This window comes from Streptococcus orisasini, assembly GCF_001431045.1.
In the GTDB taxonomy this organism is placed as follows: domain Bacteria; phylum Bacillota; class Bacilli; order Lactobacillales; family Streptococcaceae; genus Streptococcus; species Streptococcus orisasini.
In genome coordinates this window covers 1-56,307 of the sequence record NZ_BCLE01000017.1, presented here as the reverse complement: position 1 = coordinate 56,307, position 56,307 = coordinate 1, and the positions used below count along the sequence as shown (strand labels likewise).

Annotated in this window: 62 protein-coding genes (1 of these 62 only partly in view); 10 read left to right on the top strand and 52 right to left on the bottom strand. The window is 40.0% G+C overall.

Translation table 11 applies throughout. From position 1 onward, the window contains the following. The 7 genes from glmU to SCSH_RS03250 form a co-directional block, all read right to left on the bottom strand. Positions 1-1,279: the 5' portion of a bifunctional UDP-N-acetylglucosamine diphosphorylase/glucosamine-1-phosphate N-acetyltransferase GlmU gene (glmU, locus tag SCSH_RS03280; RefSeq protein WP_057490470.1), read on the bottom strand. Its footprint begins 101 nt before the window's first position; the window shows 1,279 of its 1,380 coding nt (coding positions 1-1,279); the start codon lies at positions 1,277-1,279; its stop codon lies beyond the left edge, outside the window. Positions 1,280-1,353: 74 nt separating this feature from the next. Continuing rightward, positions 1,354-1,794 carry an ASCH domain-containing protein gene (locus SCSH_RS03275; protein WP_057490469.1) on the bottom strand — a complete coding sequence of 147 codons (441 nt, stop codon included), beginning with the start codon at positions 1,792-1,794 and terminating at the stop codon, positions 1,354-1,356. 107 nt (positions 1,795-1,901) lie between these two features. Then, positions 1,902-3,974, bottom strand: a complete 2,073-nt coding sequence (gene metG, locus SCSH_RS03270; protein WP_057490468.1) for a methionine--tRNA ligase — start codon at positions 3,972-3,974, stop codon at positions 1,902-1,904. A gap of 123 nt (positions 3,975-4,097) precedes the next feature. Beyond that, complete coding sequence (locus SCSH_RS03265) at positions 4,098-5,135, bottom strand: hypothetical protein (protein ID WP_057490467.1); 1,038 nt, start codon at positions 5,133-5,135, stop codon at positions 4,098-4,100. Between the two features lie 121 nt (positions 5,136-5,256). Next, positions 5,257-6,090, bottom strand: a complete 834-nt coding sequence (locus SCSH_RS03260; RefSeq protein ID WP_057490466.1) for a hypothetical protein — start codon at positions 6,088-6,090, stop codon at positions 5,257-5,259. Positions 6,091-6,238: 148 nt separating this feature from the next. Further along, the gene (locus tag SCSH_RS03255; protein WP_057490465.1) at positions 6,239-6,865 is read right to left on the bottom strand and encodes an SdpI family protein; all 627 of its coding nucleotides are present in this window, start codon (positions 6,863-6,865) and stop codon (positions 6,239-6,241) included. Beyond that, positions 6,852-7,133: an autorepressor SdpR family transcription factor gene (locus SCSH_RS03250; protein WP_057490464.1), complete on the bottom strand. Its 282-nt coding sequence runs from the start codon at positions 7,131-7,133 to the stop codon at positions 6,852-6,854. The genes SCSH_RS03255 and SCSH_RS03250 overlap by 14 nt, the downstream gene beginning before the upstream one ends. Positions 7,134-7,386: 253 nt before the next feature. Here SCSH_RS03250 and SCSH_RS03245 point away from each other — a divergent pair, with 253 nt between their 5' ends. Both SCSH_RS03245 and SCSH_RS03240 read left to right on the top strand, forming a co-directional pair. Next, positions 7,387-8,028 (top strand): deoxynucleoside kinase, encoded by a 642-nt coding sequence (locus tag SCSH_RS03245; protein WP_057490463.1) that lies wholly within the window; start codon positions 7,387-7,389, stop codon positions 8,026-8,028. A 360-nt stretch (positions 8,029-8,388) separates the two neighbouring features. Then, entirely contained in the window at positions 8,389-9,216 is an 828-nt protein-coding gene (locus SCSH_RS03240; RefSeq protein ID WP_057490462.1) for an exodeoxyribonuclease III, read from the top strand. Positions 9,217-9,304: 88 nt separating this feature from the next. Here SCSH_RS03240 and nth read toward each other — a convergent pair whose 3' ends face one another. The 26 genes from nth to SCSH_RS03110 all read right to left on the bottom strand — a co-directional run bounded on the left by nth (position 9,305) and on the right by SCSH_RS03110 (position 32,189). Continuing rightward, positions 9,305-9,934: an endonuclease III gene (gene nth, locus SCSH_RS03235; protein ID WP_057490461.1), complete on the bottom strand. Its 630-nt coding sequence runs from the start codon at positions 9,932-9,934 to the stop codon at positions 9,305-9,307. 63 nt (positions 9,935-9,997) lie between these two features. Continuing rightward, complete coding sequence (locus SCSH_RS03230; protein WP_057490460.1) at positions 9,998-10,351, bottom strand: arsenate reductase family protein; 354 nt, start codon at positions 10,349-10,351, stop codon at positions 9,998-10,000. A gap of 17 nt (positions 10,352-10,368) precedes the next feature. Continuing rightward, positions 10,369-10,884 carry a methylated-DNA--[protein]-cysteine S-methyltransferase gene (locus tag SCSH_RS03225; RefSeq protein WP_057490459.1) on the bottom strand — a complete coding sequence of 172 codons (516 nt, stop codon included), beginning with the start codon at positions 10,882-10,884 and terminating at the stop codon, positions 10,369-10,371. A gap of 144 nt (positions 10,885-11,028) precedes the next feature. Beyond that, entirely contained in the window at positions 11,029-12,222 is a 1,194-nt protein-coding gene (locus SCSH_RS03220; RefSeq protein WP_057490458.1) for a phosphoglycerate dehydrogenase, read from the bottom strand. A 93-nt stretch (positions 12,223-12,315) separates the two neighbouring features. Continuing rightward, positions 12,316-12,846, bottom strand: a complete 531-nt coding sequence (locus SCSH_RS03215; RefSeq protein ID WP_057490457.1) for a GNAT family N-acetyltransferase — start codon at positions 12,844-12,846, stop codon at positions 12,316-12,318. A 109-nt stretch (positions 12,847-12,955) separates the two neighbouring features. After that, positions 12,956-14,047 (bottom strand): 3-phosphoserine/phosphohydroxythreonine transaminase, encoded by a 1,092-nt coding sequence (gene serC / locus SCSH_RS03210; protein WP_057490456.1) that lies wholly within the window; start codon positions 14,045-14,047, stop codon positions 12,956-12,958. Positions 14,048-14,289: 242 nt separating this feature from the next. Further along, positions 14,290-14,631, bottom strand: a complete 342-nt coding sequence (locus tag SCSH_RS03205) for a P-II family nitrogen regulator (protein ID WP_057490455.1) — start codon at positions 14,629-14,631, stop codon at positions 14,290-14,292. 18 nt (positions 14,632-14,649) lie between these two features. Beyond that, positions 14,650-15,885 carry an ammonium transporter gene (locus SCSH_RS03200; protein WP_057490454.1) on the bottom strand — a complete coding sequence of 412 codons (1,236 nt, stop codon included), beginning with the start codon at positions 15,883-15,885 and terminating at the stop codon, positions 14,650-14,652. A 443-nt stretch (positions 15,886-16,328) separates the two neighbouring features. After that, positions 16,329-17,195, bottom strand: coding sequence for a 16S rRNA (cytidine(1402)-2'-O)-methyltransferase (gene rsmI / locus SCSH_RS03195; RefSeq protein ID WP_057490453.1), 867 nt, complete (start codon positions 17,193-17,195; stop codon positions 16,329-16,331). A gap of 5 nt (positions 17,196-17,200) precedes the next feature. Next, positions 17,201-17,533, bottom strand: a complete 333-nt coding sequence (yabA, locus tag SCSH_RS03190; RefSeq protein ID WP_057490452.1) for a DNA replication initiation control protein YabA — start codon at positions 17,531-17,533, stop codon at positions 17,201-17,203. Then, on the bottom strand, positions 17,526-18,332 hold the full coding sequence (locus SCSH_RS03185; RefSeq protein ID WP_057490451.1) for a PSP1 domain-containing protein: 807 nt from the start codon (positions 18,330-18,332) through the stop codon (positions 17,526-17,528). The genes yabA and SCSH_RS03185 overlap by 8 nt, the downstream gene beginning before the upstream one ends. Next, on the bottom strand, positions 18,329-19,204 hold the full coding sequence (locus tag SCSH_RS03180; RefSeq protein ID WP_057490450.1) for a DNA polymerase III subunit delta': 876 nt from the start codon (positions 19,202-19,204) through the stop codon (positions 18,329-18,331). Before SCSH_RS03180 ends, SCSH_RS03185 begins: the two co-directional genes overlap by 4 nt. A 13-nt stretch (positions 19,205-19,217) precedes the next feature. Beyond that, a complete protein-coding gene (gene tmk, locus SCSH_RS03175) occupies positions 19,218-19,856 on the bottom strand; it encodes a dTMP kinase (protein ID WP_057490449.1) in 639 nt (212 codons plus the stop codon). 85 nt (positions 19,857-19,941) lie between these two features. Continuing rightward, positions 19,942-20,601: a CBS domain-containing protein gene (locus SCSH_RS03170; protein WP_057490488.1), complete on the bottom strand. Its 660-nt coding sequence runs from the start codon at positions 20,599-20,601 to the stop codon at positions 19,942-19,944. 115 nt (positions 20,602-20,716) lie between these two features. Continuing rightward, positions 20,717-21,427: an ABC transporter ATP-binding protein gene (locus tag SCSH_RS03165; protein ID WP_057490448.1), complete on the bottom strand. Its 711-nt coding sequence runs from the start codon at positions 21,425-21,427 to the stop codon at positions 20,717-20,719. Next, complete coding sequence (locus tag SCSH_RS03160; RefSeq protein ID WP_057490447.1) at positions 21,427-22,191, bottom strand: ABC transporter ATP-binding protein; 765 nt, start codon at positions 22,189-22,191, stop codon at positions 21,427-21,429. Before SCSH_RS03160 ends, SCSH_RS03165 begins: the two co-directional genes overlap by 1 nt. Beyond that, a complete protein-coding gene (locus tag SCSH_RS03155; RefSeq protein ID WP_057490446.1) occupies positions 22,191-23,147 on the bottom strand; it encodes a branched-chain amino acid ABC transporter permease in 957 nt (318 codons plus the stop codon). The genes SCSH_RS03160 and SCSH_RS03155 overlap by 1 nt, the downstream gene beginning before the upstream one ends. A gap of 3 nt (positions 23,148-23,150) precedes the next feature. Beyond that, positions 23,151-24,020 carry a branched-chain amino acid ABC transporter permease gene (locus tag SCSH_RS03150; protein ID WP_057490445.1) on the bottom strand — a complete coding sequence of 290 codons (870 nt, stop codon included), beginning with the start codon at positions 24,018-24,020 and terminating at the stop codon, positions 23,151-23,153. Between the two features lie 82 nt (positions 24,021-24,102). Next, entirely contained in the window at positions 24,103-25,275 is a 1,173-nt protein-coding gene (locus SCSH_RS03145; RefSeq protein ID WP_057490444.1) for an ABC transporter substrate-binding protein, read from the bottom strand. Positions 25,276-25,375: 100 nt separating this feature from the next. After that, the gene (locus SCSH_RS03140; protein ID WP_057490443.1) at positions 25,376-25,624 is read right to left on the bottom strand and encodes a DUF2129 domain-containing protein; all 249 of its coding nucleotides are present in this window, start codon (positions 25,622-25,624) and stop codon (positions 25,376-25,378) included. A 4-nt stretch (positions 25,625-25,628) separates the two neighbouring features. Then, entirely contained in the window at positions 25,629-26,069 is a 441-nt protein-coding gene (locus SCSH_RS03135) for a YlbF/YmcA family competence regulator (protein ID WP_057490487.1), read from the bottom strand. 184 nt (positions 26,070-26,253) lie between these two features. Next, positions 26,254-26,844: an ATP-dependent Clp protease proteolytic subunit ClpP gene (clpP, locus tag SCSH_RS03130; RefSeq protein ID WP_057490442.1), complete on the bottom strand. Its 591-nt coding sequence runs from the start codon at positions 26,842-26,844 to the stop codon at positions 26,254-26,256. Positions 26,845-27,030: 186 nt separating this feature from the next. Further along, on the bottom strand, positions 27,031-27,660 hold the full coding sequence (upp, locus tag SCSH_RS03125) for a uracil phosphoribosyltransferase (RefSeq protein ID WP_057490441.1): 630 nt from the start codon (positions 27,658-27,660) through the stop codon (positions 27,031-27,033). 456 nt (positions 27,661-28,116) lie between these two features. Then, positions 28,117-29,277 (bottom strand): MalY/PatB family protein, encoded by a 1,161-nt coding sequence (locus tag SCSH_RS03120; protein WP_057490440.1) that lies wholly within the window; start codon positions 29,275-29,277, stop codon positions 28,117-28,119. Between the two features lie 15 nt (positions 29,278-29,292). Then, positions 29,293-30,387, bottom strand: coding sequence for a cystathionine gamma-synthase (locus SCSH_RS03115; protein WP_057490439.1), 1,095 nt, complete (start codon positions 30,385-30,387; stop codon positions 29,293-29,295). Between the two features lie 167 nt (positions 30,388-30,554). Further along, the gene (locus SCSH_RS03110; RefSeq protein WP_057490438.1) at positions 30,555-32,189 is read right to left on the bottom strand and encodes a putative polysaccharide biosynthesis protein; all 1,635 of its coding nucleotides are present in this window, start codon (positions 32,187-32,189) and stop codon (positions 30,555-30,557) included. An 88-nt stretch (positions 32,190-32,277) separates the two neighbouring features. Between SCSH_RS03110 and SCSH_RS03105 the strand changes: the two genes are divergently transcribed. The 5 genes from SCSH_RS03105 (at position 32,278) to SCSH_RS03085 (ending at position 37,747) form a co-directional block, all read left to right on the top strand. Beyond that, positions 32,278-33,723, top strand: a complete 1,446-nt coding sequence (locus SCSH_RS03105) for a UDP-N-acetylmuramoyl-L-alanyl-D-glutamate--L-lysine ligase (protein ID WP_057490437.1) — start codon at positions 32,278-32,280, stop codon at positions 33,721-33,723. A 262-nt stretch (positions 33,724-33,985) separates the two neighbouring features. After that, positions 33,986-34,768 carry an ABC transporter ATP-binding protein gene (locus SCSH_RS03100; protein ID WP_057490436.1) on the top strand — a complete coding sequence of 261 codons (783 nt, stop codon included), beginning with the start codon at positions 33,986-33,988 and terminating at the stop codon, positions 34,766-34,768. An 18-nt stretch (positions 34,769-34,786) separates the two neighbouring features. Further along, positions 34,787-35,719: an ABC transporter substrate-binding protein gene (locus SCSH_RS03095; RefSeq protein ID WP_057490435.1), complete on the top strand. Its 933-nt coding sequence runs from the start codon at positions 34,787-34,789 to the stop codon at positions 35,717-35,719. 7 nt (positions 35,720-35,726) lie between these two features. Beyond that, the gene (locus SCSH_RS03090) at positions 35,727-36,746 is read left to right on the top strand and encodes a FecCD family ABC transporter permease (RefSeq protein ID WP_057490434.1); all 1,020 of its coding nucleotides are present in this window, start codon (positions 35,727-35,729) and stop codon (positions 36,744-36,746) included. Beyond that, positions 36,743-37,747 (top strand): FecCD family ABC transporter permease, encoded by a 1,005-nt coding sequence (locus SCSH_RS03085; protein ID WP_057490433.1) that lies wholly within the window; start codon positions 36,743-36,745, stop codon positions 37,745-37,747. The genes SCSH_RS03090 and SCSH_RS03085 overlap by 4 nt, the downstream gene beginning before the upstream one ends. Before the next feature lie 328 nt (positions 37,748-38,075). On the opposite strand, the gene SCSH_RS03080 is transcribed toward SCSH_RS03085, so the two are convergent. The 10 genes from SCSH_RS03080 to SCSH_RS03035 form a co-directional block, all read right to left on the bottom strand. Beyond that, positions 38,076-38,588, bottom strand: coding sequence for a YbhB/YbcL family Raf kinase inhibitor-like protein (locus tag SCSH_RS03080; RefSeq protein WP_057490432.1), 513 nt, complete (start codon positions 38,586-38,588; stop codon positions 38,076-38,078). A gap of 1 nt (position 38,589) precedes the next feature. Beyond that, entirely contained in the window at positions 38,590-39,225 is a 636-nt protein-coding gene (locus SCSH_RS03075) for an SAP domain-containing protein (RefSeq protein WP_057490431.1), read from the bottom strand. A 71-nt stretch (positions 39,226-39,296) separates the two neighbouring features. After that, positions 39,297-39,872, bottom strand: coding sequence for a type 1 glutamine amidotransferase family protein (locus tag SCSH_RS03070; RefSeq protein WP_057490430.1), 576 nt, complete (start codon positions 39,870-39,872; stop codon positions 39,297-39,299). Positions 39,873-39,935: 63 nt separating this feature from the next. Beyond that, positions 39,936-40,862, bottom strand: coding sequence for a helix-turn-helix transcriptional regulator (locus tag SCSH_RS03065; protein WP_057490429.1), 927 nt, complete (start codon positions 40,860-40,862; stop codon positions 39,936-39,938). 21 nt (positions 40,863-40,883) lie between these two features. Next, a complete protein-coding gene (locus SCSH_RS03060) occupies positions 40,884-41,534 on the bottom strand; it encodes a DUF1803 domain-containing protein (RefSeq protein WP_057490428.1) in 651 nt (216 codons plus the stop codon). Beyond that, positions 41,527-42,042, bottom strand: coding sequence for a YiiX/YebB-like N1pC/P60 family cysteine hydrolase (locus SCSH_RS03055; protein ID WP_057490427.1), 516 nt, complete (start codon positions 42,040-42,042; stop codon positions 41,527-41,529). Before SCSH_RS03055 ends, SCSH_RS03060 begins: the two co-directional genes overlap by 8 nt. A gap of 315 nt (positions 42,043-42,357) precedes the next feature. Further along, positions 42,358-43,290, bottom strand: coding sequence for a manganese-dependent inorganic pyrophosphatase (locus SCSH_RS03050; protein WP_057490426.1), 933 nt, complete (start codon positions 43,288-43,290; stop codon positions 42,358-42,360). Between the two features lie 207 nt (positions 43,291-43,497). Next, the gene (pflA, locus tag SCSH_RS03045) at positions 43,498-44,289 is read right to left on the bottom strand and encodes a pyruvate formate-lyase-activating protein (protein WP_057490425.1); all 792 of its coding nucleotides are present in this window, start codon (positions 44,287-44,289) and stop codon (positions 43,498-43,500) included. 72 nt (positions 44,290-44,361) lie between these two features. After that, positions 44,362-45,699 (bottom strand): hemolysin family protein, encoded by a 1,338-nt coding sequence (locus SCSH_RS03040; RefSeq protein WP_057490424.1) that lies wholly within the window; start codon positions 45,697-45,699, stop codon positions 44,362-44,364. Positions 45,700-45,736: 37 nt separating this feature from the next. Then, positions 45,737-46,831, bottom strand: a complete 1,095-nt coding sequence (locus tag SCSH_RS03035) for an AI-2E family transporter (RefSeq protein WP_057490423.1) — start codon at positions 46,829-46,831, stop codon at positions 45,737-45,739. Positions 46,832-46,907: 76 nt separating this feature from the next. On the opposite strand from SCSH_RS03035, the gene SCSH_RS03030 reads away from it, so the two are divergent. Further along, the gene (locus SCSH_RS03030) at positions 46,908-47,690 is read left to right on the top strand and encodes an ABC transporter ATP-binding protein (protein WP_057490422.1); all 783 of its coding nucleotides are present in this window, start codon (positions 46,908-46,910) and stop codon (positions 47,688-47,690) included. Between the two features lie 87 nt (positions 47,691-47,777). Here the strand turns inward: SCSH_RS03030 and SCSH_RS03025 are convergent, their stop codons facing one another. The 5 genes from SCSH_RS03025 to SCSH_RS03005 are packed head-to-tail and all read right to left on the bottom strand — an operon-like array spanning position 47,778 to position 50,993. Next, positions 47,778-48,548: a class II aldolase/adducin family protein gene (locus SCSH_RS03025; RefSeq protein ID WP_057490421.1), complete on the bottom strand. Its 771-nt coding sequence runs from the start codon at positions 48,546-48,548 to the stop codon at positions 47,778-47,780. 15 nt (positions 48,549-48,563) lie between these two features. Further along, the gene (locus SCSH_RS03020; protein ID WP_057490420.1) at positions 48,564-48,788 is read right to left on the bottom strand and encodes a hypothetical protein; all 225 of its coding nucleotides are present in this window, start codon (positions 48,786-48,788) and stop codon (positions 48,564-48,566) included. A 23-nt stretch (positions 48,789-48,811) separates the two neighbouring features. Next, complete coding sequence (locus SCSH_RS03015) at positions 48,812-50,158, bottom strand: PTS galactitol transporter subunit IIC (protein WP_057490419.1); 1,347 nt, start codon at positions 50,156-50,158, stop codon at positions 48,812-48,814. A 32-nt stretch (positions 50,159-50,190) separates the two neighbouring features. Further along, positions 50,191-50,517, bottom strand: coding sequence for a PTS sugar transporter subunit IIB (locus tag SCSH_RS03010; protein WP_057490418.1), 327 nt, complete (start codon positions 50,515-50,517; stop codon positions 50,191-50,193). Positions 50,518-50,531: 14 nt separating this feature from the next. Further along, positions 50,532-50,993: a PTS sugar transporter subunit IIA gene (locus SCSH_RS03005; RefSeq protein ID WP_057490417.1), complete on the bottom strand. Its 462-nt coding sequence runs from the start codon at positions 50,991-50,993 to the stop codon at positions 50,532-50,534. Between the two features lie 180 nt (positions 50,994-51,173). Here SCSH_RS03005 and SCSH_RS03000 point away from each other — a divergent pair, with 180 nt between their 5' ends. Both SCSH_RS03000 and SCSH_RS02995 read left to right on the top strand, forming a co-directional pair. Next, positions 51,174-51,923, top strand: a complete 750-nt coding sequence (locus SCSH_RS03000; protein WP_057490416.1) for a DeoR/GlpR family DNA-binding transcription regulator — start codon at positions 51,174-51,176, stop codon at positions 51,921-51,923. A 22-nt stretch (positions 51,924-51,945) separates the two neighbouring features. After that, positions 51,946-52,902 carry a 1-phosphofructokinase family hexose kinase gene (locus SCSH_RS02995; RefSeq protein ID WP_057490415.1) on the top strand — a complete coding sequence of 319 codons (957 nt, stop codon included), beginning with the start codon at positions 51,946-51,948 and terminating at the stop codon, positions 52,900-52,902. Positions 52,903-53,255: 353 nt separating this feature from the next. Here SCSH_RS02995 and mnmM read toward each other — a convergent pair whose 3' ends face one another. The 4 genes from mnmM to SCSH_RS02975 are packed head-to-tail and all read right to left on the bottom strand — an operon-like array spanning position 53,256 to position 56,235. Then, entirely contained in the window at positions 53,256-53,819 is a 564-nt protein-coding gene (gene mnmM, locus SCSH_RS02990) for a tRNA 5-(aminomethyl)-2-thiouridylate-methyltransferase MnmM (protein WP_057490414.1), read from the bottom strand. A 57-nt stretch (positions 53,820-53,876) separates the two neighbouring features. Beyond that, the gene (locus SCSH_RS02985) at positions 53,877-54,323 is read right to left on the bottom strand and encodes a hypothetical protein (RefSeq protein ID WP_057490413.1); all 447 of its coding nucleotides are present in this window, start codon (positions 54,321-54,323) and stop codon (positions 53,877-53,879) included. 39 nt (positions 54,324-54,362) lie between these two features. Next, positions 54,363-55,304 (bottom strand): tRNA modification radical SAM protein MnmL/YtqA, encoded by a 942-nt coding sequence (gene mnmL, locus SCSH_RS02980; protein WP_057490412.1) that lies wholly within the window; start codon positions 55,302-55,304, stop codon positions 54,363-54,365. After that, a complete protein-coding gene (locus SCSH_RS02975) occupies positions 55,297-56,235 on the bottom strand; it encodes a cation diffusion facilitator family transporter (protein ID WP_057490411.1) in 939 nt (312 codons plus the stop codon). Before SCSH_RS02975 ends, mnmL begins: the two co-directional genes overlap by 8 nt. Positions 56,236-56,307 lie beyond the last annotated feature (72 nt).

Genomic DNA, 56,307 nt, shown 5'->3' with positions numbered 1-56,307 from the left:
GAATAGCTGAACCCGCTGCTGTCAGGGCATTGTCTCCTACTTGAAGAGGGGCAATAATCGTTGAATTGCTGCCAATAAAAGCATGATTGCCAATTAGGGTCTTATATTTCTTTTGACCGTCGTAATTGACAGTAATCGTTCCTGCACCAAAGTTGACATCATGACCGACCTCAGCATTGCCAATGTAAGTCAGATGACCTGCTTTTGTTGCCTTACCCAGAGTTGAAGCCTTGACCTCAACAAAGTTTCCGACATGAACATCCTCTTCCAGAACAGAATCTGGCCGCAGATGCGCATAAGGACCAACCGTAACATTGCGCTCAACCTGAGAAGATTCAATCATGGAATTGGTAATCACAGCATTTTCACCAATGAGCGAATTCACAATATAGCTGCCGTTAGTTAGGACAGCTCCTGAAGCAATTTTTGTCTGCCCTTTAAGTGTGACATTAGCCTCAATAAGGACATCCGGTGCAATCTCAACATCAGCATCAATATAGGTGCTGTCCGGATTGGTGAAAGTAACCCCCTTGACCATATGAGCATGGTTAATGCGCTGACGCATTACTTTTTCAGCTTTAGCAAGAGCAACACGGTCATTAACTCCCAAACTTTCATTGAAATCACGAAGTTTATAGGCACCGACTTTTTCATCAGCGGCTTTAAAGATGCTGATAACGTCTGTCAGATAATATTCGCCTTGAGCATTGTCTGTATTGATATCTTTCAGGGCTTCAAAGAGGCGTTTATTATCAAAGACATAGGTTCCTGTGTTAATTTCCTTGACCTGCTGCTCGAACTCCGAAGCATCCTTTTGCTCAACAATCTTAGTTACTTCATCATTTTGATTGCGGATAATCCGGCCATAACCAAAAGGATCTGCTGCTTCTGCAGTCAAAATAGTGGCTACATTTTTATGGTTTCTGTGGTAAGCCACCAAATTTTTCAGACTCTCACCCGTAATCAATGGCGTATCCCCAGCAATCACAAGTGTTTGTCCGTCAAGACCAGCCAACTCTTCTTCAGCCACCATGACAGCATGTCCTGTCCCCAGCTGTTCGGTCTGCAGGACAAAATCAGACTGATCTGCTAAAACATCTTTAACAAGATCCGCCTTATGTCCAATAACTGTTACATTTTTGGCAGGGTTCAGAACCGAAACACTGCGAAAAACATGTTCTAACATCGTAATTCCCGCAACCTTATGCAAAACCTTGGGAAGATCTGATTTCATTCGGGTTCCCTTACCTGCAGCAAGGATAATAGCGTAATTGTTCATAAAATGTCCTTTATAAAAAATAATACAAGAAAAATGTTCATTTCATTATAGCATTTTTCCAATCATTTGTTAAATTAGGGAGTAAAGACCAGACGGAACTCCTCAAGAACAACGGGACTATCTTCTGTAAAGACTAAGCCGCAGTCGATAAACCACTGCCTAAAAAGCGGCTGGTGAACAGAGCGCCACCAAGTTAGGGTGCGGTCACCTTCGCCTTCTTTAAAAGCATGTTCAGCAGACACTTCCTTAAAAGGAACAATGGTCACCTTGGTAATTTCAATAATGCAAACAGCCTCATCATGACTGTCTAAAATGACATCATAGCTGCCTACCTGAGGCAGGGGCTCATTGTCTACTTCATACAAATCATAAGCCGAAGCCGTGGCTGTTTTAACACCGTCCAGCACCAACTGCGCCAGCAAATCAGGCTCAGCTCCAAATGCCCAAGCGTCAATTTCATCACCAATAGCTGGATTGATTTGCTTGTACTCATTCCACAATGCTTGTACCTTCATTATTCCTCCAAAAACAAACAATTAAAAATGACCATTTTAAAAAAAGACCGGAAAATAAGGATTTCCGGCCCTTTAAGCCTTATGTTAAAAGCCATAGAAAGCAAAGTTTAGCCAATCTGGCTGCCATTTGGTACACTGTCATCGACTGTCAAGACAGTGAGTTTGCCATCAGCGTGTTCGGCAGAGAGAATCATGCCTTGGCTAACCAAGCCCATCATCTTGCGCGGTTTGAGGTTGGCAACGATTTGGACTTTCTTTCCAAGCAGCTCTTGTTCGTTTGGATAGTATTTAGCGATACCAGAAAGTATTTGACGATCCTCGCCATCACCTGCATCCAAGCGGAACTTGAGAAGCTTGTCAGAACCCTCAACCTTAGACACTTCCTTGACCTCAGCCACACGGATTTCCACCTTGTCAAAGTCATCAAACTTGATGGCTTTTTTCTCGTTTTTGAGCTCAACTTCGCTTGGATCCCATTTCTTTTCTTCCTCTTGAGCCATAGCAGAGCTGTCGCCCATTTGCTCTTTGATATAGGCGATTTCCTCGTCCATATCCAGACGTGGGAAGATTGGTGTGCCTTTGGCAACCACCTTGACACCTGCTGGCAGTCCTGCAAGTTCAAGGTGCTCTAGGTCAAATTGACCAGCCAAACCGAGCTGCTCCATAATGGCATCTGAAGTGGTCATCATAAATGGCTGAATGAGATGGGCTACCACGCGCAGGCTGGCTGCCAAGTGGGACATGACTGCCGCTAATTCATCATGTTTGGCTTCATCTTTTGCCAATACCCAAGGAGTCGTTTCGTCGATATACTTATTGGTACGAGAAATAATATTCCAAACCACTTCAAGCGCACGCGGATAATCCACGGCGTTCATTTGCTTGTGGTATTCTGCCAAATTATCAGCGACAACTGCTGCCAAATCAGCATCAAAGGCTGTCACATTTTCTACGTAAGCAGGAATTTCACCACCAAAATACTTGTTTATCATGGCAACCGTACGGTTAAGCAGGTTACCGAGGTCATTGGCAAGCTCATAATTGATACGGCCAACATAATCTTCCGGTGTGAAGGTTCCGTCTGATCCGACTGGCAATGAACGCATGAGATAATAGCGAAGCGGATCAAGTCCATAACGCTCCACCAACATTTCTGGATAAACCACATTGCCTTTTGACTTAGACATTTTACCATCTTGCATGACAAACCAACCGTGCGCAATCAAGCGATTTGGCAATGGTAAGTCAAGCGCCATCAAAATAATTGGCCAGTAAATGCTGTGGAAACGCAAGATGTCTTTCCCAACCATGTGGTTGACTTCTGGATTGACCGTGAAGTTCCATGACTTACCATCTTCATCTGTCCAAGATTTAGTGACTGTTTGACCTAACCAGAATTTATCAAAGTTAGCAGAATCTGTCTGACCGTAACCAAGAGCTGTCGCATAGTTGAGCAAAGCATCAACCCACACATAAACCACGTGTTTAGGATTTGATTTAACTGGGACACCCCAAGTATATGTCGTCCGAGAAATAGCTAAATCTTCCAAACCTGGTTCGATGAAGTTTTTCAACATTTCATTCATGCGAGAATTTGGACTGATAAAGTCAGGATGAGCTTTAAAGAAGGCTTCCAAATGTTTTTGGTATTTGCTAATTTTGAAGAAATACGATTCCTCAGAAACCAACTCCACCTCGTGACCAGACGGTGCTACACCACCAATCACATTTCCATTTTCATCACGGTAGACTTCTGCTAATTGGCTTTCGGTGAAAAATTCCTCATCTGACACAGAATACCAACCAGAATACTCACCGAGGTAAATATCACCCTGCGCCAGTAATTTTTCAAAAACAGCAGCCACAACCTTTTCATGATAGTCGTCAGTCGTGCGGATAAACTTGTCGTAAGAGATATCAAGAAGTTTCCAAAGTTCCTTGACCCCTACTGCCATACCGTCTACATATGCCTGAGGTGTGATGCCAGCTTCTTCAGCTTTTTGCTGAATTTTTTGACCGTGCTCATCCAGCCCCGTCAGATAAAAAACATCGTAGTTCATCATACGCTTGTAGCGCGCCAAAACATCGCAGGCAATAGTCGTATAGGCTGAGCCGATGTGCAATTTCCCTGATGGGTAATAAATCGGCGTTGTAATGTAAAAAGATTTATTTTCTGTCATTATGACTCCTTTCGCGCAAATGAGACGCGTTTATAGTAACAATTTATTATACCACGATTTAGAGCAAGAAAAAAGGACCGAGATTCTCGGTCTGTCAAAGTATTTTGGACGATGAACTGTTATTTAGTATCCCAATTCAACTAGTTCTATCGTTTTTAAGATCTCATCTTGGTAGCTAACTTTGCAAATGAGATAAAATTCAGGAAACTCTTTTGCCTCAGTATCATAAAGAAATAAATCAGCTTCAAAATCACTGGTAGTCACCTCTAAAATCGAAATTTCCGTTTCTTCAAAAGGAGTTAGATGAAAGGCAGTAAGATTTTGGTCGCTGAGGAAATCCTGAACTTCTTGATTAAAGTCTTCCCAACTTTTCTGACAAGCGTCAAAACGCTCAAAAGCAGCCGCATATTTTCCTATCTGAAAATCCTGATAGATGACCTTAAAACGCTTCTTAACCTGCTTAAGAAGCTCTGGAGAGAGTTCGATTTGTTCTTTTTGTACTGACTTTTTCTTTTTTGCAAAAAGTGGTGCAAATAGTTTCTCTAATCCAATCAATAATATTCCCTCCATCATGCCAAATAACATGGAAAGCAAGGCAAATGCCAAGATTCCCACTACGTTAATCCAACTATCAAAAAAGCCTAAAGCTAGAAGACCAGTAACAGTAACGATAAATACCCAATTTTTCTCTCGCTTGACTTTTTGAATGGCTACCGCTGACTTTTTCTTAGCTAACTCTCTGTTATAGGCATTTTCAAACATCGTTGTTGCCCAAGTTTTGAAAAGCCAATTATAAGACAGATAGCCCAATAGCGGTCCCATCCCCAAAATAATAGCAATGGTAACAATCCCTTCTGGCCAACCTTCTCCTTTTGTGATGAAAGCAAGTATCATGGAAATAACACCAATCAAAAGAGAAAGCAGAATTGCAGGTCCTTGTATAGCCTCCCAGAAAGCCCAAAATCTCAGTTTCTTTGTGTACTTGCTCTGCACTTCCTTACTAATAAAGGCTCCCATGGCTAGATAATAATCTTCATAGGACGGGTAGGAAGTCTGATCCCCATGTGTTATACCATGAACATTTCCTTCCTTATCAAAATAAGCCAGAGAGACATCAGACTCTGCTAAATAATCATCAATGATGGTTGTGAGAAAGGACATGTTTACCTCTTTCTTACGATATTATCCCAGTATATCAATAAGGACTTAAACAAGACAAGTGAAATAGAACCCGCAGCAAAAATGACTGTGGGTTTTATTCTTAGCGATTGACCTGACTGTCTTAATATTCAGAGTCTAATTTTTCCAAAGCTTTGCGCTCTTTAACTTCAGCTTCTTTATAATTTTTATACAGCTTGGTAGCAGCTTTGCCGGTACGTTTGGCGTAGACTGCTTTATTTGTTAATTTACCTTTTTTATTATAGCCCTTAACAATCAAACGATTGCCCTTCTTCTGATAGGAAACTCTTTCCTTTTTCTGATTTTGAAAATCTTTTTTGTAAGACTCTTTCAATTCTTGAAGATCGTTGTCGGAAGAGTATCTATTTTTAACAGTTTTATTGATATAGCGGTTCATATCTGTTAAAAATTCCTTTTGAGAAATAGAAAGCTCAAACTCTCTCTTCCAGATATTTACCTGATGCATAGGCCTAATATGACCTGTATAGGCAGTGCTGACACTTCCAATATAGTTATAGTTTCCAGAAATTCCTAATTCATCGTAAGCCCTTAATTTATAATAAGCATAAGTTTTTACGGATCCCTTTTCAATGTTCAAAAAGTTGTAGTAATCCATCTTGTATCTTTTACTTTGTTCATCCAAATCGATCCATTTATGCTTCTTTGAGCTGTAAAAAAATGAAGATTCTCTTTCCCAAACACCGTCTACATTTCCAGTGTAGTAATAATAACCTGTAACACCAGCAGCTATCGCCAGCAGAACAGCAATAACAGATACTACACTGATAATAACAATTGTCGATGTTTTCCTTTTTTTCTTAGATTTTTGATAGGACTCCATAAATTCTCCTCTCTTAAGGGCAGCCCGAACTTCTTTTTTACTGGGCTTACGTCCATTTACTGCCTGAAATTGCTGTAACCATTCATTCTGATCCATCTTAAGCTCCTAAATTGTAATTTATAATTTTATTTTATCATAATTTACAGAACACTTCAGCAGATTTTTCAATTTATCAAGTGATACTTTAAACTTACCGCCAGCAGCCAACTTAATGGACAACACAGTTGATTTTTTACAGCAGTCCTTATTTACTCAGCCAGTAAGAGTAGGCGATTGGTACAGCCGTTAAAATAAGCAGTGCTGCAATCAACACAATTACAAAAGAAAATTTCAATAGACCATTTATGAGGACAATAAATCCTCCAATTACCCAAAGCCTGCCGGTAAGCCGATGCGTTTTATTCCAATTTTCCTCATCATTCAAAGTCCAAGGAAGTCTAATGCCAACTGTATAATTTTGTCTAACTTTAGGCAAATAATTACCGATAGCTATTAAAAGAATTCCTAAAAGTAGGCTGAATATGGTCTGATAACTATCAGTATAACCCAAACTTAAAGCATAAATAGCAGTCATCGTAAAACAAGAAATAATCGGAATAATCCAATAAACCAAAACCTTAACCTTGGAATTAATATTTTGCGATTTTGAATCAAGAGAAACCAGCACAATTGTAACAAGATGCACGGCCAGCATTAAAAGCGGCAGAAAGTACACTGCTTCTGCTTTACTGCTATATCCATTTGCCTTGCCAAATAGATTAAAATGGGTTGGCAGTTTATCCGGTAAATCTGACCAAAGCAGGCTGCCGACCAGAATTGGCAGCAAAATAATAATAGCTGTGATCAATAATAATTTTTTACGTATTTTCATGAGATGACCCTTCTTTCAAATCTACCAGCCAAGCCAGAATATCTTCTAAAACAGAAGTATTAAGGCCATAGTAAATAAAATTCTTTTTCTTTGTTTCAAAAATAAGATCTGCCTTTTTAAGAACAGTCAGATGATGCGAAACTGTCGCCCCAGTCACCTCAAAGTGTGCTGCAATTTCTCCAGCTGACAAATGGCCATTCTTTAATAAATCCAAGATATCACGGCGGACAGGGTTGGATAAAGCTTTAAATGTTTCAGCAAAGCCCATTTCATCAGCCCTTTCTATTTAGAAAAATTTCCAAATAGATTTTATGACTTTTTGAAAGAAAAATCAAGAGGATGATCAAATTAAAAATGTACTGTTCAATTAAAACCTACCATTTTTCTATATTACAAATCTAAGCGAATTCAAGACTTGATTAAATACAATATCTAGTGTTATTATATTAAATGCTGCGCTATATATTGTGCAAATACCTAATTAAAATATTGTCTTACTGACTCGGAGGTGCTTTACAATCGTGATTATACTAGCTGGGATGATTGGCGTCGGAAAAACAACTTATACATCCCGTATCGCAGAAAGCCTGGGGACACAGGCCTTCTTTGAACCTGTTGACAACAATCCTATTTTGGATAAGTATTATGAAGATCCTGAAAAATACGGCTTTGCTTTACAGATTTATTTTCTCAACAAACGGTTTAAATCCATCAAGAGTGCCTATCATCAGGATAACAATGTTTTGGATCGCTCTATCTATGAAGATGCACTGTTTACTTACATCAATACCTTACAAGGAAGTATCAGCCAGCAGGAATATCAGATTTATTTAGACCTCTTGGACAATATGATGGAGGAAATCAAGGGACTGCCTAAGAAAGCTCCGGATCTTTTAATCTATCTAGATGGCAGTTTTGATCATATCATAAACAACATCAAAAAACGCGGCCGTTCTTTTGAACAGCCAACAAAAGAAAATGGTCTCATGGACTACTACCAACTGTTGCATCGTAATTACAAAGACTGGTATGAAAACTATAATTACAGTCCTAAAATGAGGATTCAGACAGACAATTTTGACATCAATAAACCCAAGGATTGGGAAACTGTCTATCGCATGATTCAGCAAAAAATGGACGCTCTTGGGATAGGCAAAAACTAAGTCTCGCAGAGCTTCTTCTGGAAGAATGCTTTTTGTCTTTTCTGATTTTTATAGCTTTGCTCAGCTTTACGTATCAGATCAGTATTTGTGCCCTACTGAACCTTTGAGCTGTTTTGAAAGATAGTTCGCTGACATTAAGATTTGACGAAACGCTAACAAATCATCTCAAACTGTTTCAGTCGCTCCAAATCTTATTTTTTGATACAATAATAAAAAATAAACTAGAAAGATGGAACACAAGCGAAAAACACTTTGTCTTAAGTAAACACCTTAAGGCCTGACAGAAAAAGTCATGCTTACTTCGCTCATTTGCTCTGCAGTTGTTCAAACTGCCAACGTGTTCTTCTTGGTATTTTACTTATGAAACTCATTTCCTGGAATATTGACTCTCTTAATGCCGCTCTCACCAGCGATTCGGCTCGAGCTTTGCTCTCACGTGCTGTTATTGATACCTTGGTCGAAAAAAAGCCTGACATTATTGCCATTCAAGAAACCAAACTATCTGCTAAAGGACCAACCAAAAAACATTTAGAAATTCTTAAAAACTACTTTACTGATTACGATATTGTCTGGCGCTCCTCTGTAGAACCTGCACGAAAAGGCTATGCTGGTACCATGTTTATCTATAAGTCAGCACTCAAGCCTACTATCACTTACCCAGAAATTGGCGCTCCAACAACTATGGATGCTGAAGGAAGAATTATTACACTTGAATTTGACAGCTTTTTTGTGACTCAGGTCTATACTCCAAATGCTGGGGACGGTCTCAGACGTTTAGAAGAACGGCAAATTTGGGATGAAAAATATGCTGCTTATCTGGCAAAATTAGATAAGCAAAAGCCTGTTTTAGCAGCAGGAGACTACAACGTCGCCCATCAGGAAATTGACCTAGCTCATCCAGCCAGCAACCGCCGCTCTCCAGGTTTCACAGATGAAGAACGTGCCGGATTCACCAACTTATTAGCCAAAGGTTTTACAGATACCTTCCGTTATATACATGGTGATATTCCTGATGTTTACTCATGGTGGGCTCAACGCAGCAAAACCAGCAAAATCAACAATTCAGGCTGGAGAATCGATTATTGGCTGACCAGCAATCGCATTGCCGATAAAGTTCTTAAGTCAGAAATGATCGACTCCGGAACGCGGCAGGATCACACACCGATTATGATAGAGATTGATTTATGACAACCTCACCGCATCTACTAATCTAAAAGCAAAAAGATTGAAGCAGACCTGCATATTAGCGGTTTGCTTCAATCTTTTTTATGGTATACTAACAATCTGAAAAATCGTAAAGCTGAGGATAATGATGACACTCTGGATTTTTGGGATGACAAATTTCTCGGCCAAAATAAATCATGGCCTGATGGGCAGGCAGCCAGAGTTCTGGCGGCAAAACATCAGTAACACGTTTTTCCACTTCCAAAGGCGTCGCTGATTTTTTAACAATATCGTGATGCTTGCAAATACGACTGACGTGAGTATCAACGGCAAAAGCAGGGTAACCAAAGCCCACACTCATAACAACATTCGCCGTTTTTCTGCCAACACCTGATAGACTTTCCAGCTCTTTTCTCGTATGAGGTACTTCTCCTTCATATCTGTCCATTAACTGCTGCGAGCATTCTTTTAAAAACTTTGCCTTATTGCGGTAGAGGCCGATTTTTGAAATGTAGGACTCAATATCTTTTAAATCCGCTTCGGCCAAATCCTTAGGCTTTGGATAGGCTGCAAACAAAGCTGGTGTTACCTTATTGACTGCGGCATCCGTAGTTTGGGCAGACAAAATAACGGCAATCAGCAGTTCAAAATGATTTTTAAAATTCAAGCTGGGCTTGGCATCGGGATAAAGGGCAATAATTTCTTCTAAAACCTTGCGAGCTCGTTTTTTTGATAAAACCATACAAATTCTACTCCTCCTTTTCATTATAGCATGAAAGGTGAGGGAAAGAAAAAATCTCGGCTTTTAAAAGCTGAGATTTGCATAATTGGTTCGATAGCCAACTTGTAAAAGTTTACCGTCTTTTATTAGAAGCGGACGCTTTATCAGCATACCGTCACCAGCCAATAAATCAGCAGCTTCATCAAGACTGAGCTGATCTATTTTATCCTTTAAACCCAGCGCACGGTAGGACTGACCGGAAGTGTTGAAAAATTTTTTCAGCTCCAGTCCGCTGGCTGTTATTAACTCTTTGATAAGATCTGCCTGCGGCGGATTCTTTTTTATATCAATTGACTGATATTCAAGCCCCAACTGATCCAGCTCTGCCTTGGCTTTGCGGCAAGTACTGCATTTAGGGTATTCATAAAATACAAGCATTATTTCTCCTTTCTTTTTTATCTTAACGAGAAGAAGGGCTGCTTGTCAAGCTTAACACCTTCATGCTGCAAGAGCCAGATTTTTTTGTCTATACCGCCAGCATAACCTGTTAGCTGACCTTTAGAGCCTAAAACCCGGTGGCAGGGAACAATAATACTTAAAGGATTGCGGCCGACAGCTCCACCGACTGCTTGGGCAGAAGGGCAGTTTATCTTCTTAGCAATTTCGCCATAAGTCTGCGTTTGACCCAAAGGAATTTCCAGCAATGTCTGCCAAACCTGCTTTTGAAAAGGGGTTCCCTGAGGAAACAGCACAAGCTTATCTTGCTCAGTTTTTTCTCCGGCAAAATAGGCATCCAGCCACTGCTTTGCTTGACTTAAAACAGGGTTGGCAGCTTCCAAAAACACTTGACTGCTTATTCCCCGTTCAAAATATTTTTGACCAACAAACCAGACCCCAATAAGCCCCCACTCATCAGCAGCCAATGATAAATCTCCCAAAGGAGAGTGATAGATTTGCTTGTATAGGGTCATGAACAGCCTCCTTTTAGTTTTAACGAAAACGTTCAGTGAAACAGCAAATAATAACTTTACTGCTTTTATCCGAGGTCAAACAGTTATAGAAAAAGGTGATGTTAGCCCATAATCGAGCTAATCATCACCCTCATTTTCAGCCGATTATTTGGACGACTTGATCTTTCCCTTAATCAGGCGGACGCGGACAATGTTGTCGCTGGCTTCAAAATTAGCCACCAGCTCATCAATTTTTCCTTTATCCGTTTCATCAAGGTCAAGAATCGTATAAGCATATTCTCCTCTTGAGCGATTCAGAATATTATCAATATTAATATCCAAATCAGAAACGGCAGTTGACAGGCGCGCTACAATGTTAGGAACATTTTTATTGATTAAGGTAATCCGATAAGGCGCTGTCAAGGCTTGGTGCATGTTAGGGAAGTTGACCGAATTGGTGATCTCACCGGTTTCCATGAAACGACGGATGGTTTGTCCGGCCATAATAGCACAGTTCAGCTCAGCTTCTGCGGTAGAGCCGCCAACATGCGGAAAGACTGTTATTCCTTCTTTATTGAGTAATTCTTCGCTTCCAAAATCGGTAAAGTAGTGTCTGACAACACCCGTTTCAATCGCATCAAACAGGGCTTCATTATCTACCAATTCACCGCGGGCAAAATTAATAACAACCGTACCTTTTTTCATCAGACCAAAACTGTCTGCATTGAAGGTATCCTTGGTATCCTCTGTCAAAGGAACATGGACAGTAATGTAATCTGAGTTTTCAAAGATTTCTTTCAAATCATTGACACGTTTGACATGGCTGGAAATATTCCAAGCAGCCTCGATAGATACATAAGGGTCGTAACCCAGTACATTCATACCCAGACGACGGGCATCGTTAGCAATACGGGCACCGATGGCACCAAGGCCGATAACTCCCAAGGTTTTTCCGGCAATTTCTGTTCCGGCGAATTGCTTTTTCCCTGCTTCAACCTGCTTAGGAACATCATCTCCTGACAAGGTATTCACCCAACGGTTAGCAGAGATATAATCACGCGCTGCCAGCAAAATAGATGCAATGACAGCTTCTTTAACCGCATTGGCATTGGCACCGGGTGTATTAAAGACAACAATCCCTTTGGCAGTAGCCTCGTCGATTGGAATATTATTGGTTCCTGCACCTGCACGGGCAATGGCCTTTAAATTTTCAGGAAAATCAGCCTTATGAAGATTTTCACTCCGAATAATATAGGCATCCGGATTGTCTTTCAAATCACCATCAATCTGGAAACCATTGCCTAATTCTTTTAATCCGATTTGATTAATATTATTAAATGTTCTTACACTAAATACCATACTTGTTCATGCCTTGGGAAATCCTTGGCGTCTCCTTTTCTGCTATAATCTGACACTGCCCGATTGACCAAGCAGTTCAAAAGTTCATCTGACTTATTCCTCAATTTCTTGATAGAGGCTGTTTTCACTTTTGGTTTTTATTTTTTGATAGGCCAGCCTAACACCGTTTAGGGGAACTTTTCCGCAGTAGACAAAGCCCAATTTTTCCAAAATATGCTGCATGGCCTTATTCTTTTCATGGGTATCGCAGCGAAAATCATGTCCTGCATAGCCTTCAATCAAGCCTTGAAGAAAGGTCTGAGCAACTTGCTGCCCCTGATAAGCATTAGCTACAGCAACTCGATGGAAGGTTACATAGCGATGGTTTTTATGCTTCCATTCACCTTCATAAATCTGGTCATAAGCAGCCTCATGTCCATCAATAACTGCCGCATAAGCCGCAATCTCCCCTTCAGCAAGGGCAACATAGCCGCGCCCTTCTAAAATATCTTCAAAAATAAGCTCTTGATTAGGGTAGTCACCCTGCCACTGGTCGCTTCCGTAAGAAGCCATTTTCTCTCTAGCTTCATCAATAATAGACATAATACGGTCTATTTCATTTGGAAAAGCTAATCTAATGTCCATTTTTCTACCTACTGTTTGAAGGCTGCGCCTTCCCTATCTTTCAGTTTTTGAATTTCAATAATACCAGGCAATTGCTTTTTGTTTTTAATCCCAAAAACCTGCTTGAGTATTACTTGTTTTCCTCTTCAAATTTTTTCATAAATTCCAGCAAATCCAGCACACCTTGACACGGAAAGGCATTGTAAAGGCTGGCACGCATGCCTCCAACACTGCGGTGTCCCTTGATATTTTTGAAACCTAGGGCATCGGCCTGAGCAACAAATTCAGCATCCAAGTCCTTACTTGGAGTCACAAAAGGAATGTTAGCCACAGAGCGATCTTTAGGAGTTTTGACAGGACTGCTGTAGAAGTCAGATTGTTCAATAAAGTCGTAGAGCAGCCCAGACTTTTCGCGGTTTATCTTTTCCATGGCATCAACGCCGCCTAATTCTTTGACCCATTCAAAGACTAATTTAGCAATATAAATGCCGTAAGTTGGCGGTGTATTGTAAAGTGAACCGGCATCGGCCTGAATGCGGTAATCCAGCATGCTTGAAAGCACTGGCTCGTCATTTAGCAAATCGTCACGGACAATCACAATAGTAACACCGGCAGGACCAATATTTTTTTGGGCTCCAGCATAAATCAAACCAAAGTCAGCGACATTGTAGCGAACCGCTAAAATATTGGAAGACATATCAGCCACGATTGGAACACCATTAGTCTCAGGAAGATCATAAATGGCTGTTCCTTCAATGGTATTATTGGTAGTAATATGTACGTAAGCCGCATCTTTATCAATTTGCTGGCTGTCAATTTCTGGGATATGGTCATAGACCGTATCTTCTGATGAAGCCAAAAGAACTGGCTCAAAAGGAATCGTTTTGGACAATTTCACAGCTTCTGTATAAGCTTTCTTTCCCCATGAACCGGCTACCACATAATAAGCTTTACGGCCCTTGGCAAGGTTTAATGGCAGCATCGAAAATTGAGTCGAGGCTCCGCCTTGCAAAAAGAGCACCTTGTAATTATCAGGAATAGCCATTAATTCACGGAGTAATTTTTCAGCATCTTTAATAATGTCATCAAATTCTTTGGAGCGGTGGGATAGTTCCATAACACTCATGCCAGAATGGTTGTAATCTAGGAATTCAGCCTGCGCTTTTTCAAGAACAGGTTTTGGCAAGACTGCAGGACCTGCAGAGAAATTATAAATTGTCATCTGATACCTCCTTAAAGTAAGTAAATTATATCACAAATTTTCAGAATTTTGTAAATAGATTTTACTTTAAAGCAATTTTTTAAAACTAACTTATCAAAAAGCCGTTTTTTTCAGAAAGAAGGAAAGCTAAAATCTTCATAAAATAAGTGCATTTCAAAACATTAGCTGTTGACTAACCTTTTGCAATGCACTCTTAAAGTTTGAAGATAGTTTTACATATTAACCAAACCGTTCAACTAAATTTAAATAGCGTCGCCGTCACGCTCTCCTGTACGGATTCTGACAATTTCATCAATCGGACTGACAAAAATTTTGCCATCACCAACTTCCCCAGTTCTTACCGCCTTAATAATGGTCGCAATCATTTCTTCGACTGCTGCATCGTGAACAACAATCTCAACTTTCACTTTAGCCAGGAGTGTCGGGGTAATTTTTTGACCGCGGACATACTCCGTATACCCTCGCTGATTTCCGAATCCTAAAACCTGACTGATCGTCATGCCTTTGCTGAAACCGGACTGAACCAAGGCTGCTTTTAAATCTTCTAATTTATCAGACCTAATAATCGCTTCTACTTTTTTCATGATAATTTTTTCCTTTCTCTATGAATCAAGTCCCATAAAGGTTGGATAAGCCGTTTCACCGTGCTCTTCATCGTCAAGTCCGGTTGCTTCCGCCCTGTCGCTGACACGAATTGGCATGAAAAGAGCAAGAACTTTTATGATGATAAAAGTCATCAAAGCTGACCAAGCAACCGTAACAAGGATGGCTGCCAGAGTAACCAGAAGCAATCTGGCATTACCGTAAATAAGACCAATATTGGATTTATCCAAGGCTAAATGAGGCATGGTAAAAAGTCCTGTCACAATACCTCCGAAAATACCGCCAAGACCATGACAGCCAAAGGCATCTAGAGCATCGTCATAACCAAATTTACTTTTCAAAACAGCAATGGCAAAGTAACACACAGGACTGACCATAAGTCCTATTAATAGGGAACTCCATAGCGACACAAAACCCGCTCCCGGCGTAATAGCAACCAAGCCTGCTACTAAACCGGTTGAGCCGCCTACTAAGGAAGGCTTGCCATTTAAATATTTTTCAAGTGCCAGCCATGAAAACATCGCTGCCGCAGCTGAAATATGAGTCGTCATCAGAGCATGAACGGCCAAATCATCAGCAGCTAAAGCAGATCCTGCATTAAAACCAAACCAGCCAAACCACAGTAAACCTGCTCCCAAAAGAACAAAAGGAATATTATGCGGCCGGTATTCCAAGCGATCATAGTCACGGCGTTTACCAACAACTAAAGCTAATACCAGACCTGAAACTCCTGATGTGATATGAACAACATCACCGCCAGCAAAATCAAGTGTCCCCCATTTGGCCAGCAGTCCATCATCCCAAACCATGTGTGCAAAAGGATAATAAACGAAAAGCAGCCAAAAGATAATAAAAATGACTAGGGGAGTAAAACGCATTCTACCTGCAACAGCGCCTGTTAAAATACCCACGGTAATAATCGAAAACATCATCTGAAAACCGCTAAATAAGATATCCGGTATCTCTAAACCTCTGCTGCTTGTCCCTTCTTTTACCCCATTTAAAAAGACATGTGAAAAATCACCAATTATTTTTCCAGCACCGCTAAAAGATAAAGAATAACCCACAACGACCCACAGCAGCGAAGCCAAGGCAAGCGGCACAACCGCCATCATCATGGTATTGATGACATTTTTGCGGCGCCCCAGACCCCCATAGAAAAAGGCCAGACCTGGTGTCATTAAAAAAACAAGGGCAGAACAAATCATAATAAATGCTATTGATCCTGAATTCATTTCGATCAGCACCTCCTTTTATGTTATGTAATATAACATAATTTTCAAGGAAACAAAAGATTTTTTGGTAAAATTTTCTAAAAATTCAAAAAATATAACATTCTTTGTTATTTATAAAATGCTACTTTATTTGATTTTATAGGCTATCTCCTTTATTTGCAAAAGCAAACAACCATCATTCATGGTATGTTATATTTCTTAACACTGTTAACCAATATTCAATAAAAATCAAAAATAAACTAGGCGATGAGCTACAGACTGTCCCAGGGTAAGGCAAAGCGAAGGCAACGACCTATAGTTTTGATTTTTGAAGAGTAGAAAACTATTATTTCTACATGAGTCAAAATAAAAACTCTTAGAAATGCTGATACAACAACAATTCTAAGAGTTCTTAAATTTTCTTTCTGTTTGATAAGTTTATCTGCACTTCTAAGCACTTGTCCTCAGTACAATTCATGATAGAGCTGATAGAGTTCCTGACGATTAAAACCATTATCTTTAGCTACCTTTTTGATAGCCTGATTCGGTTTTGACCCCTGATCTATTAAGTGCTGTACTTGTCTAAGGAGTTCTTGTTCAGACAACTCCTTTGATTGCTCTTTTTCTTCATAACCTGAGACAATAAAAAGACATTCACCTTTGGGAGGATTTTCAACAATATAGGCTAAAAGCTCTGTCAGATGGCCTCTTTGATACTCTTCATAAAGTTTAGTTAATTCTCTAACTAGGACCGCCTGTCTGTCGCCGTAGATAGCCAACATATTGGTCAGTGTATCTTTGACACGATAAGGCGATTCATAGAAAATCTGGGTCTCCGGATAATATTTTTTCTCCTCAAAAAAGGACCTTTGCTGACCAGATTTGCGCGGTAAAAAACCATAAAAAATATGCGGTTGAGGAGCCAAGCCACTGGCAATAAGCGCCGTAATTCCGGCAGAAGCCCCAGGCAAAGCAACCACAGGAATGCTCTCGGCTACAGCAGCCTTTACCAAATCATGTCCCGGATCAGAAATAGAGGGCATGCCTGCATCAGAAACCTGCGCTAAGGATTTCCCTTCTTTTAGCCAGCTGATCAAATCAGGAATTTTTTCAAAGGCATTGTGTTCATGAAAACTAAGCTGGCGTGTTGAAATATTAAAGTGTTTGAGCAAGAGCCCCGTATTACGGGTATCCTCTGCCGCAATCAGATCAACAGTTTTCAGAGTTTCAACACTTCTGTATGTCATATCACTGAGGTTGCCAATAGGAGTCGGCACTAAATAAAGTGTCCCATAAGCCGTCTTATCTTTAAAACTTTTTTGTACTTGCATCACTTCTACTCTCGGTACAATAATTCCATGCAAAAAGCACACTCTTCTTTGTTTTCGCGGCGCTGACCGTAAAAGAAGGTGCAGATATGAAAACCATCTTCATAAATTTTTTCGAGGTTTTCTTTTCTGGAATTGACTGCCTTGCTGTTAGACTCGTTTTCTTCCATCTGGCTGAAATGACTAAGACGATCTCTTAGTTTATCATTTTCTAAACGTAAAACAGCATTTTGTTCTACCAGATTCTGAACCTGCTTTTTCAAGGCCTCAGCTTCGGCTAAGGTTTCCATCAAATTTTGAGAAAAGCCATCAAAGGCATCAAACAAATCTTTTTTATCCATTGACCCTAACCTCCTCTAAAGCATAGGTCAAAAGGCCAGGATTTTCGTCAAAACGCACCTTGACCGTTTCTGAAATCACGTCAATTCCTGCAATAACACCTTGACCATTTTGAGTTTCTACACTTGTTCCCAAGTCAGGAAATTTTTCCTTAGATGCTCTGTAAAAATCATCTTCAAAACTCAAACAGCACATGAGACGGCCACAAATGCCAGCGGTTTTGCCGGAATTCAAAGACAGATTTTGATTTTTAGCCATTTTAATCGATACTGGCGGAAATTCTCCCAAAAAACTGGAACAGCAAAGAGCTCGACCGCAAGGCCCCAGGCCGCCGTATATTTTACTTTCTTCACGGCTGTTGATTTGCCGTAATTCAATACGCGCCTTAAAAAGACTGGCCAAATCTTTTAAAAGCTGCCTAAAATCAACACGGTGTTCTGCAACAAAGGTAATGAGCACTTGCTGACGCTCCAGAGGAAAGACAATATCAATCAGCTTCATCTCAAGCTGGTTTTTTTGAATAAGCTCTCTAACTTTAGGAAAGCTGTCTTCCGCCAGTTTTAGATTTTCATGATAGGTTTCAATATCAGCAGCTTCTGCCCTTCTCACAGCCCTGTCTATCTGCTCTATGTCAGGCAGATTATTGGCTGGCATGTCAAAATTTGCTTGAACAACCTGTGCTAAATGGCTGCCCTTTTGTTTTTTGACAATAAGAAAATCTTCTTTCTGATAGGTTTGATCAGGCAACACATAATTGATACGGCCTGTCTCTTCGTATTTAACACCAATTACTTCTATCATTTGATCACCATATATTCTAATGCATTTTGGAAATTGACATTACTGAGCCACATTCTTTTGGCCTGATAAACGGCTTCTAAGTAATTTAAAGCTTCTTTTTTCTCATACCTTTTCGATAAAAGAAAGGTCAAAATGTGAAAGGCCCATTCCTGCTCAGATTTATCAATAGCTGATCGAGCAAGACGCGCAGCTTCTAAAAAAGCAAGATCTTTACTCTTAAACAAGCAGCTCACAAAACGCTCACAAGCCTTGAGCAAATCCAAGACCCTGCTGTTTTGAGCAAAGTCTTCTGCCTGTGTCCAATCTTTAGCCAAGTCAGCTAGAACTTCAGCCTGATTTTTGAGCAGACCTGCTTGTTCTAAGCGGCTAATTAAATAGGAAATATTTTTGGGAAAATGAAAAATCTGAGTACGGCTTTTGATGGTCGGCAGAATCCTGCTTTCATCTTGGGTCAGTAAAATAATGTAGGAATCGCTTTGTGGTTCTTCAATAAATTTAAGCAGACTGTTGGCAGCGTTGACATGCATTTTATCTGCATCGCGGATAATAAAAACCTGCGATTCGCCTTCAAAGCCCGAACTGGAAAATTCCCGCAGGAGAGTTCGGATCGTTTCCGTTTTAATAAATTGGCCAACAGGCTCAACCACTTTAACATCAGAAAAATCATTTGCTGCAATCAAGCGGCAGGAACGGCATTTTCCACAAGGAAGGCCATCTGCAGGATTTTCACAAAAACGGCTCTGAGCTAATAAAATTGCCATCTCAAAACTGGCAAAATCCCCCGAAAAAAGATAGGCATGGCTCAGCCTACCAGCTTTTAAAATTTGTTTGAATTCTTGAAAAATTTTAGGCTGTCGTTTTTCTAATTCCATACCAATTTTCACTTTAATTTTTTAAGCATCTTTGCTGGATAATAAGAAGAGCCTCTGCCGCAACTTCATCAAGCGGACGGCTGGCATCAATAGTCACGATCCGATCAGGATGTTCTGCAGCCAGCTTTAAATAGCCCGAGCGGACACGCTGGTGCATCTCTAATTTTTCCAAATCAAGCCGATTGACTTCCCGATCCTTATTTTGTTCAATACGGGCCAGTCCAATTTCAGAATCAACATCAAAATAAAGCGTTAAATCAGGCTTAAGGCCATCTGTCGCAAAATCATTCAACCAAGTCACAGCTGCTGTATCCAGACCTCGGCCGTAACCTTGATAGGCTACTGAACTGTCAATAAAACGATCCGCCAAAACAAGACTTCCCTTTTCGAGTGCTGGCAGAATTCTTTCAACTAGGTGCTGGCGGCGAGCGGCAATATAAAGCAGAAGTTCTGTTTTATCATCCATATTCGTATGCTTAATATCGAGGATAAGATCTCGAATACTTTCAGCAATACTGACTCCGCCCGGCTCACGCGTTACGAGAACCTCATTTCCAAACCCTTGTTTCAAGCTGGGCAGAATTTTCTGCAAAACACTTGTTTTTCCAGCTCCATCCGGGCCTTCAAACGAAATAAAAATTCCTTTTGCCATTAGATTTCCTTTTCTTAAGATTAGTTCTATTTTACCAAAAATATTCTAAAAAAGACACTGCCAGATTATAGGCAGTGCCTCGTTCTTAAAAGTCTGTTTTTCTTTCGGTTTCTTCAATTGATTCAATTTCAAAGCCCTGTCCATGCAGCTTCTGACTAAGAAGAGCTGTATCAAATTTACCATCAAGTTGAATTTCAACCGTGACTTTGCCGATCTGACGGTCTGCAACAACAATACGGCGAATATTGAGCTGATCATCAGAAATAACCTTGACAACCTGCTCCAAAACACCCGCCTTATCATCAGCTAAAAGCCTTAGGCGAACACCTTCTTTGCCATAACCTGAAACTTCCAGAAAGGCGCGGAAAATGTCCTTATCTGTGATAATACCAGACATCTGGCTGCCATCAACAACCGGCAGAACACCGATTTTATGCACCATCATAAGATAGATAGCATCTTCCAGCCGAGCATCTTTTGAAACGGTAATCACATCTTTGATCATGACATCACGAACCTTGGTCTTGTTCAGAAGGTAGTTCATTTCATAGATGGAAAGACTGGTTGCCTTTGAAGGATTGGCTTCAGCGATTGTTCCTTCAGTCAGAAGACCCACCAAGACATCATTTTCAATTACCGGCAGACGACGCAGATTTTTTTCGCGCATAATATCTGTTGCCCTAGCCACAGTTGTATCAGGAGAGACATAAACGACTCTTTTAGTCATAAAATCTTTTACTGGCATCATAAACCCTCACTCTCTTTTTGCTTTTATTATATCATAATTGCCTTGTTAACAGAGCTTAACCTTGATAAAAGAAAAGGAGAGCTCTCTAAAAATCAGCTCTCCCTTCTGCTGCTTAACCACCAAGATAAGCCTTGCGGACCTCATCAGAAGCCAATAGTTCTTCTCCAGTCCCAGAAAGAACAATTTTTCCTGTTTCAAGGACGTATCCGCGATCCGCAATAGCCAATGCCTTATTGGCATTTTGCTCGATCAAAAGAACAGTTGTTCCTTGCTTTTGAATATCTTGAATAATATCGAAAATTTCCTGAATAAAAATCGGCGCTAGACCCATAGAAGGCTCATCAAGCAGGAGCAATTTGGGCTGACTCATCAGAGCGCGTCCCATAGCCAACATTTGCTGCTCACCACCAGACAGAGTTGCTGCATCCTGATTCTTACGTTCTTCCAAACGCGGAAAACGCTCAAACACTCTTTTAAGACGTGCTTGATTTTCATCGCGGTTGCTGCTGAGAAAGGCTCCCATTTCCAGATTTTCCAGCACTGTCAGCCCTGGAAAAACATGACGCCCTTCTGGAACCTGAGAAAGACCGGAAGAAACAATCTTACGGGTAGCTGTTTTTTGAATTTCATTCCCCAGAAATTCGATTTTCCCTGAGCTTGGACGAACAAGTCCGGAAATCGTCCGCAGAATAGACGTTTTCCCTGCACCGTTGGCCCCAATCAGAGAGACAACTTCTCCTTCATTAACTTCAAAAGTAACGTCTTTTACCGCTTGGATGACGCCGTAATGAACAGACAGATTTTCAACTTTCAACATGGTCATTAGGCTTCACCTCCTAGATAAGCTTCAATAACACGTTTATTATTTTTAATTTCTTGCGGTGTTCCGTGCGCAATCAAACGCCCGTACTCCAGAACATAGATACGTTCGGTAACATCCATAACCAAACTCATATCATGTTCAATCAGCATGATAGTAATTTTAAATTCTTCTTTAATCTGACGGATAAGCTCAGTTAATTCAGCAGTCTCCTGCGGATTCATCCCTGCAGCGGGTTCATCAAGAAAGAGAATCTTAGGTTCTGTTGCAAGAGCACGTACAATTTCCAAACGACGCTGTTGCCCATAAGGGAGATTCTTAGCTAAGGTATCAGCATCTTTGTCCAAGTTGAAAATCTTCAGCAGCTCAATTGCCCTTTTTTGCAATTCTTCTTCATTAGAATAATATTTAGGCAGACGCAGAAAACTTGAAAACAGATGAGGCTTGCGAGCATTGCCCATCCCTACCAGTACATTTTCAATTACTGTCATATCCTTAAATAGACGGATATTTTGGAAGGTACGTGACAGACCCAGAGAAGCAATCTTATAAGGCGCTTTGCCATTTAAAAGTGTTCCGTCAAGGGCCACGCTTCCTTCACTGGGTTCATAAACGCCGGTTAAAAGGTTAAAGAGGGTTGTTTTTCCCGCACCGTTAGGACCGATAAGTCCAACAAGCTCACCTTCATTGAGTTCCATAGTAACATCGCCAACAGCAGTCAGACCGCCGAAATTCTTGGTTAAATTTTTTACATCAAGAAGTGCCATTATTTGCCGCCCTCCTTAGCTTTTTTAGCAAAAAGTTTTGAAAAACTGAATTCCCATGTTCCCAGCAGACCACCTGGTCTGAAAACCATTACCAGAATAAGTGCTAATGAATAAATAATCATACGGACATCTGATACATTTTGCAGGAACATATTTAAGACACCGAGCACAATCGCAGCAACAACAGTTCCTGTGACAGAACCCAGACCGCCAAGAACGGCAACAATAAGAAAATCAATTGACTTCATGATTGTAAAGTCTTTTGGCGCAACCGTCCCGATATAACCCACATAAAGTGAACCGGCAATACTTGAAATAACAGCCGCAAACATAAAGGTCAAAACCTTGATTTTAGTCGTATTGACACCCATAGATTCCGCTGCAATCTCATCTTCACGGACAGCAATGACTTCACGGCCAATCGGACTTCTCAGATAATTAAGCACCAAAATGGTAATCAAAACAACGAAAATAAAGACAACCGGCCATGTAGTATATTTCAGGATGCCCATGATACCTCTGGAACCATTGGTCAGATTACCGCCGTTTTCAATCAATTTGCGGATAATTTCGGCCACACCAAGGGTTGCAATCGCTAAATAGTCCCCTTTTAAGCGCAGCGTTGGAATCCCAACAACCAAGGCCACAATAGCCGTCACTACCATACCAACGAAAATGGACAGGTAAAAACCAGCGTAGGTTGGCATTTGAGTCGTTAAAATAGCTGTAGCATAGGCTCCGATAGCCATAAATCCAGCCTGTCCCAAAGAAAGCTGACCGGAGAAACCGAGAACCAGATTGGTTCCCAAGGCCATAATAATACTGATTCCAATTCCCATCAGGATTTGGGTATAATAAACATCAATAATACCAGCACTAATAAGGCCGAACAAAAGGAAAAAGATGACAAGAACCAGCGCAAGCCAGCTTAAATTTGCTTTTAGATTTTTTTTCATTGCTTACACCTTCTCTTTCACATTTTTTCCTAAAATACCAGCTGGTCTTACTAAAAGAATAATGATAAGAACAGCGTAAACGACGGCATCCCTATAACTAGCCAAGCCAATAGATACAGAGAATGTTTCTAAAAGACCGATCATAAAGCCGCCGACAGCAGCCCCTGGAATAATGCCAATACCGCCCAAAACGGCAGCAACAAAGGCTTTAATACCAGGAACCATACCCATCAAAGGATCTACAGAATTATAATAAAGCCCAATCAAAACACCGCCCGCACCTGCAAGTGCAGAGCCAAGAGCAAATGTAAAACTGATGGTGCTATTTACATTAATCCCCATCAATTGTGCGGCATCGCTATCCACAGATACTGCCCGCATGGCTTTCCCCATCTTAGTCTTTTGAACGATAAACTGCAGAGCCAACATCAAGAAAATAGAAACTCCCAGAATAATCAGCTGTACATTGGTAACACTGATTGGCCCAAAATTATACTTGACTGTTGCAAGTGTCTGCGGAAAAGCATGCTTGTTGGCACCGACCAGACGGACCATACCGTATTCAAGGAAGAAAGAGACACCTATTGCTGTAATCAAAGCGGCAATACGCGTTGAATTTCTCAAAGGTCTGTAAGCAAGAAATTCAATAACAACCCCCAGAACAGCTGTCAAAACCATCGTTAATACAAGAGCCACAAAGAAATTGAGATGATATTGAGTGATAAGGAAATAACCGATAAAGGCTCCCATCATGTAAATATCCCCATGAGCAAAGTTAATCAACTTGATAATTCCATAAACCATGGTATAACCTAGGGCTAACAGTGCATAAACACTCCCAAGAATAAGACCATTTATAAGTTGTTGGAGCATATAATTTTACCAAACTTTCTATAAATAAATAATATCTGGGAAGATGGCTCCCCAGATTTTAATTTTTAGGCTTAAGCCAGCCTTATTTGGCTTCAACAGCCGTTGCTGTAGATTCCTTACCATCTTTAAGACCAACCATAACAGCAGATTTAACAGGATTGTGTTTCTTATCAATCGTCATCTTACCTGTTACACCTTTAAAGTCTTTCATTTTAGCAAGGTTCGAAGCAATATCTTTTGAAGTTTTTGCATCCTTAGCAGAATCAGCAATCATGTAAACTGAGTCATAAGCAAGAGCAGCAAACATGTTAGGTTCTTCTCCGTATTTTGCTTTATAGGCTTTCAAGAATTTTTCAGCCTTGCTTGTCAAATCAACTTTTGTTGAGTAACCAGATACATAGTAAACATTGTTTGTATTAGCTGCACCAGCACCTTCAACATACTTAGCGTCATTGAATCCGTCAGGTCCCAAAATTGTTTGATTTAATCCCAAATCACGAGCTTGCTTAGTAATCAAGCCTGTTTCAGTGTAGTATCCTGGGATGACAATAGCATCAAAATCTTTACCTTTGAATTTTGTAAGAGCTGCTTGGAAATCTTGGTCTTTCGCTTGGAAAGTATCTTCAATAACAATCTTTCCTTTATAGGCTTTCTTGAATGAATCAGCAATACCTTGAGCGTAGTCACTTGATTTATCATAGTAAAGAGCTACTTTTTTAGCCTTCAAAGTATCCGTAGCATATTTAGAAATAATCTTTCCTTGGAAACTGTCTTGGAAAGTTGTACGGAAAATGAAATCTTGAACCTTGCCTTTTGAATAAGTCAAATTATCCTGTGTTCCTGATGGTGTTACCAGCGGTACTGCTGCATCATTAGCATTTGGGCTAGCTGCTGCTGTCGCACCAGATGTTGCTGGACCCAAGATAGCGTTAACTTTACTTTGAGTAGCAAGATTTGTGGAAATCGTTGCAGCCTCACCATTATCAGATTTATTATCTTTGGAGACAACCTTAAGTTTTTTACCATCAATACCGCCTGCTTTGTTGATTTCTTCAACAGCAAGGTCAGCACCTTGTTTTTCAGCCTGTCCGTAAGCTGCTACATCACCTGATAGTTCAAGGTTGTAGCCAATTTTTATTGTATCTCCGATTTTATTGCCGGAAGCATTTGATGAGCTGCCTGGTGCAGAACCACAAGCTGCAAGAACAGCTGCACTGACAAAAGAAAGAGCGGCTAATGCCATTTTTTTCTTCATTGTTTTCTCCTTAAATTTAGCTTAATTATAGTCATCAATAAGAATACTGAATTATCTGAAAATTGTCAAGCACATTTTCTTATTTTTTAAAGAAGCCTGTCTATCGCAGCAAGCTGCCCACAAAATCCTGATCAATATCATCCAGATAGGAAGGGACAACTTTTTTTACAAACTTAAGGGCTTGAAGCTCTTCTATGATGGCATCAGCATCTGCTTGCTCTACATAAATAAGCAAATAACGCATCCGATGCGAGTGATAGAGCACTTTACCGTATTTGCTTATCTTTCTGGCATCACGATTGTAATAAAGATAAACAATAATGCCTAAGCGTTTAGTCTTTTCAAACATTTTCTCATCCTTCTTTAATATTATTACCGCGGCCCTTTTTATGAGGAGGTTTATGAGGAGCCAAGGGCAGTCCTGTATCTACAAAAATATCTGGTGAAACTGCTGCTGCTATTTTTTGGGAAATCTCAGCCAAAATAGCCTGTAAATCCACCTCGGCTCTTCTCAAAGCAACAACCTTGTCATTTAAATCCAGCTGACGCTTTTGGGACACGACCTTTTTTCTTAACTGAGCCACTTCCGGACGGTATTTCCCAAAAGCTTTTTGCCTGTCATAGTCTTCTTTTAAAAGCTGAAAATCGCTGATTTTCTGCTGCAGCTCTTCATCTGCCAAAAAAATTTCTTTAGCTGCTTTATAGACTTTAACCCTTTCAAGCTCTAAAAAAGCAGCTGCAAGAGTATCCAGAGCATCATCTATAGCCAAGAGCTGATCATCAATTTTTAACATAATGTCATTATAGCAAAAAATGCTGGTCCCGTCTTTTTTCTTGAAAAATTTACTCACTCCCGCTCGGTTTCTCACAAAAAAGGAGAACCATAAACATCTTTGATTCTCCTTTGCTTTCTTATAATTGAAGTGCTTAACTTGGTTTTGCACAATTGACTTAGATATCAGAATAATTAAGCCTAAGTTATTTTAATTCATTGTTTTCCATGATTTCATCAATGAACCCATATTTAAGGGTTTCTTTAGCATCCATCCAGTAGTCACGTTCAGCATCTTTGTGAATTTGTTTAACTGTTTTACCGGAATTATCTGACAGGATTTTTTCCAATTTCTTACGTGTTTTAAGGAGCTGCTCAGCCGCAATAGCCATATCTGTCTGCTGTGTACCACCGCCGGTTCCGCCCATTGGCTGGTGAATCAGATATTCAGCATTTGGCAGCATAAACCGTTTACCCTTGGTGCCGCTGGACGCAATGATGGTTCCCATTGATGCTGCTATTCCCATAACAATCGTTTGGACATCTGATTTGATGAAATTCATGGTATCAACAATAGCAAGACCTGCTGAAACAGAACCACCTGGTGTATTAATGTAAAGATAGATATCTTTTGTATTGTCTTGCGCATCTAGGAAGAGTAGCTGAGCGATGATGGAATTAGCCATATTGTCTTCTACCGGACCAGTCAGCATAATAATACGATCTTTTAAAAGACGTGAATAAATGTCATAAGAGCGTTCACCACGGCTTGTTTGTTCAATAACTACAGGAATCATAAGTGTATTTCTCCTTTTAATTCAATCTTGGAGTTATTATATCTCATTGGTCAAAAAAGGTCAAATATTTACTTTGTTTTTCAAAAATTTTTCTGCCTTCAATACTTCTAACAACCCCATTGCATAAATTAATGCAAAAACAGCAAGGTAGTGATTTTCCTTACTGTTTTAGTTTGTCAATAATTGTTACTTCGTTCCAAAGAGACGATCTCCTGCATCACCAAGGCCAGGAACAATATAGCCCTTTTCATTTAATTTTTCATCTAGAGCAGCTGTATAGATGTCAATATCCGGATGTGCTTCCTGCAGTCTCTTAACACCTTCAGGAGCTGAGACAAGGGAAACGAACTTGATGTTGGCTGCCCCGCGTTTTTTCAGAGAATCAATAGCCAACACTGCCGAACCGCCGGTCGCAAGCATAGGATCTACGACAAAAATCTGACGCTGATCAATATCTTCTGGAAGCTTGACCAAATATTCCACTGGTTCTAAAGTCTCTTCATCACGATACATACCAATATGACCAACCTTGGCTGCTGGAACCAAGCTCAAAAGACCATCAACCATGCCAATGCCAGCCCGCAAAATCGGAACAATAGCTAGCTTTTTACCTGTCAGCTGCTTTTGAACTGTCTTTGTAATCGGTGTTTCAATTTCCACTTCTTCCAGTGGTAATTCGCGAGAAACTTCGTAGCCCATAAGCATGGCAATCTCATTTACCAATTCACGAAAATGCTTGGTTGACGTATCTTCACGACGTAAAATAGAGAGTTTATGCTGAATCAGTGGATGCGAAATAACTTGAAATTTACCCATAGGAAAACCGCCTTCTATTTATTCCCCTTTATTATAACATAAAACCCGCTGACTTTCGTAAAAAGTCAGCGGGCTTTTTTGAGATTGCCTCCATGGATAAGAACTTAAAGTTTGAAAATACCTTTGCTTTTACTAATGCAAGAGATAATAAGCAAATAAGGCAAGCAAAGCGAAGACACATATAAATGAAATGATAATCTTTTTACTGCGGTAAGAAATAAGTGCCAGTACACAAAGAACAAGCAAAACCAAAATAAACCGAATTACGTGCATGGACCAACATCACCTTTTCTAAAATTTGTGCTGATATTTTTAACAAATTCAATAATACACCTTATACTTAGAACAAGTAATATTCATATTCCAAAAGAAAATGCTGTCGAAGTTATTAAAGTGGACTTCTTTCTACATCTGCTGAAAAGAGGGAGTCAGTACTTTTAATCTACTTAACAGTCCTTATTTTGCAAAAACCTTAGCTAATCGTTCACAGGCTTCCTGTAGGATTGGTGTAGGAGTGGCGAGATTGAGGCGGGCATGGCCTAGGCCTTCTTTACCGAAGGTCGAGCCGACATTGAGAATCAACTTGGCTTCTTCTTTGATTTTTTTATGAAGCTCCTCGTCTGACAAATTATAGGCTGAGAAATCCAACCATACGAGGTAGGTTCCTTCTGGTTTCATGACCTTAATCTTAGTATGCTGCTCTAGATAGTTTACTAGGAAATCGCAGTGTTTTTCCAGAAGCCCCTTTAATTCCGTCAGCCAAGGTTTACCATAACGAAAGGCAGCTTCTGTTGTTATAAGGCCGATAGTCGGTACTTCATGTTGATTATTGGCTAATTGCCTTTTTTTGAATTGAGCTCGCAAGGCTGGATTTTCAATGATCGCAAAACTATTTTTAGTTCCGGCAACATTAAAGGTTTTAGTCGCACTGGAGAGAACCAAACTGAACTGGCCGAAATCACCGACAGTATTGATACTGTGATGTTTATGATCAAACAGGGCTAAATCCTGATGAATCTCATCTGAGACTAGAATGATGCCGTGCTTCTGACAGAGCTCGCCTACTTTTTGCAATTCCTCAGTTGTCCAGACCCGCCCCCCAGGATTATGAGGACTGCAAAAGACATAAAGCTTGACCTGATTTTCTACCATGTCTTTTTCTAATTGACTAAAGTCAATTTCAAAATGGCCATTTCTTTCCACCAAAGAATTTTCAATCAATCGGCGGTTATTGAGTTTGACAGAGCGAGCAAAGGGCGGATAGACCGGAGTGTTAATCAAGACCGCATCTCCTTCTTTAGTGAAGGTCTGAATGGCTACTGATATAGCAGGGACGACTCCTTCGATAAGGACAATGGTTTCCTTATCTACTTGGTAGTCATGCTCATTTTTTTCCCAATCTTGAATAGCTTCAAGTACACCATCCCAAGCATAAGAATAGCCGTAAACTCCAAAATCACTATAGCGCTGAATAGCAGCCTGCATTTCTGGAAAAGCTAAGAAATCCATATCTGCCACCCATAACGGCAGCAGCTCTTTGTCCTTTTGGACTTCCTTCCATTTTACCGAATGCGTTTTAAGACGATCCGGCAATGTTGTAAAATCAAATTGACTCATTTTCGTCTCCTTTTCCTAGGCTTCCAAAACTGTTTTTAAATCATTGATTAAGTCTTCTGCGTCCTCAATTCCAATTGACAACCGCAGCAAGTCATCTGTCAGACCATAAGAATGACGGACTTCTGCTGGTATATCCAAATGTGTTTGAGTCGCAGGATAAGTGATCAGACTTTCAACGCCTCCCAAACTTTCGGCAAAAGTGAAAACTTGCAAACCATTAAGAATTTGGGGAATCTTATTTTCGTCAAGTACCTTAAAAGAAATCATGCCGCCTTTACCAGTATAGAGCACCTCTTTAACAGCAGGCGATTTTTCTAAATAAGCAACGACTTCTTTGGCATTTTGTGTTGATTTTTCCATACGCAGTTTTAGTGTTTTGAGACCGCGCATCAATAAATAGGCATCAAAAGGCGATAGCGTCGGACCTGTGGTATTTTGATCATAAAATAACTTATCATAGATATCTTGATCACTGGTCATTAAAACACCAGCCAAAACATCATTGTGCCCCGACAGATACTTCGTTGCTGAATGCAGGACAACATCGGCACCTAAAGTAATAGGATTTTGATAGACAGGACTGTAGAAAGTATTATCAACAATAACCTTAGCCCCATGATTATGCGCTGTCTGAGCAATCTTTTTGATGTCAAATTCAATCATCAGCGGATTGGTTGGTGTTTCGATATAAACATAGTCCGTTTCATCTGAAATGGCAGCAAGCATCTCATCTTCTGTATTGGTGTAGGTAAAAGAAAATCGGCCATTTGCTTCCTGCTCATTAAACCAGCGGAAGGAACCACCATACAAATCACGTGCAGCAACAATTCTGCTGCCGATAGGAAAACCATTAAAAAGCAGCACCAAAGCTGCCATACCAGATGCTGTCACAAGAGCATGGTCAGCCTTTTCAATCTTGGCCAGCGTTTCTTCTAAAATCGCACGGGTAGGATTTTTAGTCCGTGTGTAATCAAATCCAGTAGATTGGCCAAATTCAGGATGCTGGTAAGTCGTTGAAAAATGAAGAGGAGCAATCAAGGCTCCTGTTGTTTTATCTGTATTAATGCCTGCATGGGCTAAAATCGTCTCTAAATGATAATCTTCTGTCATAGTTTCTGCCTTTCAAATCTAATGAGTCTATTTTACCACTTATTCCTTATTACAGCGGCTTTTCTCACATTCTATTTCTTAATACTTAGTTATAAGAAATAACTATATCTAAAGCTACTACCTTCAAAAACTCTCAGCAGTTCTTTGCTGCTGAGAGTTTAAATTATTTATCTCAAATGTAATTTCTGACGGAGAAGCTGTGCTTTGTCTCCCAGCATCTTATCTAGTAAATGACTGATAAGACCTAAAATACCATAAACACCGATACCAACACAGCCTACTAAGAGCACATAGATGAGACTGGATACTCTGCTTTCGTCAGTCAAAATAAAGCTGAGCAGCCAAACGGCTAAACCAACAGCAAGAGCCATTAAAGCAGTTAAAATAAGAACCAAAAGGCTTGTTCTTCTGACGGCAGTACGGTTAAAGCCTGTAATTTCCTGAATCCGACGATACATGAGAACAATAGGAAGCAGCAGGGCAAGGCTGGTTGCAATAATCGGACCGTAAGCATGGAAGAAATAAATCAGCGGAACTTGCAGAATAAATTTAACAATAACCCCGTAAACGAAGTACCTAATAGCTTTACGATTTTCAAACAAGGCTTGCAGCATGGGCGCTAAAACAGTATAAACTGCCAAAATAACAGTTTGTAAAAGAGAAGCTGTAAACAGTCCCAGAGCCTGCCCCTGCGGCAGACCATAAAAAACAGTATAAAGTGGTTTAGCCAAAATAACAGAACCTGCGATGGCAGGAATAATAAAGGTCATCAGCATTTGCAGATTATTGACAACCAAACGGGCAGAAGCTTTCCTGTCTTTTTTAACAAAATTTTCCGTCAAAAGCGGGATACCAACACCAGCAATAGCAGTCGCAACTGCAATCAAAATCATGGTTACCTTGCCGGGATTAGTTGAGAAATAAGCAAACATGACCTTTAATTCTCTATCGGAATAATCAGTAAACAGAGCCATGGTATTGCCAAAGGTAAATTGGTCAATCAGCTTGAAAACCTGAATGGCCGATCCCGTGATGATAAAAGGAATGGCTTCCTTGACTGTTTCAATCAAAAGATCCTTGGTATCAATCACCATGTTGTCAGGCTTCTTGCCAAACAGAACTGCTAAAAGGCTGTTTTTCCACAAGAAATAGATTAAAACAGCAATACCGGCAAACATTCCCACAAAGGCAGCAAACGTAGACTGAGTTACAGCCTCAACATAGTTGCCCGATCCCATTTTCATAATGAAAAAGGCCGTTAAAAGCATCCAGATGACACGGATAACCTGCTCAGCAATCTGACTCATGGCATATGGTTTTAAATTGTTAAATCCCTGAAAGAACCCTCTGAGCACACTCATAGAAGGGAAAACAAGGACAGCCAAAGTCAGGCTCCTAAGAACAGGAACCAAATCCCGTCCGCCGCGGCTAAGAGAAGCAAAAAAGGGGGAACCCACATACATTATTAAGGCAAAGACAGCACCTAAAATCAGCATAAAATGTAAAATTTTACGAACTAAATAGGTGCTTTTTTGTGGATCTCCCAATGTGTTATACTTGGAAACCTGCTTGGCAACAGCAACCGGAATACCGACTGTTGAAATCAACAAGAATAAGGCATAGATCTCATAGCCCATTCCAAACAGGGCATTAGCTTCAGCAGCGTACCTTCCCATCCAGGCATACCAAGGAATAATATAAACAGCTCCTAGCAAGCGGCTGATGAAATTACCGGCAGTCAGCCAGACCGTCCCGCGAACCATCTGCTCCTGCTGACTCATTTTAGTTTTTTTTTCAGACATGCAATTTCTTTCTAGCTTTTTGATAAATTTATTATAAACTTTTGCTTGGTACTTGTAAAACACTAACTTTAAGTCTACAATAAAAGATATGATTACTTTAAACAAGATTCTCACTATTCTTAAAGACGACAATAATTTTCGTGAAATTATTGATAATGGCCACTACCAAATGACCTATCCTGACTTTACTTTCAGTCATATTTCTTACGACAGCAGAGAGGTAACAAAGAGCACTCTTTTTTTTGCCAAAGGAGCAAGTTTTAAAAAAGAATTTCTCACAGCTGCCGTACAAGAAGGACTTCCTTTTTATATTGCTAAAAAAGATTATCAGGTTGGCATTCCGGCAATTATCGTTAACGATATAAAAAGAGCCATGAGCCTCATTGCAATGGCCTTCTACGACAACCCTCAAGAAAAATTAAAACTGCTTGCCTTTACCGGAACCAAAGGTAAGACAACTGCTGCTTATTTTGCTTATAATATTTTAAAACAAAGCCACCGTCCAGCCATGCTTTCTACCATGAATACAACTCTGGATGGAAAAACCTTTTTTAAATCCAAACTGACAACTCCTGAAAGTTTAGACCTTTTTAAAATGATGGCACAGGCCGTTGACAACGGTATGACCCATCTTATTATGGAAGTTTCCAGCCAGGCTTACTTGGTTAAGCGGGTTTATGGTTTAACGTTTGATGTTGGTGTTTTTCTCAATATCAGTCCCGATCACATCGGACCAATTGAACATCCTACTTTTGAAGACTATTTCTACCACAAGCGACTTTTGCTTAAGAACAGCCGTTATGCTGTTGTCAACAGTCAGATGGACCATTTTGCTCTTGTTGAGAATCAGGTTGCTGATCAGCCGCATGATTTTTATGGGAAATATTCTGACAATCAAATCACAAACAGTAAGGCCTTCTCCTTTGATCTTACAGGAAAATTGGCCGGTCATTACGACATTCAGCTAATCGGTTCTTTCAACCAGGAAAATGCTGTCGCTGCAGGGCTGGCCTGCCTGCAATTGGGAGCTAGTCCAAGCGATATCCAAAAAGGTATTGCTCAAACCACAGTCCCAGGTCGTATGGAAGTGCTGACGCAAGGCAAGGGAGCTAAGGTTTTTGTGGATTATGCCCATAATGGAGACAGTCTGGAAAAACTATTATCTGTTGTCGAGGAACATCAAAAGGGGCAGCTTGTTCTTGTTCTCGGTGCGCCTGGCAATAAAGGAGAAAGCCGCCGCGCTGACTTTGGCCGTGTTATCAACACTCATCCAGATCTACACGTTATTTTAACGGCAGATGATCCTAATAATGAAGATCCACAACTGATTTCAGAAGAAATCGCTGGTCATATTAAGCGTCCTGTAGATATTATTGTTGATCGCGAGCAAGCCATTCAAAAAGCAATGGCAGTGACGCAGACCAAAAACGATGCTGTGATTATTGCAGGCAAGGGAGCTGATGCTTTCCAAATTGTCAAGGGTCAACGGGCAGACTATGCTGGCGATATTGAAGTTGCCAAAAAATATCTTTAAATGATATAAGGCAAAATACCACTGCTGTCCACTAATAAGATTGTGTTTTTGATGCTTTCTTTTGTCATTTTTAACCGATAAAAAGACTGTTGGATAAAAGATCAAACAACCCATTTATTATCGTCTTAAAAAGAATCATTTTAAAGAATAATTTGAATGATTCCAAAGACGGGCTAAAAACTATTAATTCTTTCGAAAAGGCTTTCTTAAGTCTTTTTTCTATGCTATAATAAAAAAACTATTTAATGAAAGGAGGTTATGCATGTCAGATATTCGTGCTGAAGCCATTCAAGTTGCTTATGATAAGGATATTATCATTGACAACCTTTCTCTTGAGATACCACATGAGAAAATTACGACCATCATTGGTGCAAACGGCTGCGGCAAATCAACCCTGCTGAAAGCCTTCACGCGCATTCAAGCTATTCAAAAAGGGCAGATTTTGCTGGACGGACAGACCATTAACCAGTTACCTACTAAAAAGGTAGCTAAAAAGCTGGCTCTGCTACCTCAGGTGCTAGAAGCAACTGAAGGGATTTCAGTCTATGAATTAATTTCATACGGACGATTTCCTCATCAGAAATATCTAGGAAATCTTTCTCAGTATGATAGGGACAAAATTCACTGGGCTATGGAAGTGACCAAGGTTGCAAAATTTGCTAAACTTGATGTTGACAGCCTCTCCGGTGGCCAACGCCAACGTGTTTGGATTGCCATGGCGCTCGCTCAAGATACAGATACAATTTTTCTTGATGAGCCAACAACCTACCTCGATATGAATCATCAGTTAGAGGTTTTAGAGCTGCTGCAAAGTCTCAATCAAAAAATGCAAAAAACCATCATTATGGTCCTTCACGACTTAAATCTATCAGCTCGTTTTTCTAATCACCTCATTGCCATGAAAAACGGAGCTGTCAAATATCAGGGAGAGGTCAAAGAGATCATGACTACTCCTGTTTTAAGAGACATCTTTCATATTGATGCTCAGATAATTGAAGACCCTATCCACAAATGCCCTGTTTTGCTGACTTATCAGCTAGTATAGATTTTTAGGAGACAACATATGACCTTTAAAAAATGTTTAACTGTTTTTATCGCATTTGCTGCTGCACTTATCCTTGCTTCCTGCGGCAATGCTTCAAAATCATCAGATAAAAAAGCAGCTGTTTCCAGCATGCCTAAAATTTCCGGTGTTACTTATTACGGCAAGGTTCCTCAATCACCCAAACGTGTCGTTAGCATCACATCTACCTATACGGGTTATCTTTTAAAGTTAGACCAAAATCTTGTTGGAGTCTCCTCCTATGATAAGAAAAATCCGGTTCTTAAAAACAAGGTTAAAAAAGCCAAACAGGTCACTTCATCGGATCTTGAAGCTATTACAGCCTTAAAACCTGATTTAATTGTTGTCGGTTCAACAGAAGAAAAAATTGATCAGTTGAAAAAAATTGCCCCTGTCATTTCAATTGAATACGGCAAGCGCAATTACCTTGATATTTTCTCTGACTTTGGCAGAATTTTCAATAAGGAAAAAGAAGCCAAACAATGGCGCAGCGACTGGAAAGCCAAAACTGCCAAAGCTAAGAAAAAACTGACTAAGGCTGTCGGCAGCGACGCAAAATTTACTGTTATGGGCCTCTTTGAAAAAGAGATTTATCTTTTTGGTAACAATTGGGGCCGCGGTGGTGAAGTGATCTATCAGGCACTTGGCTTTAAAGCACCTGACAAGGTCACTAAAGAAGTCTTTCCAAAAGGCTACCTGTCTACCTCACAGGAAGTTATAGGCGATTATATTGACGATTATGTCATTGTCGCAGCAGAGGATAAAAAGACAGGTGCATCGCTTTATGAAAGTGATGTTTGGAAAAATATTCCTGCTGTCAAAAAAGGTCATGTTATTAAAGTTAATGCCAATGCTTTTTACTTTAACGATCCGCTGACACTGGAGTATGAACTGAGCACTCTTCAAAAGGGCATCCTAAAAGTCGCTCAATGAGGTTGAAATGCTTATGAAATCAGTTGTTCAGGAAAATAAGCCAAAGCATTTTTGGCTTGTTTTTTTCACTATTTTACTGCTCTTCATCAGCGGCTTGTACTGCAGCTTGAAATTTGGAGCTGTCAATTATTCCAATCAAGATCTGATAAGAGGATTGAGCCACCCCTTTACTTCATCTGATATTCAGGACGTTCTTATTGATGTCAGAATTCCGCGGATAATTGGTGCTCTCTTGGTTGGTTCTGCCATGGCCACAGCTGGCAGTATTATGCAGGGAATAACCAGAAATCCAATTGCAGATCCCGGTCTGTTAGGGATCAATGCCGGATCTGCTTTAGCTTTGATTATTGGTTATGCTTTTTTCAGACACCTTCACTACAGCCTTATTCTTTTGCTATGCCTTTTAGGGGCAACCTTAGCTGCTCTCTTGGTCTTTTCTTTGTCCTACTCCCCCAGAAAGGGTTACAATCAATTGCGTCTCATCTTGGCTGGTGCCATGATTGCAACCCTCTTTAATTCTTTTGGACAGGCTATCGTTATTTACTTCAACCTCTCTACCTCAGTCATTGGTTGGCAGGCTGGCGGCCTAGTTGCTCTTAACTGGAACATGATTAAAATCATTGCTCCATTTATTCTGATTGGTTTGTGTTTAGCCCAACTTTTTGCTCATCAGTTAACAATCCTGAGCCTCAATGAAACTGTGGCTAAATCATTGGGACAAAAGACTTTTATGATGACTGCTGTTTTTTTAGGACTGGTACTGCTCTTGTCTGCTTCTGCTGTTGCTTTGGTTGGTTCTCTGGCTTTTGTAGGCTTGATTATCCCCCACTTTATAAGAATGTTTGTCGGCAGAAACTACCGCTATCTTCTCCCCTTGACAGCTTTTTTAGGAGCCGTTTTTATGCTTTGGGTTGATCTGATTTGCCGGACACTTAACCCAGGCTATGAAACACCGCTCAGCGCTGTTATCAGCCTTATTGGTCTGCCCTGCTTTTTATGGCTGATTAGAAGGGGGCGGCAATTATGAAAACTTCTGCAAATACAAAGTCCATTTTTCTGCTGTTGGTTCTCCTACTATTTATCTTCAGCATCATCTCACTGTCAATCGGACAAGTCAGCTTTTCTATTTTTGATATACTGGACATCTTTCTTGGCCGCTCCTCTGATGCCATGATGATGATTATCACTAATATTCGTCTGCCGCGAATCTTGGTCTGCTTATTGGCAGGAGCTTCTCTTGCCCTAAGTGGGATGCTGCTGCAGACTCTGACTCACAATCCCTTAGCTGATTCAGGTATTTTAGGTATCAACACTGGGGCTGGTATGGTTATTGCTTTGAGCGTTTCCTATCTTAATATTGAAAGCCATCTGGTCATTAGTTTTTTACCCTTAATTGCCATGTTAGGTGGCTGTCTTACTATCATGCTTGTTTACCTCATTGCACGTCAGAAAAATAACAATATTAGCCCAACACGCTTGATTATTACAGGCGTGGGTGTCTCTACCATGCTGTCAGGAACTATGGTTTCTGTTGTCGGCAGCGTTAATCGGTATAAAGTTGACTACATTGTTCATTGGCTGAGCGGACAGATTAACGGAGACAATTGGACAACACTGATGAACCTAGCGCCGCTGCTAATTATGCTTTGGTGCTGGACTTACAGCCGTAGTCAGACTTTAAATATTATGAATTTAAATGACCATACAGCCTTGGCTCTTGGATTGCATTTACAAAAAGAGCGGCTGATAAGCCTCATTCTAGCAACTAGCCTAGCTGCTTTCAGTGTTATTTTGGTCGGTAATATCACCTTTATCGGTCTGGTCGCTGGACATATTGCCAGAAGATTGCTGGGCAGCAATCACTTTGTCAGCTTACCTGCTGCCATGTTGATTGGTATGCTTATTTTACTTATAGCAGATACCATTAGCCGTGTGCTTTTGGTCGGTACAGGTATTCCGACAGGATTGATTGTGGCTGTTTTGGGCGCTCCCTATTTTCTTTACCTGATGGCAAAAGTGGAAAAATAAATTTTGAGAAGGGAGTGGGATCAACCCAAAAATTGAAAATTTTGGTCCTCACCACTTCCTAATTTCTAGGCGGTGACCTGAAACGGTCTCTCCCTAGACCGTTTGACTCCCAACCACTGCGTCAAGACCTTATTCCAAAACAGGAATATTGGACAAATTTTTCATTATTCTGTTTATTCTGTGGGTGAGGGCGGAGCCATCATGGATGTCTTGTCCAGCCTCCTCTAACTTTATACTCAATAAAAGGATAGACCGTTTGCTAATAAGTCTATCCTTTTCATAATATTCAAGCGGCTCTGGGCTGAACCTGTTAACTGCCCTGCCCTACTTATGATGTCATAAGAGGTCTGGAATTTTGATTCCAGATCTTTTTATTACCAAAAGAAGCTGTCAGTTGCCCCTTTTGCAGAATATGTCCTTCCATGTTTTTTAATAATTTGCCCTTGCCTGTCCAGCGATTTAAATCCAAGGAACAGTCCAAACTGTAAATGGTAAAGCGATACTTATGGTTTTGACCTAAGGGTGGGTTAGGACCGGCATAGCAATACCAGCCATAAGCCAAGCCCTGTCTGGCTCCGTCAGGATCTTTCACTTCAAACCCACGAGAAACATTAGCCTTAATATGGCTAGAAGCAGGAAGATTCCAAATCAGCCAATGAGTAAATTCCTTTTTAAGAGGATGTGTCAGATCTTCCAAAGTAATAACCAGCGTTTCAGCATGAGAGGAGAGGTTTTTGATAAAAAATTCGGGTGACCTATCCTCTCCTTTTCCTGTATGTTCCAGTGGAAATTCCCCACCTTCAGGAATAGTCGGACAAATGAAGTCCAATCTTTCTATCATATCAAACACCTCCTCTCTTGCTCTTTGATTCATTTTTTAATAAATTTGGATAGCTATCCCATAATTGAGTTGTGTAAACTTTGGCCTTATCAGATTCCTTGACAGCCCTCCAAAGAAGGGAAGCTGCCTGCATTTTGTTTTTGAGGTCAGCGTTTCTTTTATCTGCACAAAAATCCTTATAAAATTGATTCCATTGACAGGCGCGATTGTCATATTTGGCATAATCAGATTCTCCGGCATAAACAGCCAGCATGTCTTCAAGCGTAAAATTGACATCATTTTCTGCCTTAACTTTACGCCAAGCTGCTGCCATATCAGCAGTGAATTTAAAAGACTTAACTCCAGTCTGCCGAGCAAAATAAGCCCTGAAGGTCTGATTAAAAGCAAAGCCGCACAGCAGCAAGGAACTGGACAAGCCGATTTCCTGCTTGTTTTTCGGTTTAACAGTCTGTTTGTTAACTTTTTTGAGCGGCTGCCCTGCAAAATAAGCTGCTAACGCCTCATTTAATTCCTGCTTTGTCCCCGAGTGTACCAATCCCAACTGTCGGCAAATTTGCGACAGTTCTGTCCGATACCAATAATAGTTACAAAACTCCTCATAAGTTTTAATCTGAAAAAATTCTGGACGCTTTATCATAATGATCAATCATAATTCCCTACTTTCTATTATTATACATTTTTTCAAAATAAGATGATATTAAAAGCTGTTTAATGATAAAAACCCAATTTATTAAAATGGTACCAATCCTCTATTTCCTGAGGATTTTTAATATTGAGTAACAAAAGAATTTCTCTAGCAAATTCTAAGGTAGCTGTCCCATTTGCTGTCACAATACCAGCATCACTGACTGCCTGTTTTTCTATATAAAAATCTTCTCCACGATAATGCGGAGCTGCTTTTTTCATAAATTCAAGGGTATTGCCAGTGTGCTTGACATGATCTAAATAGCTATTTTCAGCTAAAAAATTAGTCGCGGCACAAATAGCAGCAATCGGTATCTGATGACAAACAGCATAGTCCACCACAGGCAAAATCTCCCTATTTTTGCCCTCCAACCAGCTGTCTCCGCCAGGAATAATCAGCAGTTTAAAATCCTTGGGGTAATCCGTCAGATCATGGTCAGGAATCACGCGAAATCCACCCATGGATTTTTTAGGCTGTTTGTCTGAGCCAATGGTTTTAATCTGAAAGGGGTTGTCCTGCCGGTTTAATTCCGAGCAAACATAGGCTGGCTCCCAGTCTGCATAATCATCAAATACATAAACAAGAATGTCATTTTTCATTGTTCTGCCTGCTTTCTTCTATTATCGCCTATAGTATAACCCAAAAAAGATGACAGCCTTATGTCATCTTTTATACATTGATTCAATTGTCTTCAGCTTTTCTTTGACCAACTGCTGCAGCTCAACAGGTGCCAAAACCTCGACTGCTGTTAGCAGCTGAAACACCAAATGACAGGCGACAGACAAACTTGAAGTATAAAACACAATCTTGCCCTGCTCTTTACAAGCAGCTAATATTGACGCATCCAGTACCTTGGTTATAGCAAAGATATCTTCAGGCTTGTAAGCTAAAACAACCTTGGCATAGCCTTCAATCGGCTCTAAAGAAAAATCAGAATAAGCTGGCTTTTGAAATGTTAACGGCGGACAAGAGCGACTTGTAAACACGTCCTCCAACAAGGTCAGTGAGGCCATTCGCTGCAGTTTAAAAAGACGAAAGTCTTCTCGTTCTCGGCAAAAAGCATATAAATACCAAGCCGAATCCTTAAAAACTAATTGATACGGCTCAATTTCTCGCTTTCTTCTGCCAGTTTTTGAAACATAGTCTAACAGAATACAATTTCTTGTTTCAATGGCTTTCTGCAAGATCTCAATCTTCTTTTGAACAAAACTGTCTGCATACCAAGAAGAAAAATTAATATAATGATTAGCTCGAGAAGTCTCATCTTTTTCCTCAGGCAAAAGTTTTGCTATCAAAGCAGTCAAATCCGGCTGCTGCTTGATACTTTGCAGACCCTTTAAAGCACTCTCAAGATTTGTAATGTCTACTTTTGATAAAATACGTTTGTCTATTTTATAGCTTTTCATTAGCGAAAGGCCACCACAGCGGCCGGCATAAGAAACAATGGGAATTCCCGCTTGATTAAGACTGTCCAAGTCCCGGTAAATCGTGCGCTTGGACACCTCAAATTTCTCTGCCAGTTCTTTAGCGGTTACCTTATCTCTTTCTGAAAGTAGGGACAAAATAGCCAGTAATCTTTCTAATTTCATTTTTCCTATCTGTCAAAATCTTTATGATGTGAAGGTCAGGCTGTCCTTATTAAAAGTCATCTTCAGTTGGTACTTGTCCTCAGCATTTTTTTCAATATAACCCAGCAAATCCAGAGCCTGCACAAAAATATCAGGACGTCTTTGGGCAACTTCCTCCTTGCGGCCAAATTTCAAAAGAAAGCTGGTCATGTATTTGAGGGCGTATTCGGGATTGACATCCCCCAACAAACGATAGAGAGTCTCTTGTTTTCTTGACAGAGGCAGATTTTCTTGAAGTTTAAAAAAGTAATTAGATAAGGTCAGTGAATCCCTGCTAATACTTGTTTTCTCAACAATAAGCGCCTTGTTTGTCTGATTGGACAGACAGGTTTCAAAAGTTAAAGTCAGTAAATCCTGATAAATGGACGACTGGTCATCTACAAAAATCTGACTGTCCAATGTTAGACCGTCAAGATTTTTTAACAGTTCAAAAGCATTGCTGTAACGCTTATTTTCACGCAAAATATAACCCGCCTGAACATAGTCTTCAATCGAACGCTCTAAATTCTTAACTGCAGCAAAGTCCTTCTTAATCTGTCGCAAAGTGACATCATCATGAAGCTGCAGATAATTGATAAGGTCTGTAAAAAATGGCTGGCGCATTAATTTGCTACCATTGTAAATTTTAATCATCCAGTTCTCCTAAATAAACTAAGTGCTTGGACTGGGCCAGCTGACTGGGATTGGTTCCCGCTTGATTTAAAGGCACAGCCAGCCCCAAATCATCATAATAGGCCTGCCAAAAATCCGAAACAGCCTTTTCATCATCGCCAAACTGCATAGGAATAGTATCAAAAATGGGCAGAATAGCAGCAATATACTGAGAGCAATAAAAGCTCTGTTCCCCTGGATAAAAGCTTGCATTGTAGGGCTTACCCAAGTGTTTTTCAGCCTCCGCAAGGACAGCCTGACTGTCAATCTGCGGATAGCGGTAGACAAAAACCTTTTGATTTTTATCTGCCAAAAATGCTGCCAAATCTTGTTTGATAACCCCGTCTTCTCCTCTTGCATGGTAAACCTGACCATCCAAATAAACAGCAACATGATTGTAGCGCCCTGTTGTTGCTTTAATCGCCTGAGCCATATCAGACTGATCGGCTGTAAAAAACAAATCACCGCTTTGCAAATGTTGAATTTTCATAATAGCTCTATTGTATCATAAAATAAGGCATTGACAGAAACCATTGTTTTTACAGCAAAAAAAGAGAGTGGATAGAAATCAATAATTCGAAGAATTTGATTTCTATCCCACCTCTGCAAAGTTGGTTAGGGATTGACATGAACTAACGTTCATAGAATTGGATATCCTCCAACAGTTCCCCAGACTGTTGGAACTATCATTTGTATAGCAAGGGATAAGGATATCCAACCAACCACTGCGCCTAGCAAATAAAATTGACCAAATAAATAAGGCTGAGAACTTTTGTCTCAACCTCTTCCTTGTTTATTGATTATCTTAGGCGTTAAAGCTTTCCGTCAGCTGAGGCACCACTTGTTTCTTACGTGAAACAGCACCTTTAAGAAAGGCATGGTTGTTTTCAAGTTTGAAGTTGAAAGCTGCTTCAACCTTATCAGTATTGCTGCCCAAAGCCAAAATTTCTGAGTTCGAATTTAAAATATCTGTAATCATCAAGACAAAATCTGAGTAACCGTTGGCTGCTTGTGAAGCTTGAATTGCTTCTTCAATTTCAGATTGACGTTCTAAAACATCGTTGATATCAACAGTGTTTACTTGAGCCACACGAACTTGATTGCCCTTAAGTTCAAATGTTTTGGCATCGATATCAATAAGCTCTGCAGCTGATTTGCTAGCCAAATTAGTACCAGCCTTAAGCATAGCCAAGCCATATTCTTGTAAATCAACGCCAGCAATTTTAGCCAAATCTTCAGCAACTGCTGGATCAGAAGCATGAGTCGTTGGCGATTTCAGCAAAAGCGTATCTGAAATCAGACCTGACAGCATTAATCCTGCAATTTCTTTTGGAATAGCTAGGCCGTTTTCCTTATAGAGACGATAAACGATTGATGAAGCAGATCCGACGGGTTCTAAACGCATATAAAGAGGATTTGCCGTTTCAAAATTAGCGACACGGTGATGGTCAACCACTTCAATCACTTCAACATCACGAATGTCAGCAATTGACTGCTGAAACTCATTATGGTCAGTTAGGATAACTTGTTCAGCACCTTCTGCTTTAGCAGAAGTAACAACACGCGGTGCTTCAAGGCCAAAATAATCCAGCACAAAAGCTGTTTCTTCGTTAGGTTCTCCCAGAGCAACAGCTTCAGCATTAACACCAAGCTGAGCTTTTAAATGAGCATATGCAACTGATGATCCAATAGCATCTGAATCTGGATTTTGGTGACCAAAAACTAAAATTTTAGACATAACATTACCTCGTTTTTATTTTTCATCTCATTTTACCAAATTTGATGCCATTAAGCAAAAGAAGCTTTAGCCGAATTTTTAAGAATTTAAAGAACAGTTTTTAAGCAACAAAAAAGACCGAAAACATTCATTTCGGCCTTCTATAATCAGTTATAAGAACAAAAACATTAGAGTAGCTGCCTTTGCAATCTGTCACCGCTTAGGATCTTAGACATTAATTCTGCGCTTGTATTCCTCGTATGTTTCTGTGTGCATGAGTTCTTTGGCATTGCGTACACGGTCAGGTGTAGGCGGTTTTACATCTTCCAGAGAATAAGGAATTCCCAGTTCATGCCACTTAAAAATTCCCATAGTGTGATAAGGAAGTACTTCAAAACGTTCAACATTTTTCAAGGTCTTGACAAATTCACCCAATTTAATCAAATCCTCATCGCGGTCTGTCAGTCCAGGCACTAAAACATGACGAATCCAAACAGGTTTGCCGATATCAGACAGATAACGGGCGCAGTCCAGAATGTTTTTATTGCCGTGGCCGGTAACAATTTTATGCTGAGCCGGATTGATTTCTTTAATATCCAGCAGCACTAAATCTGTAACTGCCATCAGCTTATTGTATTTTTCCAAATAGGTAGGCGTATTTCTGAAAGTAAGTGCACAGGTATCTAGAGTTGTATGAATGCCCTTTTCCTTAGCCAAGGTAAAAAGAGCAATCAAAAAATCAATTTGCAGCGTTGCTTCACCGCCAGAAACAGTGATGCCTCCCTTATCGCCCCAAAATCCTTTGAAACGCAGAGCTTCCTCTAAAACATCTTCTGCTGTTCGCTCTGTTGCCCTGTCATTTTTCAGTGCCCAAGTATCCGGATTGTGGCAGTACTGGCACCGCATTTGGCAACCCTGCATAAAGACAACAAAGCGCACGCCAGGACCATCTACGGAACCAAAAGATTCTGTGGAATTAACAAGTCCGGTTACCTTCCTGTAATCAATTTCTTCTGTCATAATTTTCTTTCCTGTAAACGTTTTTCTTATTTCATTATAACACTTTAAGCACAAAAAAGACTAACATTCTGTTCAGTCTTTTTCATCTTCTTTTTCTTCAATTTCTGTCACCAGCAATTTAAGCTTAGTGATACGTCCGTCTTTAACCTTATCGTTGATTAGCTCCAAGTGCTTATTATTGCTGTCAACACTGAAATGCTCTTTCTCATCCTGGCTTGGAATTGTTCCAACACCGGTCAGGTAAAAGCCGGCAATAGTATCAACATCATCGCTTTCAAGGTCTGTTTCAAAATATTCATTGAAATCATTAAGCGTCATCGTTCCAAGAACGATATAAGTATTGTCGGCAATCTCGCGGACAGAGACCGCAGCCTTGTCCGTCTCGTCATCGATTTCACCGACAATTTCTTCCAAAAGATCTTCCAGCGTTACAAGACCTGCCACACCGCCGTATTCATCCAATAGAATGGCCATTTGATTTTGAGTGTTTCTAAGAGCCGCCAAAAGGTCATTGACAAAAATAGTCTCTGGCACAAAAAGCGGTTCCTGTAAGATCTTGCGAAGATTAATATGGTCAAATCCTTCTTTAAAACCAGCATCTAAGAGCCTCTTTGTATGAATTAAACCAATAATCTTATCTTTATCCCCATCATAAACAGGAATACGGGAAAATCTCTCATTCAAAATAGATTGAATAATGTCACTGGTATCGTCATTGATATCCACCATGAAGGCATCAGTTCTAGGAACCATAACTTCACGCGCCATCAGCTCATCGAGGGAAAAGACACCCTGCAGCATTTCAATTTCATCAGCATCCAGAGTCTCTTCACTGTTTGTCAGCATATATTCGATTTCATCACGCGTCATTTTTTCATCCGCATCATCAAAGGTCATTGGAGTGATGTAACTCAGCAGATTGGTTGAAGCCGAAAGAAGCCAGACAAAAGGACTGACAAGTTTTCCAAGAAAAATGATAATCGGAGCTGAATACACCGCCAGACTGTCCTTGAGATTCAGGGCAATGCGTTTAGGATAGAGCTCTCCCAAGACAATCGAAATATAAGTCAAGAAAGCAAGCGCAATAACACTGCCTGCGGTTCGTGCTGTTGCAGAATTACCAAACCAAGTGGCAATCTCACGTCCCAGAGAATCTGCTAAACTTGCCCCAGATAAGAGGGTAATGAGTGTTATCCCGACCTGAATAGTTGATAGAAAATGATTTGGTTTTTCTAAAACTCTCAAGAGACGGATGTATTTCTTTTCACCATCCTCAGCCTTTTGTTCAACACGTGCCCGGTTTAAAGACACCAGAGCCATTTCTGTAGCCGAGAAAAAGGCATTGCAAAGCGTTAAAATAAGCAGTAATAAAAACTGTAAGATCAAGGATTGACTACTAGGGTCTTCCATTCGTTATTTCTCTCCTAAATGATATATAGTCAGTCTATTATAACACAATTTTATTTTTCTTGTGATACTCATAAACACCGGCAATGAATTTTACAATTTCCTTAATAATAGCGTAAGCCGGTACCGCAACTAACATGCCGACAAGTCCTGCAATATTACTTCCCAAGACCAAAAGCACCATAATGGTCAAGGGATGAATTTTCATGGCACTGCCAACAACACGCGGATAAACAATATTTCCGTCAATCTGCTGCAAGGTCATAATATAGATAATGGCGATAACCATTTTTTTAGGATCGCTGGCGATATAGGCTAAAACTACTGGGGTCAACCCCAGATAAGGACCGACATAAGGCACAACATTCGTAATCCCAGCGACCAGAGCAAATAAGAAAGCATACTGGACTCCCATAACTTTATAGCCAATCAGAGCAAAAACAAAAATAAAGGCCGCGTCAATTGCCACACCGCTAATATAACGGGCAATGGTCTTATTCATCTGTCCTAAGAGTTGACTGATATTATGAGTATCATTCTTCAAAACAGAACGCTCCAGCATGGGCAGCAGTCCTTCGCCATCCTTTAGCAAATAAAATAAGATAACCGGTGTAATAATCAATATCATGACGGTATTTGTAATCATAGAAACAATGCTGGACACACTAACCGTCACGCTGTTAAGAACATTTTTCAAAATATCCACATAAGACAGGTTGAATTGTTTCAAAAGGGCATTAATATCAATATTTTTAAAAGCCGGATTATCCTTCCATTCATTAACTAAATCCTGCAGACCTACATAGATATTCTGGCTAGCCGATATCAAATCCGTCAGCTGATTAATTAAATTAGGAATCAGGCTGGTAATCGAGAAGATCAGTAAGGAAATTAAGGCCGCAAAGATAATGACAATTCCCCAAATCCGCTTCACCTTAAAATGCTTTTCTAAGAAAGTAACAGCAGGGTCAGTAAGATAATAAAGAAAGCCACCCAGCAAAAAAGGCATCAAAAAGGTCTTAGCAACGCTGAAAAAAGGACTAAGGATGCTCCCCATCTGCCGCCAAGTAAACAGAATCAAGGTTAGCAGCAAAATTTCTACTGTCCAAAAAAATAACTTGTTATTCTTAAACATAACCCCTCCTTTTGCGCTTATTTTACCACATTTTTGTGTTATAATAAATAACAATTAAGCGACAAAGGGGTAAAAGATGGCACTTATTTCACTAGAACATGTAACTCTGAAAAGGCAAGGAAAAATTCTTCTGGACAATCTGAACTGGCAAGTCCATAAGGGAGAGAATTGGGCTATTTTAGGACTTAACGGTTCTGGCAAAACGACCCTGCTGAAATTAATTATGGCTGAGTATTGGTCTTCAGAAGGTCAGGTTGAGGTTTTGGGCACCAAATTCGGACAGGGAAACATCCCTAACATGCGGACTAAAATTGGTGTTGTCGGATCCTTTATTGCTGAGCGTCTGCCCAAAAATATGTTGGCTGAAAAAATTGTCCTGACTGGAAAATACAAATCCAGCATTCTTTATAAGGCTTACGGCGATAAGGAATTAGATGAGGCGCGCCATATGCTGAGAGCAATTGGCGGAGAGCATCTTATAGGCCGTTCCTATGCTGGCCTATCACAAGGTGAAAAACAACTCCTCTTGATTGCCAGAAGTTTAATGGAAGATCCTGAAATTATCATTTTAGATGAGGCAACGAGCGGACTTGACCTCTTTGCCAGAGAAAAACTGCTTACGCAGGTTGATAAAATTGCCAAACTTCCGCATTCTCCTTTGATCTTGTATGTCACCCACCATGCTGAGGAAATCACCAGTACCATGGATCACATTCTTCTCTTGAAGAAAGGAAGAATTATTGCTCAGGGCAAAAAAGAAGACATTATCACTCAGGAAGTTCTGTCAGACTTCTATGACAATCACGTAAAAATTATTCCTATCGATGAAGAGCGCTTCTTTATCAAGCCGGAAGTATAAGTTAAATAAGAAGTTAAAACCGATAATCTCAAATAAGAGATCATCGGTTTTAGTTAGCAATAAATTAAAGGTTAAAGGGTCTTAGTACTAATCCCCATTCTTGTTTTGAACAGTTACTGTATTGTACAAAGCTTTGCCAGCTTTGACATCTTCCCATGTCCCAATTTTGACACCTTCTGAATAGTAACCATCCAGTGCACCTTCGCGCTGTAAAACAGTTTGTTCATAGGCTACTTTAGAATTCCATTCTGTGATATCAACATCTGCTAGAGATTTATGCAGAGCTGTAATGGGATCCATGTCTTTTCCACCAGATGTAAATAAGGTTCCGTGGGAGTTCAATAAGAAACCATTTCGAAGAGCTTTATCACCAATTTTTTTAATTTCTTCAGCAACATATTCTGCTAGTTCTTCAGAACACATGGGGTGCCAGTTTAATGTACGAATTTCTTTTAATTTTTGGGTTGCTTCTGTCAGATTTGGCATATTTAGTCCAGTGGTGGCCCAAAACATTGATTGATCAGCGTGTGAATGGAATACACATTTAATATCTGGGTTAGCATCGTAAATCGCTTCGTGCATATTAATTTCGCGCGTAACCTTGCCATTACCTGAAAGGACTTTTCGCGTATGCGGTTCAATGACTAAAATTTGATCGGCTGTTAAATGGCCCAAATAAGCTTCAGACATCATTGTCGGAGTCATCACATAGTATTCTTTTCCTTCTTCATCTGTCACACGAATACTGATATTTCCTCCAACAATATTGGTGTCACGGCGATCCATAACTGTTTTTACAACTTTTGCCAAATCTTCACGTTCGTATTCAAACGGAATACGACCTGCTGGATATCTCATAACTAATCCACCTTTCTATTTTCCTCTAGATTGATGCAGCGCCTTCATTTTTTCTGAGGCAAGCTTTTTCTTTTCTAAATATTTAGGGAACAAAATAGAAGTTCCTTGTTTATTTACTAGTAAACCTAATACAATCACAAAAATATTTAGCCAATATAATTTTGTATAGATGGCCACTATAAATAGCAAAAATGCTAGAAAGCTTAGGAAAGTCCAAAATACTTTAGATTTTACAGTCATACTCAGTTCCTTCTAAAGATTTACTAGTCTTTGTATTTGCTTGCTGGGATTGGATTTTTCTTGAAGCCTCTGTACAAAACATAAAACAATGCCAACAGTGCCATCAAACCAACAATTGCCATGATATTGCCGCGGCCAGCCCAGCCTGCCAAGAAGCGGAGATCTGGCGCTTCGATAGAACTCCATGAAACTTCTGATCCTTTGGGAACGTTGATTGCTCCAGTGCTTTTAGCCAATTTTGTAAAGATGTTTGCAAAGTAGGTTGAGCCATATAAGAACAGTGGTTCGTAGATAATACCTAGGACAAGCATTCTCAGCAAATTGCCACCTGTTAATAGAAGACCACCTACACCAAGACAATAGTTAATGACACCAGCAAGAGGCAAGATTTCATTGCCTGGCAGAATCGCAGCAAACAAAATAGATACAGGTATCAAGAGAACCATTGTCACCCATAGCTCTGTACTTTGACCAACAATAGGCCAGTCCAAACCAATAACAAATTCACGGCCTTTTACGTGTTTTTTCATGAAATCGCTCATTGTGGTACCAAATGGTGTCAACGCATCCATGAAAAATTTAGCCATGACTGGGAAAATGGCCATGACGGCACCAGTTGTGACTGCAAGATTCAATGAATTAGCAATTCCATACTGTCCAATCAACCCTAAAAGCAAGCCAATAATAGCCCCCATCACGACAGGTTCACTCAAAATACCAATTTTACGTTTTAAGGCATCGGCATCCCATTTTTTATTAAAGACAGGAATATAGTCCATCAATTTATTGACAGGACTCATAATTACTGCAGTAAAGGTTTCAATGTGTGTTACAGTTACACCTTCATAACCTAACATATCCTTAATTTCATCTGCCCACATGTCGCCTAATTTTAAGGAGATGACAACTTGAATACCTGCAACTACAAAACTCCAAAGCATATTTCCAGAGAATTGATATACGATGTAGCCAGTCAGAGCAACTCCCCATACATTCCACATATCAGCATTCAAGGTTTTGGTCATTTTACTAAGCAGCATAACCAAATTAATCCCAAGTTCAACTGCAAAAAATGCAAATGCCAGCGGCCAAGCCCAAGTGATTGCTGAAGCTCCTGTCCAGCCAAAGTCAACAACTGGCAAGTTAATTCCTGTGTTTTTTGCCAAAGCTTTCGCTGCTGGACTAACTGCTGCAGTCAATTGATTAATAGCTAAGCTCATTCCAATAAAACCAGTCCCTAGATAAAGTCCTGATAGCAAAGCTTTAGAAGGCTTCATTCCGAAGATCAAACCCAAGATAGCAATAAAGATGGGAATAAGAACAGTAGATCCAACTCCCAATATAGCTTGAACAATATCATTCCAGTTCATAATAAATTCCCCCTGAGAATTCTATATTTTAATTACGCTTGTTTATGTTTTTCAACAATTTCTTTAATACGTTCGTTCGCCTCATCTTGTCCCATACCTGTCAGCCAGGGCAAGCCGACCATTCCAACTACACCATGATCATCAAGTACCTCTTGAAGTTCTTTATTCGCTGGGGCAATTCCGATATAGACAATAATGCTTGGATCATTTTCGATTGTTGATTTAGCTGTTTCAATAGGTTTAGGAGCTGCTTTAGCATACCCATCTAATCCTACTGAGGCCAGATAGTCATTTACCTTATTTGTTACTTGGGGACTTGTGGCAACACCTGAACCACAGCACACTAAAATTGTTTTCATAAAAGCACTCCTTTTCATTCTTCAAAACTGTTGACAACTAAATCGTGCATTTCTTTTTTAGTTGTGACCTTTTTAAATTTATTGACAAATTCACTATCTTGAAACGCTGCCATCATACTTGCTAATAATTGCGGCTGTTTCGATCCATCTTTGATTCCTAAAAACAGGAAATCTCTAGCAGACATTTCCGCTGCATCTCCCATTTGTCTAACATCTAAGACGCCATTGTTCCTTGCAATGTAGATAAATGGCTCTTTGATATACTTACTATCCACATGCGGAAAGGCAACAGATATCTCTGGAAATTGCAGCCCTGTTGGGTAGGACAATTCCCGTTTTTCTAAACCAGCAATGTAGCCTAGCTCTGCAACGCCTTTTTCTATAGCTCGCATTCCTATTAGGTCAAACAGCTGTGCTTCATCTGATACAGCAATGTCCAAGTCAATCAGGTCTTCTTTGAACATTTCACTAATCATGACAATCTCTCCTTTCGTAAATGATATCGCTTACATCTCTAATTATAATCAAAATAATTCATAAGTCAATCATTTTCGAAACTTTTTTGAATGTTTTTTTACGATATTGATTATTCATTGATTATTCCTTAATTGTATACTATAATAAAAACAAATACATTTAATGAAGAGGTATGAATAGTGATTAAAAATATTCGGTGGAATAAAATCATTGATTTAATAAATATGAACGGGGGAATGATGACAACCTCTGAAATTGCCGCCCTAACTGGGGTGTCTGAAGTCACAATTCGTCGCGATCTGAAACAATTAGAAGAGCAGGGAAAATTAAAACGAGAGCATGGTGGAGCCTTATCCATTGATCGCTCAAGACATATTGAATTTTCAACAGATGAAAAATTACTGCTAAATGTCGAAAAGAAAAACAACATAGGAAAAAAACTTGGTGATTTAATTCCCAGCAATTCTACTGTGTATCTTGGTGCTGGTACTACACTTCTTTTAGCAATACCTTATCTAGCAACCAAAAATATAAGATTTGTCACAAACAGTTATCCTGCCTTTCAAGCATTACTGGAATACGACAATCAAATCATATTAACTGCCGGTGAGTTTTATAAGAGAACTGGTGAATTTTTAGGGCCGATTGCTGAAGCTTCGTTTAAAGATTTAAATATAGACTTTGCTCTTTGTTCCACAAATGGCATTAGTAAAAATAGAGTTACAACCAGTAACTCTACACAGGGAAGTATACAATTGACAGCTATGCATTGTGCAAATAAAAAAATCATTGTAGCAGATACATCAAAGATTGGAATATCTGATATGATAACATTTGCTCCTCTAGAAGCTTTTGATATTTTAGTCAGCGATGATAACTGGGAACCCACTAAAAAGGACGAGTACTCAAAATATACAAAGATACTATAAATATCTGGAAAGGAAGTCCTATATGATTATTACACTTACCATGAATCCTTCTGTAGACTACCTCTATAAAGTCGATAGCCTATCCTCAGGAAAATTAAACAGAGTACAACTAATAACCAAAATGGTGGGAGGAAAGGGAATTAATGCGGCACGCGTTTCTGCAATACTTGGCACAGAAACGACTGCACTTAGTATCATCGGCGGAATGAATGGAGATTATATTCTTTCCCAAACAAAAAATGATAAATTCACGTCAGATTTTATCCATACAACTGATGAAACTAGAAATTGCTACGTCATTTTAGATAAAGAGAATGTGAAGACAGAAATAAATGAATTGGGAGCAGCCATCACCCAACCTGTTCTAAGTGAACTTGAGGAAAAGATGGAATCTTATATTAAAGTCAAAGATATTACAGCGATTTCAATTAATGGCAGCCTGCCACTTAATTGTCCACATAATTTTTATTCTACCTTAATACAGAAAATAAGAAGGCTCAATCAGAATATCAAAATCTTGCTAGACACTTCTGGTGAGGCATTAAAAGACTGCTTAGACTCAGGTTTTCTACCGGATATCATTAAACCTAATGAGACCGAAATCGCCGAATTACTAAATACAGAAATAACTACTGATGCAAAAATGCTGCAAAAAAATATCACAGCTAATGAGCTGCTCTCTAATATCCCTATTATCTTTGTATCATTGGGAGCAAGCGGATCGCTTATCAAGTATGAAGATGAATTCTATAGAGTTACATTTCCAAAAGTCAAGGCTATTAATACACAAGGATCTGGTGATGCAACAGTCGGTGGTATCTTGTCTGCTATTGATAAACACAAATCTTTCATTGATGTATTAAAATATGGTTCTGCAGCAGGAACTGCTAACTCTTTAGATGTCAAAACAGGATTTTTAGAAAATAGTGTCTTTGATTCGGTCTATCAAGACGTTTCAGTAGCAAAATTGGAATATTAATTTGATCAAAGTGTGCCAAGGTGTACGCTTTTTTTGTTTTCGATCAATAATAAAAATATCATACTCTCATTAGATAAGATTGGCGTTTAATACACTGATGACAAAGTATTTTGGGATATTTCAAAACAAAACTTCACCGCCACAAAAATTTTAAGCTTTATGGACAGTTAAAATTTGACAACTAATTTTAAGATTCTGAGCCTTTTTAGAGAAAAAATAAAAAGACCTGATTCCCTTACACTTTAGGAATCAGGTTGCTGTTTCATTTTATTATTCAATTGTTTAATAGAAAAAAACTTTTTACTGTTCTTTAATCTATTTGTCTTTAGAACTATAAATCAAGGGCTAATTGCTCACTCAGACCCCTGTTCTTTCAATTTCTCCACCATGACCAAAAAAGGTGGCGTATTGATTTGATTGAGCGGCTGGTAAAGCATGGCCGCAAAGTTTTCCTGCGGCAGCTCTTTGACAAACTCCAGTACGGCATCTTTTTCCCTATCACCTCCCTCATGCCCATAGTAAATCATAATGGACAGACGGCCGCCGACTTCTAAGCCTGCTAGAATTTTCTCAATAGCCTGCAGGGTCGTGTCAGGCTTTGTGATAACAGACTTATCAGCAGACGGTAGGTAGCCCAGATTGAAAATAGCTGCGCGGATGGGTTCGGTCACATACCGATTCAGATTTTCATGCCCATCCAAAATGAGCTTAACATTAGTCAAGTTCAGCTGAGTTAAACGTTTTTGAGTGTTCTGCACTGCCTGTTCTTGCACATCAAAGGCATAGACCGTCTTAGCTAAAGCAGCTAAAAAAGCGGTATCGTGGCCATTGCCCATGGTCGCATCCACCGCGATACTATCCTTATCTAAAACTTCTGCCAAAAAATCATGAGAAAGGTCAATGGGGCGTTTGATCATAATTTAAAAAACATCTCCTGTATTTTGAAAAAATAATGCTTGGAATTCTGACAAGTTTTAATGAAGTAAGAGCTGAACCAAGGCGCTAATAAAATAAACACAAAAATAAAGATAATGAAGCGGCAGATTCCATTTCAAATAATTTTGTCTTGTCTCATTTGAAATAGGTTTACCGCTGTTCACCTCTTCTTCACTTTTTGAAAAACCAGTCAGGCGATGGCAGGACAATAGGACAATCAGCGGGATAACAGCCAGACTACGAACAGTTATGGGATAAGAGGTCAGCAAAAGGGTTGTTAGTCCCAAGAAAAATTGCAGACCAACACAAGCTTGATATAAATTCACAGCCCAAGTGTCCTGTCTAAATTTGCTGTAAAAATTAGAAAATCCTTGATCCATGTTATGACTTAATAAATAATTAAAATAGGCTCCTAATGTGATCGAATAAGTCAGCATAAATCCAGCAACGACAGCAGTCAATAAAAGCGTTAAATCGTAGATCATCGTTTTTCCTCTTACACCAATTTTCGCATCATTGATTAATCAAACGGATTGGCTAATTGCCTCTATTTTGCACCCTTGCACACTTCTGCGTCTCTCCATCTCCTTGTCAATAGCATTTAGGACCTCCCATTTGTTGAGACTCCACATGGGACCGATCAGCATGTGGCGAGGAGCATCGCCAGTAATGCGGTGAATAATGATATCTTTCGGAATAATTTCCAGCTGATCGCAGATAATATTGACATACTCGTCTTGACTAAGCAGCTGCAATCTGCCCTCGTGGTAGTCCCGCTGCATGCGGGTATTGGTCATCAGATGCAGCAAATGCAGTTTGATACCATCAATGTCATTATCGGTCACACAGCGGCGGACATTTTCCAACATCATCTCATGAGTTTCCCCCGGCAAACCGTTAATCAGATGGGAAACGATTTCTGCTTTGGGAGCCAATTGACGCAAGCGCTCTACCGTCTCGACATATAGTTCATAGCTGTGCGCCCGATTGATAAGTTTTGAGGTTTCTTCGTAGGTTGTCTGCAAGCCCAGCTCAACTGTCACATGCATTCGCTCAGAAAGTTCTGCCAAATAGGCAATGGTTTCATCAGGCAGGCAGTCTGGACGAGTACCAATATTGACACCAATAACTCCAGGTTCATTGATGGCCTGCTCGTAGCGTTCACGAATGACCTCTACCTTGTCATGAGTATTGGTGAAATTTTGAAAATAGACCAAATATTTCTTAACATCTGGCCACTTGCGGTGCATAAAATCAATTTCCTTGTAAAATTGGTCGCGAATCGGAGCCTCAGGTGCTACGATAGCATCACCAGAGCCAGATACCGTGCAAAAAGTACAGCCGCCATGGGCTACAGTACCGTCACGATTGGGACAGTCAAAGCCAGCATCAATAGGCACTTTAAAAATTTTTTCGCCAAAAAGGCGACGGTAATAGGCATTCAGAGTATTGTAACGTTTATTCATAACTATTATTTCTTTTAAAATTATTTTTTATATAAGGACTGTGGTGCAGGTGTTGAAAGGTAGAATGATCGCATTCAACAGCCGATTCCACAATATGGTAGGTCTGAAAAAGATGGTGCACCCGGTCTTTCAGCAGCTGTTCATTGCAGTCAGGAGCAACCAGCAGGTGAATCATGGCAATATTTTTTCGGCCATCTAAAGACCAAAGATTAAATTGATTGATGGCCTGAACCCATTCCAGTGCCAAAATTTCCCTCTCCAGCTCCTGAACATCACAATTTCCGGGAGCATGTTCCAAGAATACAGACAGATTCCTGATAAACTTAGGCAGGGCCTGACTCAAAATAAAGAGCGCAATCGCCACAGACAAGAACGGATCAAGAATATACCAGTCCGTCACTCTCAAAACCAGTGAGACAATAATAACAGCCACCCAGCCTAAAATATCTTCAAGAAAATGCAGGCTTAAAATGGATTCGTGTTCAGATGCTTCCCCATTTAAAACACGGCTGGCCACAATATTGACAGCAATAGCAATCAAGCCAAGGATCAACATACCATTGTAATTAACCGGCTCAGGATGCATTATTTTTTGAACATTTTCAAATAAAACCAAGCCGGATCCAATAATCAAAATAACGGCGGTCATCAAAGCTCCCAGCAGGCTAAAACGCCAATAGCCCAGTGTGTAGCGATAGTCACTTCTGCGCTTGGACAGGCGCTCAAAATAATAAGACAGACCAATAGCCAAGGCGTCGCCAAAATCGTGGACAGAATCGGCTAAAATGGCACTGGAATTAAAAATACCACCGAAAATCATCTCAACAATGGCAAAAACAAAATTGGACATAAAAGCGATAAAAATGCGACTGGTTGACTGATGAGCAACATTGTGATGATGATCGTGGTGATGATGCTTATGAGTTTCCATACTTTCTCCTTTCAATTTGTTAGTTGTATTGCGGCTAAAGCCGCTAATACAACTACGCAAAGTCCTGGGGGT

What these genes read in the sequence shown, in the direction of transcription:
- SCSH_RS03275 (WP_057490469.1), bottom strand. Translation starts at nt 1,794, where the DNA reads ATGAAGGTACAAGCATTGTGGAATGAGTACAAGCAAATCAATCCAGCT.
- metG (WP_057490468.1), bottom strand. Translation starts at nt 3,974, where the DNA reads ATGACAGAAAATAAATCTTTTTACATTACAACGCCGATTTATTACCCA.
- SCSH_RS03265 (WP_057490467.1), bottom strand. Translation starts at nt 5,135, where the DNA reads ATGTCCTTTCTCACAACCATCATTGATGATTATTTAGCAGAGTCTGAT.
- SCSH_RS03260 (WP_057490466.1), bottom strand. Translation starts at nt 6,090, where the DNA reads ATGGATCAGAATGAATGGTTACAGCAATTTCAGGCAGTAAATGGACGT.
- SCSH_RS03255 (WP_057490465.1), bottom strand. Translation starts at nt 6,865, where the DNA reads ATGAAAATACGTAAAAAATTATTATTGATCACAGCTATTATTATTTTG.
- SCSH_RS03250 (WP_057490464.1), bottom strand. Translation starts at nt 7,133, where the DNA reads ATGGGCTTTGCTGAAACATTTAAAGCTTTATCCAACCCTGTCCGCCGT.
- SCSH_RS03240 (WP_057490462.1), top strand. Translation starts at nt 8,389, where the DNA reads ATGAAACTCATTTCCTGGAATATTGACTCTCTTAATGCCGCTCTCACC.
- nth (WP_057490461.1), bottom strand. Translation starts at nt 9,934, where the DNA reads ATGGTTTTATCAAAAAAACGAGCTCGCAAGGTTTTAGAAGAAATTATT.
- SCSH_RS03230 (WP_057490460.1), bottom strand. Translation starts at nt 10,351, where the DNA reads ATGCTTGTATTTTATGAATACCCTAAATGCAGTACTTGCCGCAAAGCC.
- SCSH_RS03225 (WP_057490459.1), bottom strand. Translation starts at nt 10,884, where the DNA reads ATGACCCTATACAAGCAAATCTATCACTCTCCTTTGGGAGATTTATCA.
- SCSH_RS03220 (WP_057490458.1), bottom strand. Translation starts at nt 12,222, where the DNA reads ATGGTATTTAGTGTAAGAACATTTAATAATATTAATCAAATCGGATTA.
- SCSH_RS03215 (WP_057490457.1), bottom strand. Translation starts at nt 12,846, where the DNA reads ATGGACATTAGATTAGCTTTTCCAAATGAAATAGACCGTATTATGTCT.
- serC (WP_057490456.1), bottom strand. Translation starts at nt 14,047, where the DNA reads ATGACAATTTATAATTTCTCTGCAGGTCCTGCAGTCTTGCCAAAACCT.
- SCSH_RS03205 (WP_057490455.1), bottom strand. Translation starts at nt 14,631, where the DNA reads ATGAAAAAAGTAGAAGCGATTATTAGGTCTGATAAATTAGAAGATTTA.
- SCSH_RS03200 (WP_057490454.1), bottom strand. Translation starts at nt 15,885, where the DNA reads ATGAATTCAGGATCAATAGCATTTATTATGATTTGTTCTGCCCTTGTT.
- rsmI (WP_057490453.1), bottom strand. Translation starts at nt 17,195, where the DNA reads ATGCAAGTACAAAAAAGTTTTAAAGATAAGACGGCTTATGGGACACTT.
- yabA (WP_057490452.1), bottom strand. Translation starts at nt 17,533, where the DNA reads ATGGATAAAAAAGATTTGTTTGATGCCTTTGATGGCTTTTCTCAAAAT.
- SCSH_RS03185 (WP_057490451.1), bottom strand. Translation starts at nt 18,332, where the DNA reads ATGATAGAAGTAATTGGTGTTAAATACGAAGAGACAGGCCGTATCAAT.
- SCSH_RS03180 (WP_057490450.1), bottom strand. Translation starts at nt 19,204, where the DNA reads ATGGAATTAGAAAAACGACAGCCTAAAATTTTTCAAGAATTCAAACAA.
- tmk (WP_057490449.1), bottom strand. Translation starts at nt 19,856, where the DNA reads ATGGCAAAAGGAATTTTTATTTCGTTTGAAGGCCCGGATGGAGCTGGA.
- SCSH_RS03170 (WP_057490488.1), bottom strand. Translation starts at nt 20,601, where the DNA reads ATGCCAGTAAAAGATTTTATGACTAAAAGAGTCGTTTATGTCTCTCCT.
- SCSH_RS03165 (WP_057490448.1), bottom strand. Translation starts at nt 21,427, where the DNA reads ATGACCATGTTGAAAGTTGAAAATCTGTCTGTTCATTACGGCGTCATC.
- SCSH_RS03160 (WP_057490447.1), bottom strand. Translation starts at nt 22,191, where the DNA reads ATGGCACTTCTTGATGTAAAAAATTTAACCAAGAATTTCGGCGGTCTG.
- SCSH_RS03155 (WP_057490446.1), bottom strand. Translation starts at nt 23,147, where the DNA reads ATGAAAAAAAATCTAAAAGCAAATTTAAGCTGGCTTGCGCTGGTTCTT.
- SCSH_RS03150 (WP_057490445.1), bottom strand. Translation starts at nt 24,020, where the DNA reads ATGCTCCAACAACTTATAAATGGTCTTATTCTTGGGAGTGTTTATGCA.
- SCSH_RS03145 (WP_057490444.1), bottom strand. Translation starts at nt 25,275, where the DNA reads ATGAAGAAAAAAATGGCATTAGCCGCTCTTTCTTTTGTCAGTGCAGCT.
- SCSH_RS03140 (WP_057490443.1), bottom strand. Translation starts at nt 25,624, where the DNA reads ATGTTTGAAAAGACTAAACGCTTAGGCATTATTGTTTATCTTTATTAC.
- SCSH_RS03135 (WP_057490487.1), bottom strand. Translation starts at nt 26,069, where the DNA reads ATGTTAAAAATTGATGATCAGCTCTTGGCTATAGATGATGCTCTGGAT.
- clpP (WP_057490442.1), bottom strand. Translation starts at nt 26,844, where the DNA reads ATGATTCCTGTAGTTATTGAACAAACAAGCCGTGGTGAACGCTCTTAT.
- upp (WP_057490441.1), bottom strand. Translation starts at nt 27,660, where the DNA reads ATGGGTAAATTTCAAGTTATTTCGCATCCACTGATTCAGCATAAACTC.
- SCSH_RS03120 (WP_057490440.1), bottom strand. Translation starts at nt 29,277, where the DNA reads ATGAGTCAATTTGATTTTACAACATTGCCGGATCGTCTTAAAACGCAT.
- SCSH_RS03115 (WP_057490439.1), bottom strand. Translation starts at nt 30,387, where the DNA reads ATGACAGAAGATTATCATTTAGAGACGATTTTAGCCCATGCAGGCATT.
- SCSH_RS03110 (WP_057490438.1), bottom strand. Translation starts at nt 32,189, where the DNA reads ATGTCTGAAAAAAAAACTAAAATGAGTCAGCAGGAGCAGATGGTTCGC.
- SCSH_RS03105 (WP_057490437.1), top strand. Translation starts at nt 32,278, where the DNA reads ATGATTACTTTAAACAAGATTCTCACTATTCTTAAAGACGACAATAAT.
- SCSH_RS03100 (WP_057490436.1), top strand. Translation starts at nt 33,986, where the DNA reads ATGTCAGATATTCGTGCTGAAGCCATTCAAGTTGCTTATGATAAGGAT.
- SCSH_RS03095 (WP_057490435.1), top strand. Translation starts at nt 34,787, where the DNA reads ATGACCTTTAAAAAATGTTTAACTGTTTTTATCGCATTTGCTGCTGCA.
- SCSH_RS03090 (WP_057490434.1), top strand. Translation starts at nt 35,727, where the DNA reads ATGCTTATGAAATCAGTTGTTCAGGAAAATAAGCCAAAGCATTTTTGG.
- SCSH_RS03085 (WP_057490433.1), top strand. Translation starts at nt 36,743, where the DNA reads ATGAAAACTTCTGCAAATACAAAGTCCATTTTTCTGCTGTTGGTTCTC.
- SCSH_RS03080 (WP_057490432.1), bottom strand. Translation starts at nt 38,588, where the DNA reads ATGATAGAAAGATTGGACTTCATTTGTCCGACTATTCCTGAAGGTGGG.
- SCSH_RS03075 (WP_057490431.1), bottom strand. Translation starts at nt 39,225, where the DNA reads ATGATAAAGCGTCCAGAATTTTTTCAGATTAAAACTTATGAGGAGTTT.
- SCSH_RS03070 (WP_057490430.1), bottom strand. Translation starts at nt 39,872, where the DNA reads ATGAAAAATGACATTCTTGTTTATGTATTTGATGATTATGCAGACTGG.
- SCSH_RS03065 (WP_057490429.1), bottom strand. Translation starts at nt 40,862, where the DNA reads ATGAAATTAGAAAGATTACTGGCTATTTTGTCCCTACTTTCAGAAAGA.
- SCSH_RS03060 (WP_057490428.1), bottom strand. Translation starts at nt 41,534, where the DNA reads ATGATTAAAATTTACAATGGTAGCAAATTAATGCGCCAGCCATTTTTT.
- SCSH_RS03055 (WP_057490427.1), bottom strand. Translation starts at nt 42,042, where the DNA reads ATGAAAATTCAACATTTGCAAAGCGGTGATTTGTTTTTTACAGCCGAT.
- SCSH_RS03050 (WP_057490426.1), bottom strand. Translation starts at nt 43,290, where the DNA reads ATGTCTAAAATTTTAGTTTTTGGTCACCAAAATCCAGATTCAGATGCT.
- pflA (WP_057490425.1), bottom strand. Translation starts at nt 44,289, where the DNA reads ATGACAGAAGAAATTGATTACAGGAAGGTAACCGGACTTGTTAATTCC.
- SCSH_RS03040 (WP_057490424.1), bottom strand. Translation starts at nt 45,699, where the DNA reads ATGGAAGACCCTAGTAGTCAATCCTTGATCTTACAGTTTTTATTACTG.
- SCSH_RS03035 (WP_057490423.1), bottom strand. Translation starts at nt 46,831, where the DNA reads ATGTTTAAGAATAACAAGTTATTTTTTTGGACAGTAGAAATTTTGCTG.
- SCSH_RS03030 (WP_057490422.1), top strand. Translation starts at nt 46,908, where the DNA reads ATGGCACTTATTTCACTAGAACATGTAACTCTGAAAAGGCAAGGAAAA.
- SCSH_RS03025 (WP_057490421.1), bottom strand. Translation starts at nt 48,548, where the DNA reads ATGAGATATCCAGCAGGTCGTATTCCGTTTGAATACGAACGTGAAGAT.
- SCSH_RS03020 (WP_057490420.1), bottom strand. Translation starts at nt 48,788, where the DNA reads ATGACTGTAAAATCTAAAGTATTTTGGACTTTCCTAAGCTTTCTAGCA.
- SCSH_RS03015 (WP_057490419.1), bottom strand. Translation starts at nt 50,158, where the DNA reads ATGAACTGGAATGATATTGTTCAAGCTATATTGGGAGTTGGATCTACT.
- SCSH_RS03010 (WP_057490418.1), bottom strand. Translation starts at nt 50,517, where the DNA reads ATGAAAACAATTTTAGTGTGCTGTGGTTCAGGTGTTGCCACAAGTCCC.
- SCSH_RS03005 (WP_057490417.1), bottom strand. Translation starts at nt 50,993, where the DNA reads ATGATTAGTGAAATGTTCAAAGAAGACCTGATTGACTTGGACATTGCT.
- SCSH_RS02995 (WP_057490415.1), top strand. Translation starts at nt 51,946, where the DNA reads ATGATTATTACACTTACCATGAATCCTTCTGTAGACTACCTCTATAAA.
- mnmM (WP_057490414.1), bottom strand. Translation starts at nt 53,819, where the DNA reads ATGATCAAACGCCCCATTGACCTTTCTCATGATTTTTTGGCAGAAGTT.
- SCSH_RS02985 (WP_057490413.1), bottom strand. Translation starts at nt 54,323, where the DNA reads ATGATCTACGATTTAACGCTTTTATTGACTGCTGTCGTTGCTGGATTT.
- mnmL (WP_057490412.1), bottom strand. Translation starts at nt 55,304, where the DNA reads ATGAATAAACGTTACAATACTCTGAATGCCTATTACCGTCGCCTTTTT.
- SCSH_RS02975 (WP_057490411.1), bottom strand. Translation starts at nt 56,235, where the DNA reads ATGGAAACTCATAAGCATCATCACCACGATCATCATCACAATGTTGCT.